Here is a 57,671-nt window from a genome sequence, read left to right as displayed (position 1 = left end):
TCGGAGGCCTTGTGGCTTTGTTGGCCGCCCAGAAGGGCCATCCGCTGATTGTGGTGGACCGCAACAGCGCCCGCACCGAAGGCGTGGCTGCCATGACAGGGGCTCGCATTCTGGCACTGGATGGCGACTGGGGCAGCGAGCCGCCGCGCTATGGTGTCGATGCCACCGGTGCTCCCCAGGTGATCGCCAGCCTCGTTGGCAAACTCGCCCCCGGCGGTGCGCTGGCGATGGTCGGCATCGGCCATGGCGATCTGTCGGTCAACCCGGTGACGCTGGTGGAAAAGGAAATCGCGCTGGTCGGCGTCCATTGCTTTGGCGACAGCGAGCTCAGTAGCATCGCCGCCATGCTGCCCGCCTTGATGCCGGTGCTCGATCAGGCCATCGCGGCCATCGTGTCGCTTGATGAGGTGCCTGCCGCCTATGAACGCAATCTGGCCGGTGAGGTCTCTGGCCTCAAGACCCTTATCCGCTGTCAGGAGCAATGACTTGACCATGACCGCCTCTTCTTCCGCTTCCCGCACAGCCATGATCCGTGCTCTGGCGCTTGATGACATCAAGGCGGCAGAGGGCCAGCTCACGACGCTGCTCAACGAGCTGTTCTCCCTGCCCATCGAGGCCCTCAGGATCAACCTCGACAAATATTCCCTCAATTCCCTCAACGGCTTCTTCTCCTCCGAGGGGAAGGACTATTTCTTCAAGTTCCATCAGGAAGAGGGAGAAGAGGCGATGCGCGGCGAATATTACCGCGCTGACATTCTGGCCCACGCCGGGCTGCCGGTGGATCAACCGGTGCATATGTCGACCCTGCCCGGTGAGCAGGTGCTGGTCTATGCCCGCCGCTCGGATCCGCGCTTCTCGGACCTGCTCTATGAGCTGGATTTTGCCGATGACCCGGTCGCAGTAGCGCGGGCGGTTGAAGCCGAAGCGGACCTCAACGACCATCTGCTCGCAGTGGCCATCAACAGCCTGCACCCGATCACGCCTGCCCAATCGCGGGCAGAGCCCATCCATCGTCTGTTTCATGAACGGCTGATTGATCCTGAAACTGGTGCCTTCCCCGGCGGGCGCTACAAGCGCTTCTATGTCGGCAAGCGCTTTCTGCTGCCCGGTGGGCTGACCCTGACGTGGGAAGAGATTGCCCATGCCCGACCGGTTATCAATGGGCTTGCCTATCAGCGCTCCCTTGAGGAGATTTTCGTGCTGGCCCATCAGCGCTATCAGCCCGAAGCGTTGGCCGATGCCGGTGGCGTGGTGGCCCATGGTGACGCGCACAATGCCAATGTCTGGTATGAAAGGGGCAGCGACAAGGACCGCCTCTGTTTCTTCGATCCGGCCTTTGCGGGCAGCGACGTGCCTTCGCTGCTGGCCGAAGTCAAGCCGACCTTTCACAATGTCTTTGCCCATCCGCTCTGGCTCTACAGTGCCTCCATCGTGTCGGAGCGCTATGCCGCCTCCGTCCGGTATGAAGATGGCAAGCTCATTATCGACACGGACTGGCAGCCCTCAAGCCTTAGAAAGGCACTGCTGAAGGCCAAGGCCGAGCATTTCTGGAAGCCATGGCTCCGGCATCTCAAGAGCAAGGGCATGTTGCCCGATGACTGGGAAGATGTGGTGCGCATCGGCCTGTTTCTGTCGCCAACGCTGGTGATGAATCTCAACGCCGGTGAGGGGGCCGATCTGCACAATCCGGTGTCGTCAGCCATCGGTCTGGCGGTCGCCCTCAGTGCAGCATCGCGACCACTTGAAGGATCTGATCTGATCTCGGACTTCTTTGACAGCATCCGGCCCGACGGCGAGCCCTCCTGGCAGAGGCGCTAGCGGGTTAGCGCAGCAAGGCCTCTTTGAGGGAAAGAGAGTCTGTGGACCGCAGATCAAGGTCGGCCTCGATGTGATCGATATGGTGCAGGGTGAGCTCGGTGGCGCGCAGGATGTCCCCGGCTTCCAACGCGTCCAGAATGTCGGAATGATCGTCATTGCCACAGCTGGAGGTGCCGCTGCGGCCATAGAGGGCGATCACCAGAGACGAACGGGCAATCAGTTCGTCCATGAATTTCCGCAGGATCAGGTTGCCAGCCACATCGGCCAGCATCAGGTGAAAATCGCCGGACGCCTTGATCTCCTCACGACGCGCCTGCGCACCGCGGTTCGCCTTCAGCAGGGTTTCCTTTTCGAGCTGCTGCCGGAACGCAGCGAAATCCTCTGATGTCATCCGCTCGGCTGCCGACTGAATGATGCCGGTTTCGATGAGGCGGCGGGAGGTGAAGATCTGGCGGGCTTCCTCCGGCGAGGGATTGGATACAAAAGCCCCCTTGTTGCGCTCGCTCGTCACCAGCCCTTCGAAAGTCAACATCTGCAAGGCAGAGCGCGCCACGGTGCGGCTGACATCATAAAGCGCACCGACTTCTGCCTCGGACAGTTTGGCGCCCGGGGACAGCCGACGATCAACGATCGCGTCGCGTAAGGAATCGCGAATGACCTTGGCCCGGTCCTCCTGATCCGCATGCAGGTTGGAAGTCTTGAGGTTTTTCATAGCCACATTCTGTTCTGCGTTTTCTCGTTTATGCCGCTAATCCGCGCTCCATGCAATAGAGTGCTCTATGGTTGTTATAGGGCGATTTAAGATGGAACGCAAATTGGTAATAATATTGTATACGATCTCAGTTTAAATAGAATTCAATCGCATTATTTTTGTGCATTCACTTGCGCGAAATTTAAGCATACGCAAAATTACGATTTTGGCCAAATTCCTCATCGGATCGAAAAATGGAATGATTTCATTCTGTTAACTTTTTTCCTGATTTTGGCACGGCAATTGCTACCTCTTATGGGAGTTCACAAAAGGGAGTGGCCATGAGCAACGCAGCTGAAATCGAACTTGCGTCTGTGACCAAACAGTACGGCTCCACCGTTGCGGTTGACCGGATCAGCCTCAAGATTGCCGCCGGAACCTATTCCTGCCTGCTCGGTCCTTCCGGCTGTGGCAAGTCGACCACCCTGCGCATGATTGCCGGGCACGAGGCCATCAGCGATGGCGACATCGTGTTTGCCAACAAGGTGGTCAATGATCTGCCTCCGGCCAAACGCGGAACGGCCATGATGTTTCAGTCCTATGCCCTGTTCCCTCATCTCGATCTGGTCGACAATGTTGCCTTCAGCCTCAAGATGAAGGGTGTGGACAAGGCCAAACGTCGCGCCGAGGCATTGGAAATGCTCTCGCGCATGCAGCTGGAAGCCTATGCGGATCGGCGGCCCGAGCAGCTTTCCGGTGGCCAGCAGCAACGAGTCGCCCTGGCACGCGCACTGATCACCAAGCCGCAGGCGCTGTTGCTGGACGAGCCGCTCTCGGCGCTCGATCCCTTCCTCAAGATCCAGATGCGTGCTGAGCTGAAAAGCCTGCAGGCATCCCTCGGCATGACCTTTGTCCATGTTACCCACTCTCAGGAAGAGGCCATGGCGCTGGCCGATCTGATCGTGGTGATGAATGATGGCCGGATCGAACAGGCCGCCTCCCCACGTCAGATTTTCGAGAAGCCGGCGACACCTTTCGTCGCCCGCTTCATGGGCAATCACAACGTGATCTCCGGTCGTATCTCCGCCCGCGAAGGCGAACGCATCACGCTGGAAACGGCGGGCGGCAGCCATTTCATAGGGATTGGAGATAAGGCGGCAGCGGTGGAAACCGCCTCCATCGCCATCCGTACCGATCATGTGCGGCTGGCTGACGAAGCAACCCCCGGCTTCGGTTTTTCCGGCTTTGTGACCAATGTCGAAGACCTTGGCGCAACGGTCAAGCTTTCGGTGCAGGGCGCCGGAATCGAGACCTTCACCATCGTCCTCAGGGACGCAGACTATTTCGCAAAGCCGGTCAGGACCGGTGATGCGGTTCATCTTTCGTGGGCGGAAACTGACACAGTCGTCCTCGGCGAAGTCAATGCATCATAAACAAGCACCTCACAGGGATCTAAACGGGAGTTACACCATGTCTGAGAAGACCACCAAACCATCCGGCATCAGCCGCCGCAGCCTTCTGAAAACCGGCGCAGCTGCCGCTGGTGCAGCCCTCGGTTCGGGCGCTATCACCGGCTTCCCGACCATCTGGGCGCAGAACCCGATCACGCTTCGCCAGATCGGCACCGGCGTTTCCAACATCAACGCCATCGCTCAGAAATGTAAGGAAGATCTCGGCATCACGCTGGAAATGACAGCACTGGATTCCGACTCAGCCGCCCAGCGCGCCGTGACCCAGCCCAATTCCTACGATATCGCCGATATCGAATACTGGATCCTGAAGAAGGTCTTCCCGGCGGGCGTCATCCAGCCGATGGATACCAAGAAGCTGACCTATTATGACAAGATCGTGCCGCTGTTCAAAAACGGCAAACTGACCCCGGACAGCGTCATCGCACAGGGCACCGCACCGCACACCGTTGGCTATGTTGAAAGCAAGGATGCCAAAACCTTTGCCAAGGGCGAGACCGAATGGTTCACCATGGTCCCGACCATCTACAACGCCGACACGCTGGGCATCCGCCCGGACCTCGTGGGCCGTGACATCACCACATGGGCCGACATTCTCGACCCCGCCTTCAAGGGCAAGACCTCCATCCTCAACATCCCGTCCATCGGCATCATGGATGCTGCGATGATAATGGAAGCCGCAGGCGAGATCAAATATGCCGACAAGGGCAACATGACCAAGGCAGAGATCGACAAGACCATCGACTTCATGATCAAGGTCAAGCAGGACGGTCAGTTCCGAGCCTTCTGGAAGAGCTTCGATGAATCGGTCAACCTGATGGCATCCGGCGAAGTGGTCATCCAGTCCATGTGGTCTCCGGCTGTGGCTGCCGTGCGCTCCAAGGGTATCGCCTGCAAATATCAGCCGCTGAAGGAAGGCTATCGTTCCTGGGGTGGCGGTCTCGGTCTTGCCGCTCACCTCAGCGGTGCGCAGCTTGATGCCGCCTACGAATATATCAACTGGTACACCTCCGGCTGGGTTGGTGGCTACCTCAACCGTCAGGGCTACTATTCCGCCTGCATGGACACCGCCAAGCAGTATATGTCCGAAGACGAATGGGGCTACTGGATCGAAGGCAAGGCCGCACAGGGCGACATTCTCTCGCCGGAAGGCAAAATCATGGAGAAGGCCGGAGCCATCCGTGATGGCGGTTCGTTCCTTGAGCGCATGGGCCATGTTGCCTGCTGGAACTCCGTGATGGACGAAGACCGCTACATGGTTCGCCGCTGGAACGAATTCATTGCGTCCTGATCGGCGGAATTGACGGCCGAAAATCCCTCAACGGCCCAATAGGCCTCTTCCCGGTCCTGCACCGGGGGGAGGTTGGTGACAGAACGAGACGCAGCAACAGGAAGTCGGCACAGATGAGTGACGCAGAAGCCAACGCACCCAAAGCCCTTTTCTCCGCCCGATCCTTTTCGATCGCCTCTGTGTCTGCCTATCTGCAGGCGCTGCCGCTGGCGATCATTCTGGGAGCCTTTCTGCTGCTGCCGATCATGATGATCGTGGTGGTCAGCTTCTGGGATTATGACTTCGCCAGCATGTATCCCGATTTTGTGACCTTCAACTATGGCGAAACGCTTGGTTCCTGGGTGACCTGGAAGACCTATCTCAACACCCTGAAATATGCCGTCATCGTCTGGGCCATCACGCTGGTCATCGGCTTCTGGGTGGCCTATTTTCTGGCGTTCCATATCAGAACGGCCACCATGCAGACCCTGATGTTCCTTGTTTGCACGGTGCCTTTCCTTACATCCAACATCATCCGGATGATTTCATGGATCCCGGTGCTCGGGCGCAATGGGCTGGTCAACACGGCGCTGGTCAACATGGGGATTGTGCCTGCGCCGGTCGAGTGGCTGCTCTATTCCGATTTTGCGGTGGTTCTGGCCATGGTCCACCTTTACAGCCTGTTCATGGTGACGCCGATCTTCAACACGCTGATGCGCATCGACCGCTCGCTGGTGGAAGCGGCGCGGGATGCTGGCGCTTCGGGCTGGCAGATCCTGACCAATGTCATCATTCCACTGGCCAAGCCCGGCATGGCCATCGGCACGATTTTTGTCGTGACCCTCGTCATGGCTGATTTCATCACCGTACAGGTGATGTCTGGCGGCCAGAGCGCCTCGGTGGCGCTGATGATGAAGAACGAAATGTCGCTGCTGCAATATCCCGCCGCTGCTGCCAATGCCGTCATTCTGCTGACGCTGGTCCTGATCATGGTCGCAGGTATCCTGCGCATCGTCGACATTCGCAAGGAGCTCTGAGATGATAAGCGAAAAACGCGGTCGCGAGTTCTACATTCTGGCAGCCTTCTTTGGCCTGTTCGTGCTGTTCCTTTACGGGCCCCTGTCGGCGGTCTTCATCCTGTCCTTTCAGGGGCCGAACGGTGGCCTGACCTTCCCGCTCAACGGGGTGTCGCTGCACTGGTTTGCCAACCTGTTCGAAACCCAGGCCGTGGGTGACTTCGGCGGATCTTTCTTCCGCTCCTTCACGCTGGGGCTGATGGTGATGGTGGTCACCGTTGTCGTCTCGCTTCTGGCCGGGCTTGCCTTCCGCCGCAAGTTCCGTGGCGCAACAGCGCTGTTCTACCTCGCCATTGCCAGCCTTGTGGTGCCCTCGATCATCATTTCCCTCGGCATCGGTGTGCTGTTCCAGCAGTTCGGCTTTCAGCCCGCCTGGTACAGCTCGGCCTTTGGCGCTCACCTGACCTGGACCCTGCCGTTCGGCGTGTTGATCATGTTCGCCGTCTTCAACCGCTTTTCTCCCTCCTATGAAGAGGCGGCACGGGATCTGGGCGCCAGTGCCTGGCAGAGCTTTGTCCACGTGCTGCTGCCGATGATCGCGCCAAGCCTGATCGGTGTCGGGCTGTTCGGCTTCACCCTGTCCTATGACGAGTTTGCCCGTACGCTGATGACTTCCGGCACCTACAACACCCTGCCGCTCGAAATTTTCGGCATGACCACCAACGTAACCACGCCCGTGCTCTATGCCCTTGGAACCGTGACGACCCTGTTCTCGCTGCTGATCATCGGCACGTCGATCGGCTTCATTCTCTCCATGAACCGCCGTCGCAGGCGCAAGTAGGAACCGGATCGATGAAGATTTGCGTGATCAACCCCAACACGACCAGTTCCATGACCGCGACCATTGCCGATGCTGCCAGAGGCGTCGCAGAACCGGCAACGGAGATCGTTGCCGCCACAGCCTCCACCGGGCCGGTCTCCATCGAGGGCTATTATGACGAGGCACTGGCGGTGCCCGGGCTGTTGATGGAGTTGGCAAGGGCTGAGAAACAGGGGGCCGAGGCCGCTATCATCGCCTGCTTTGACGACACGGGCCTCGATGCTGCGCGGGCGCTGGCGAACATCCCGGTGCTCGGCATCTGTCAGGCGGCCCTTGCTTCGGCTGCCTTCATCGCCCAACGCTACACGGTGATCACCACCATGGAGCGATCTCGCATTCCCATCACCGAGCTGGTGCGGCGCTATGGCCACGCCGAGCGTTGCAATGTGCGGGCGGCGGACATTTCCGTCCTGTCGCTGGAAGATCCGAACTCAAACGCACGGGACAGGCTGCGCAGCGAAATCGCCACCTCACTGCTTGAAGACCGCACGGAAGCCATCATCCTTGGCTGTGCGGGCATGGCTGAACTGGCGTCCAGCCTCAGAGCCGAATTCGGCTTGCCGGTCATCGATGGCGTGGCAGCCGCCGTTAAGCAGGCCGAAGGGCTCGTTGCGCTCGGGCTTTCCACCTCCAAGCAGGGGGCCTATGCTGCCCCCGTCACCAAACCCTTCACCGGCATGCTCTCAAGCTTTTCACCCGCAACCCTTGCCGGATCCTGAACCTCTGTATGCAAAGCCGCTTTCGCTCTATTGTTCGAGATGTTCGCTCAGAACCTCGACCACCAGCGCGTGGTCATCGAGCTGCGGCAGGCCTGAAACGGTTATGGTACCAATCACGACGCCGCTCTTGAGCCGGAGCGGAAAGGCGCCGCCATGCGCTGCATACTGATGCGGTGGCAGAATATACCGTTCCTCAAGACTGCGGCCCGACATCCTGCATGATACCCCCATGTAGAGGGAGCTGTGGTGGAAGCGGTTGACGACCCGGTTCTTGCGGGCAATCCATTCGGCGTTGTCGGGCGTTGCGCCCTCGGTTGCCATGTGGAACAGACAGTGCCCGGCGCAAGTGATGTCCACTGCAATGGGCAACGAGCGCTCTGCTGCCAGCTGCACCAGCCGGTTGCCAAGCTTGTGCGCGATGGCAATCGAAAATTCGTCAAATCGAAGACTGTCCTCATGCGCGGAAATGGCGGCCAGCAGTTCGGTGTCGTTCAGTTCAGTCAACTTGTTCAAGTGTTTGCCCCTCAAAAGAAAATGCGGCACAGCAAGCGAATTGCAGGCCAGCTTCTTGAACCTCATGATAGAAACGCAACCTGCCGGTTTCAAGCACATTCAACCCTATCGCGCTCATTTGGCGGGGAAAGAAAATGGCCGGAAGCAAGGCTTCCAGCCATCAAAATTGTACGTCGTCAGAGGCCTCTGGCCCTAGCCGGGCAGCATGGCCTTGAGAGACAGGCGCATCTGTTCGGCCATGTCCTCAGGCGTGCGATAGGCGCCGCCCTTGGCATACATCCACGAGCCGCCAACCGACAGCACAATGGGAATGGCCGCATAGCCGGGCAGGGTGTCAAAGGTGATGCCGCCGGACGGCATCAGCGTGATGTCCGGGAAGATGTGCCCGAAATCCTTGAGGGTCTTTGCTCCGCCAGCCGCTTCGGAAGGATAGAATTTCAAAAGCTTGAACCCGTCGAGACGGGCCTGGATGATCTCGGACGGGGTCACGATCCCCGGCACATGCACAAGCGATCGCCCCTTGGCCCGTTCCTCGACCTGCAGACACCGCCCCGGAGCGATGGTGAAATCGGCGCCCAGCGCTTCGGCCTGATCGTAGCGTTCCACGTCCATGACGCTGCCCGCGCCGATCACGATATCCGGATGGGCCTTGCGACAGGCTTCCAGCGCCTTGGGGGCGATGGCCGAGCGCAGGGTGATCTCGATGGCGATGGCGCCGCCCGCAACAAGCGCATCGGTGGCCGCAAGGCACGCCTCGACGGATGGCGGATTGATCACGGGAACGACGGGGCCGGTCTTCAGTTTGGCAATCAGGGTTTGCTCATCCATGATAGGTTTCCTTCATCAGCTTGATGGTTTCTTCGCGTCCGGGCGCGCCCAGGCGGCCACCGAACACGGTGCATTTGAGGGCTGCTGCGGCGCTGGCAAAGCGGATGGCGTCTTCCATCGGCTGCCCCTCGCACAGGGCTTGAGCAATGGTGCCGTGGAAGACATCGCCAGCGGCCAGCGTGTCGACCACCTTGACCTTGGGGCCGGGGACATGGCGCACCGCGCCCCCTTCTGCCGGGCACCAGTAGGTGCCATCGCCGCCTGCCGTGACGCAGACCACGACGCCATATTTGTCGTTGAGCGCGGTGACGGCTTCCTGCGGCGAGATTGGCCGGTCGCACAGGATCGAGGCGCCGGGCTCGGACGCGATAAGATGGGTGGCGCGTCCGGCCAGATCCAGCAGCACATCCCTTGGGGCTACGTCGGCATCAAGAATGGCCATGGCACCTGCCGCACGGGCGGCATCAAGCGCCAGTGCTGCCGCGCCGGGCCAGCGCACATCGCACATAACCGCTTGGAATTTGGAGAAATCGTCTGTGGGCAGACTTGAGGGCGGGGACTGGGTCACCGGGTCATAGTCGACCACGATCCAGCGCTCGCCGGTTTCATCAACGATGATGATCGCCCGCGCGCTCTTGCCTCCTTCAACGGTCCGGACAAAGCCGCAGTCGACCCTTTCCGCCTGAAGGTCCCGGATCAGCTCTTTGCCTGCAGCATCATCGCCAACGCTTGCCCAAAGGGCAGTCTTGCCGCCGACGCGGGCGGCTGCCGTTGCGGCACTGGAGGCCATGCCAGCCGCATTGCGTGTGGCAACCTCGGCCAGAAACTTGCCCGACCCGCGGGCAAAGCCGCTCACTCGGAAAATGCTGTCTTCGGTCAGGGCTCCGACGAAGAGAATGGGCTTTGGGGAATTGGGCGTCATGTGGGGGCTCCGGCAAATCAGAAAGGCTGCCGCGATCGGGTGGATGCGAAGAGAGGATGGACCCGATCGGGAGAAAAAACAATTGCCGGAACGCGAAATGAGGCGCTCCGGCAATCATCTTGCGGGGATTAGTGGCTGTGGCGTGGAACCTTGGTGTTGCCAATGTTCCGATAGCTGTCTGCACCTTCCATGATCATGCCCTCGGAGAAGGGACGAACATGTTGACGAAACAGCGCCTGCCACGGGGTCTGGCTCTCCGGCACGACCGGGCCGCCACTGGCGAGCAACGCTTCGCGCCGTTTGGCGATTTCCTCGTTGGAGACCTGAAGCATGACCGTTCGCTTGTTGAGATCAACGCGCAGGCGATCACCGTCCCTGATGATGGCGAGGTTGCCACCGGCTGCCGCTTCCGGCGAGACGTTAAGGATCGAGGCGGACCCGGAGGTGCCCGACTGTCTGCCGTCGCCGATGCACGGCATGGCGTGGACGTCCTGTTTGATCAGATAGGACGGTGGGCGCATGTTGACCACTTCGGCGCCACCGGGGTAGCCGATCGGGCCGGCGCCACGCATGACCAGAATGCTGTGAGCGGTAATGCCGAGTTCAGGGTCGTCGATCCGCTTGTGGAAGTCTTCCGGACCGTCAAACACGAAGGCCGGACCTTCAAAGGCGTTTGGATCCTCCGGGTTGGACAGATAGCGGTTGCGGAATTCGTCATCGATGACGGAGGTCTTCATGATGGCGGTGTCGAACAGGTTGCCGCTCAGATTGAGGAACCCGGCCTTGGCAGTGAGGGGGGCACTGACCGGACGGATGACTTCCTGTTCCTCGATCTGGCAATCCTGATAAAGTTCCCTGAAGGGCTTGCCCGTGACGGTGATAATGTCCGGATGCGGGATGAGACCTGCACGCAGCAGCTCGCCGATCACTGCTGGCAGGCCGCCTGCCCGGTAGAAGTCTTCGCCGAGATATTCCCCTGCAGGCTGCACATTGGACAGCAGCGGAATGTCATAGCCGATGCTGTCCCAGTCCTCGTTGGCCAGCTCGACGCCAAGGTGGCGGGCGATGGCGTTGAGGTGAATGGGCGCGTTGGTCGAGCCGCCAATCGCCGAGTTGATGACGATGGCGTTCTCGAAGGCCTCGCGCGTCATGATGTCAGCCGGTTTGAGATCCTCGAACACCATGTCAACAATGCGTTCGCCCACCTCATAGGAGATTTGCGAACGCTCCCGGTATGGCGCCGGAATGGAGGCCGAGCCGGGCAACTGCATGCCAAGGGCTTCGGCCAGGCTGTTCATGGTCGAGGCAGTGCCCATGGTGTTGCAATAGCCGACGGAGGGCGCCGAGGAGGCCGCCATCTGCAGGAACTGCTTGGCGTCGATGGCCCCCGCGGCGAACTGCTGGCGAGCTTCCCAGATGATCGAGCCGGAACCGGACCGTTGCCCCTTGTACCAGCCGTTCAGCATCGGGCCGACCGATAGGGCGATGGCGGGAATATTCACCGTTGCCGCTGCCATCAGCAGGGCAGGGGTGGTCTTGTCGCAGCCGATGTTCAGCACAACGGCGTCGATCGGATAGCCGTGCAGGGCCTCGACCAGCCCGAGATAGGCAAGGTTGCGGTCGAGCATGGCCGTGGGGCGCTTGCCGGTCTCCTGGATCGGATGCACCGGGATTTCCATCGGGATGCCGCCTGCAGTGCGGATGCCATCACGCACCCGCTTGGTCAGTTCCAGATGATGCCGGTTGCAGGGCGAAAGGTCCGAGCCGGTCTGGGCGATGCCGATGATTGGCTTGCCTGACTGCAGTTCCTCAAGGGTCATGCCATAGTTGAGGTAGCGTTCGATGTAGATCGCCGTCATCTCGGGGTTGGAGAGGTCGTTGAACCAGAGCTCCGAGCGGAGCGGGCGGCGTTTGTTGTTGCTGGACATAGCGATTTCCTTATTGGCTCTTCATCTGTCTAGCGGCCGGTGATGCCGGGGAAGATGAGCAAGGTGGCGACAGCCAGAATCTGGAGACAGATGAAGGGGAAGAGCGACTTGAAGATTTCACCCAAAGAGATATCCGGTGGGGTCACGGATTTCAAATAGAATGCGGCCGGACCGAATGGCGGAGACAGGAAGCTGACCTGCATGTTCATGGCAAAGACCACGCCGAACCAGACCGGATCATAGCCAAGGCTTTTTACGATCGGTACGAAAATCGGCATGCACAGAAGGGCAATGCCAACCCAGTCAAGGAACATGCCGAGCAGGAACAGGATGCCCATCATGAACAGGATGATCACCATCGGTTCGTCCGAAACGCCCTGAATCAGCTGAGACACAAAGCGTGTGCCGCCCATGAGGTTGAACACGCCGACCAGAGCCGAAGCACCGATGCCGATCCAGACGATCATGCCGACCGTTGACAGGGTCTGCCGGATGGCGCCAAGCAGCAGGGCCTTGTTGAACTCGCCGCGAATGACGGTGGATAGCAACACGCCGACCACGCCAACCGCCGAAGCTTCGGTCACCGAGGCAATGCCGCCATAGATCGAACCTAGCACGAAGATGACGACCATGACCGGAAGGAACAGGGCCTTCAGCAGGCGGACTTTCTCCTCGCGGGTCATGTCTTCCGGTTCGGCAATGGGGGCGAGCTTGGGGTTGGTATAGGCCCGGAACAGGATGTAGACCGCATAGAAGCTGGCCAGCATGAAGCCGGGAACAAAGGAGGCCGTGAACAGGTCGCCGATAGAGACGTTGGCCGTCAGACCATAGATGATCAACACGATGGATGGCGGCACCATGGTGCCCAGCGCTCCACCGGCACAGCAGACACCGATTGCCAGCTTGCGGTCATAGCCAAGGCGCAGCATCTGCGGCAGGGCCAGCATGCCAAGCAGGATGACCTCGCCGCCAACGATACCCGACATGGCGGCCAGAATGACGGCAACCAGCAGGGTCTGCAGGGCAACGCCACCACGGATGCGACCGGCCAGCAGCTTCATGGCGTCGAACAGGTCCCTCGCTATGCCCGATCGGTCCAGAATGGCGGCCATCAGCACGAACATCGGCACCGAGACAAAGACGAAGGAGTTGACGAAACTGAAAATGCGGCTCGAAATCAGCGGCAGGACCATCGGCCCCATCCAGCCGAGCGCGAAGATCAGCGCGACCAGCAGGGTGACGAAGGCCAGCGGCATGCCGGTCAACAACAGACCCACAAGCGTGACGAACATGGCGAATGTGGCACCCTCGATGCCCAACGCCTTCAAATTCATAAGGAAGTCCATCATTTAGCTCCCGCTTTCTGGGCAAACCTGATCGTGTAGATCAGAAACTGGATGGTCAGCGCAATCATGATGACAAAAAGGAAAACCTTGAGAGTGCCCGGGAAGGGCGGGTTCCAGGCAGAGCCGCTGGTTTCCAGATGGAATTTGCCCTGTGGGGTCCAGATGGCCCGCTGAATGCTTGACCATGACGCAAAGGCAAAGAAGCCGGTTGATACCATGCAGACAAAGGAGATGGCAGCGTCGAGATAGCGGCGTGGGCCTTCCGGGATCATGTTGTAAAGAAGCACAACGCGAATGTGCTTGTTGTGGGCGGCGACATAGAGGCCGCCGAAGATGAAGGCGCACGCGTTGAGAAACACCACGGTTTCATGGGCCCAGGTCGTCGGGCTGTTGAAGATGTAGCGCATGCAGACTTCGAGAAAGAGAATGCCCGCCGAGATCAGGATCGCAACAGAGAAGACAATGCCCATCCTGTTGATGATTCTGCCAAACAGTCCTGCTTCAGCGCAGGCCTGAGGCGGTTTCTTGTGCTCAGCAATGCTGGCTTGGTCGTTCGATTTTTCTGCTCCGGACATTTGACACCTGTGGGTTGCCAGTGGGGGAAGAGGTTCCGGCCAGCTTTGGCCGGAACCCGCCTCGTCAGACGAGACATAACGATCGGAGCGTCCTGTGCACCGGGGGTGGCGCACATCAAGATGACGTCAGGTCAACGCATCTCTCGGCAGGAAAGGATTTCCCGCCCGGCGCTTCTAGTCGGCTCCCATGAGGCCCTTGCTTTCCAGATAGGCAATCAGGGTGTCATAGACCTTCTGTGAGTATGGAGAGGCTTTGGCAGCCTCGGCCCACTGTTTCTTGGCGATGGAGCGGAACTTGGCGCGTTCTTCTGCAGACCAGTTATGGATGACCAGATCGGCAGGAGCATTGGCAACGGCTTCCTTGTCACGCTCATTCAGTTTGCCAATCTGATACTGGGCGAATTCCTTGGTTGCTTCGGTGACCTGTTCCTGCAGATCGGCTGGCATGGAATCCCATGTTGCCTTGTTGATGCTGACCTCGATCAGCGGCAGGGAGTGGAAGCCCGGATAGACCGGATGTTTGGCGATGTCATGCAGACCCTGCGACTGGTTGGTCGAGAAGGTGTTGTAGTCGGCAGCATCGATCACGCCCTTGTCGAGCGAGGTGAAGACTTCCGAGCCGGGCAGGTTCACCGGAGCGGCGCCTGCTGCGGCAAAGACCTTCTGCACCATGCCTTCCGGCGCGCGCAGTTTGAGGCCCTTGAGGTCGTCGACGCCATCCAGCGGCACCTTGGAAACGAAGGCTTCCAGACCCGGAGTGGTCGGCCCGATGAAGTGCAGGCCATATGGTTCTAGGATCTCGTTCATGAGTTCCTTGCCACCACCATTATAGACAAAATCGAGCATCTGCTGCGGGTCGGACCATGCCCCAACCGGGTTGGCGATCAGGCCAAGGGCAGGTTCCTTGCCAGCAAAGTAGGACGTGTCGGTGAAATGACCGTCGATGATGCCACCGGCAACGGCATCCTGGGTTTCACTGTGTGCAACGATGGTTTCAACCGGCATCATTTCGATGGTAACCCGACCACCGGTCTTTTCGGCGACCATTTTGGTCCAGTCCTGTTGCAGCCCGAAGTTGGGGTTGCCTGCCGGGTCTGACGACTGGAAGCGCAAGGCATAGTCCTGAGCGAATGCGCCCGAGGCCAATGCCATGATGGAGACGGCGCCGAGGGCCAGCGCGCGGATAGTGACAAGCTTCATAGTATGATTTCCTCCCGTGAATCCATAACTAGGCTTTCCCATCGATGATGGGCGGGCAGATCCTCCCCTTCCTCCAAAGGGAAGGATTGCTGCCGTGCTCATAGTGATAAATGATTGCGCAATCATTCGTCAATGAGCTAAATGGCTATAGACAGAGAAATTTTATAAGTTATTATACGGCATGGCAAAACGACGATCATCATCATCCAGGAAGCCAACGCTTGTTGATGTGGCAAAAGCGGCAAATGTTAGTGCAATCACGGTTTCGCGAACCATCCGTTCGCCGGAGCTTGTGTCGCCTCAGATGCGCATCAGGGTCGAGGAAGCAATCAGGAAGCTGGGCTATAGCCCGGACCCGGCGGCGTCTGCCCTTGCCTCCAAGGTGACCTACAACATTGGATTGTTGCTGCCTTCCCTCACCAACACCGTGTTCGAGGATGTTCTGGAAGGCATCTATCAAGGCAGCGAAGACACTCGCTTCTTCATCCAGATCGGTGATACCCGCTACAGCGCCCTCAAGGAGGAGGCCCTGATCGGCACTTTCCTCAGGCAGAAGCCCGCCGGTTTGATCGTGACGGGCTTTGAGCAGACGGAAAAGGCGCGTGGCATGTTGGCGGGCGCTCATTGCCCCGTTGTCCAGATCATGGATTTTGGCGAGCCTCCCATTGACATGTCTGTCGGGTTTGATCATGAAGCCGCTGGCTATGCAGCGGCGCGTCATCTGATCGAGTGCGGCTATCGCACGCCGGGCGCTGTCGGGGCGCGGCTTGATTCCCGATCCCGGCGACGTCTGGACGGTTTCCGCAAGGCCTGTCAGGAGGTTGGTCTGTGGGATGAGCACCGAATGGTGATAACGCCACAGTCCTCCTCGGTCGGTCTCGGGCGTCATCTGCTGGAAGAACTGCTGTCCCGTGATCAGAGTGTGGATGCCGTCTTCTGCAACAACGATGACCTCGGCATCGGGGCCTTGATGGAGGCCCGGCGCCGCCTCATTTCCGTACCCGAGCAGCTCGGAATCTGCAGTTTCCACGATATGGAAATGACACAGCACATGTATCCGGCCCTCACGGCGATCGCCACTCCGCGTTTTCAGATCGGCAAGATGGCGATTGACATGCTGCTGGCCGAAATCGAGGAACCCCATAGCGTCAAGCGCCGCAATATCGACACCGGCTTCAAACTCGTAGTGCGCGATTCGACCCGGCGAGCTGGCTGATTGAACGCCTGCGCTCAGAGGCATGCAGCACAATGGTACGATAGACAACATTTCAACCATGAATTGTTTGTGATAGCATGTTCCATGAATTGGTGTTGCGGTTTGCTCTATTGTACAGCCGCACAGGCTGGCTTCTGACGGGGGGAGGGAACCATGCGTCTGCTATTTTCAGCTGTTGTCTATCTGACTGGAGGGCTTGCTGTTGCCCAGGCGCAGCAAGCTGCAACCTACGTCAACAACACGATAAAATTCCCACTTGGGGCCTATTTCAAGTTCGACAAGACCTATTTCCGCATCCGTGGAGCCGAGGAGGTCAAGGGGCTTGGCAGCTATGGGCGTGTGACCGGAAAGGGGCCGTTGGGTGCGTTCGTCATCAATGGCTTCAAGACCAACGGTATGCTCGATGGCCTCTCCAGCCTTGAAACCAGAGCCGCCAAGTCAAAAGGCAAATTCATCCTGCAGGCCTCTGTCGATGCCAACGCATCCGGAGATATCTCCAATGTCGACTTTTCGGGCGGCGTCAAGGGCGATGCGAAAATCGACAAGGACGAGGACTATGCGGTCATCATCATTCGCCCCGGCGACTGGGAAGAGATGTACCGCAAGCTTTCCGATGAATATCAATCCGGAGACGCTGGCAAGAAGCACCGCTTTCAGGACCCCAAGTTCAGGATCGTGGATAGCGTCGTCTATGCAACGAGCCTGAAAATCAAAAGCATCACCAGTGTCAATGGGACCATCAATGCAGAGGCGACTGTGCCAAAGATCAATGTCAGTGGTCAGGTGGGGGGTAGCGGCTCCAGCTCCACCACATTCGAGCTGACCAAGGGACAGATCATTGCCTATTCCTTCCGCCGTCTTTGCTGGGACAATGGCGCAATTGTCGAGGCCAGGGAAGACAATCCGGGCAACAGCGACAATTCAAACTGCAACGACTACCAATAGATCTGCGACGAACCATCATCTCAGGGCGCAGGGGCTAACAGTGCATCGACAGCCCTCTTCAGGCTTTCCTCGAATAGCGCCAGTGGCCCCGATGTTTTCTCCTTCGCCAACCGCACCAGATGATAGGACACCTCGATTGCCGGTTCGAGGGTCAGAATTCTGGCCTGGACCGATGACGTTCGCGCGGCGAGCGGGTCGGTGATCGCAACGCCGAGGCCAGATGCTGCCAGCGTGCAGCCATTGGCCAGCGATGCTTCTATCGGGTTGTTGATGGCGAGATTGACTGCGGTGATCTCCTTGTCGAGAGACAGGCGCAGGGGAGAGGTTCTGCCCGGCAGGATGAGGCGCTGTCCGGCCAGTTGTTCCAGATTGACGCTTTGCAGGTCGGCCAGCGGGTGGTTGGTGGCAACCACCGCAACGGCATTGCCGCGCCCGAGCAGAACGCTGTCGAGGCTTGTGGGGTCATACTCGCTGCAGATCAGGCCGAAATCATAATGCCTGAGGCTGACCAGATCGAGCACGCGCTCGGTGCTTTCGGTATCGAATATGATGCTGAGTCGCGGATGGGCGGCCAGAACCTCGGGAACCACTGTTGCCGCGCAGACCTTGTTGAGCGAACTGACCGTGCCCAACCGGATGAACCCTTCCGTGGCGGCATTGATGTCCTGTGCAACACGGGAGATGTGATCAAGGCCGACGAAAACTCGCTCCACTTCGTGAAACAGCTGTGACGCCTGTGCCCGTGGCACGAGGCGACCCCTGACCCTGTCAAACAGCGCAAAGCCGATTTCCGTCTCCAGATCCCTGATCAGACGACTGACGGCGGGCTGGGTGATATTGAGGTTGGCGGCGGCAGCACTGATCGACCCGGCAATCATGACGGCCCGAAAGGCTTCGATCTGGCGTTGCTGAAGGTGATGCATAGAAAGTAGAATATAACATTTCGGCATAGGTCGGCAAGAAAATTTGAATTGTGTTCTGATCTTTCACGGCGCTAGGCTATTACAACCTGGAAGCTGAGACGCGCATTAATCAAGACCAGAACTGGGAGGAAATTCTATGATATCGAAATCATCCGTCGCGATGACGCTTGCCGCTGGCCTGCTGTCAACCTGTCTTGCCGCCCCCGCAGCCTTTGCAGCCGATCTGAAAATCGGTATTGCCGGCTCTCCGACGTCAATGGACCCGCAATTCTATGTGATCGGCACCAACAGTGCCATGGCCCGCAATATCTTTGATGGACTGGTCAATCAGGACGACCGCCAGCAGTTGCAGCCTGCGCTGGCAACCGAATGGAAAGCCGTCGACGACACTACCTGGCAGTTCAAACTGCGCGAGGGTGTTAAGTTCCACGATGGTTCTGATCTGGACTCGGCAGACGTCGTCGCCTCCATCGAACGCGTGAAGCTGGCGTCTGAAAACAGCCCCAGCTCCTTCATGCCTTATGTCAAGGGCATCAGCTCGGTTACGGCCATCGACCCGATGACGGTTGAGTTCAAGACCGAAACCGCCATGCCGTTGCTGCCCAACAACCTGTCCCGCATCGCCATCCTGCCATCGGAAGAGGGCACGACCCCGAGCTCCGAACTGAACGCTGGCAAGGGCGTCATTGGCACCGGGCCATATAAATTCGTCAGCTGGATTCCGGACAGCACCATTGAGTTGAGCCGCAATGACAACTACTGGGGCAAGGCTCCTGAGTGGGACAATGTCACCTTCAAGGTCTTTGCCGACAGCTCTGCCCGTGTTGCTTCCCTGCTTTCCGGCGATGTTGACATGATCGAGCAGGTTCCTCCGGCAAACATCGGTACGCTGGAAACCAACAAGGGCACAGCCATTGTCACCAACAGCTCGAACCGCGTCATGTATCTTCACATGGACCAGGATCGGGATGTGTCGCCATTTGCCAAGGGCCCCAATGGTGAAAACCCGCTTAAGGACGTGCGCGTCCGCCACGGTCTTTCCCTTGCCATCAACCGTCAGGCAATCATCGATCGCATCATGGACAAGCAGGGCGTTCCTGCCGGTCAGCTGGTGCCGGATGGCTATGCCGGTTATGTCGAAAGCCTGAAACCGGATCCGTATGATCCCAAGAAGGCCAAGGAACTGTTTGCCGAGGCTGGCTATCCGAACGGCTTCGACCTGACCTTCCACGCTTCCAACGACCGCTATCCGAACGACAGCCTTGTGGCTCAGGCCATCGGCCAGATGTTCACCCGCGCCGGTATCAACACCAAGATCGTCACCCTGCCAAAGAGTGTCTATTTCTCCCGCGCCTCCAAGCTGGAATTCAGCTTCATCATGGGTGGTGCAGCAGTTGAAACCGGGGAAGCCTCCGGTGTGCTTGGTCCGCTTCTGGAAACCTACAGCGCCAACTCCGGTGCCGGTAACCGTGGTCGTTACAGCTCTGCTGCCTTTGACGAAGCCCTCCAGCGCGGCCGTTCGCTTCTGGATGCCGATGCCCGTAACAAGGCTCTTCAGGAAGCCATGACCATCGCGATGAAGGATGAAGGTGTGATCCCGGTCTTTTTCCTGGCCCACACCTGGGGGCTGAAAGACAGCCTTAGCTATAACGGTCGGACCGACGGATACACGTTGGCCGAAAACGTTCACGCTGCAAACTAGCAGCGCACAAGCAAGACCCCGCAGACCACTACCAAGAGCCAAAGGGCGAAGCGATGACTCCCAGTCACCGCTTCGCCTTAACAGAAAGATTGTGCCATGACCGCAGCGGCATCTCCGACCAATCCCAAACCAGTTATCATCGATTGCGACCCCGGCGTGGACGACACACTGGCCATCCTCTTTGCGCTTGGTTCTCCTGAACTGGACGTCAAGGCGATCACCACCGTTTGTGGTAATGTGCCGCTTGAAGTCTGTACGAAGAATGCACTCAAGGTGTTGGAACTGGCTGGCCGCTCCGATATACCGGTCCATCCCGGCTGTGACCGTCCAATGATCGGCGAACCGATCTTTGGCAAGTTCCACGGTGCCGGAGGACTGGGCAAGCTCGTCCTGCCCGCCCCTGTTACCAAACCGCAGACACTGCATGCCGTCGAGAAAATGGCAGAGCTGCTCCGGGCGGCAAAAGCCGACCAGATGACACTGACCATCTGCACTCTTGGACCGATGACCAATCTGGCCGTGCTGATCAAGCTCTATCCGGATCTGTTGTCGGCCATTGACCGGGTCGTCTCTATGGGGGGCGCTTACCGGATTGCCGGTAATCGCACCCTGACATCCGAATTCAACATGCTGGCAGACCCGCACGCGGCCAGTATCGTCTATTCTGCCGGTCTCAACTATGTGGCCCTGCCACTGGATGCGACCCATCAGGCGATGACATCCCCTGAACGCATTGCGTGGTTCAGGGGGGGCGAACCCGGCTCTCCACTGGCCGCAACCCATGAACTGCTGAGCGGCTGGGCGCGCAATGATCCCAAGCGTTACGGCTCGGACGGAGGCCCCATGCACGACCCGCTGGTGACCGTCTATCTGGTCGCACCACAGCTGTTCCAGAGCGAGTTGGCCCACGTGTTTGTCGAATGCGACAGCAAACTGTGCTATGGCCAGACGGTAGCCGACTGGTACGAGCAGTCCGGTGAAGTGCCCAATGCACAGATCGTGCAGAAGGTTGACGCAGATGGCGTCTTTTCGATTTTGAGTGAGCGGATTCGCTCGCTGTCCCAATCAGGGTGACGTGATGAGCAAACGGATATTCCTCTCTTGCGACCCCGGCATTGATGACATGGCCGCCATTCTTTTTTCATTGGCTGACCGGGATATCGAATTGCTGGGTGTTGGTGCCGTTGCAGGCAACGTATCCGTCGAAACAGCTTGGGCAAATGCCCGCTTTACCTGCGATCTGGCAGGCGCTGCGGCAACGCCCTGTCATGCCGGTTCAAACTCGCCCTTGTTGCGCGACCAGATCTTTGGCGCACACAAGGCGCTGGGGACCTTCCGGGATCATCTGGCGGATCAGGAAGACAGCTTGCCTGCGGTCCGGTCCATCGCCGTTGCCCCGGCACAGCCAGCCGCAGTCGCCATGGCCCATGCCATCACCGACGCAGCGGTAACGAAGCGACCGCTGACCCTTGTCGCCACCGGCCCTATGACCGACGTGGCTCTGGCCATCCAGCTCGCCGGGGCAAAGGCCTCAGCGGACGGAATTGCCTCCATCGTTGCCATGGGGGGGGCCTTCAAGGCACTCGGTAATCGGGCTCCCTATGCTGAAATGAACATGTTGAGCGATCCGCACGCAGCCCGCATGGTGGCTGAAAGCGGCTTGCCGCTGGTGCTGTTTCCGCTTGATGTGACATGGCAATGCCGCCTCACTGAGCAGGATCTTGACCACATCGCGCGCGAAGCGGGCCTTATCGGTGAGATCTTTGCCCGACTGTTCCGTGCCAGTGACCGGGAAAATCCGGCGCTTTACGGCGGCCCCGGCGGTCCGGTGCATGACCTGTTGACCGTTATCTGGCTGGTTGCTCCGGAGCTGTTCATCCTGCGCCGGGCGCGGGTATCCGTCGCCACCGGTCATGAGCTTGCCGGTCACACCAGCCGCCAACTGCCCAAGGTGAAGGAAGGCGACAAGGCGGGGGGCAAACTGCCCCATTGCATCGCCGATGCCGTGGAAAGCGATGCTGTCCGTGCGCTATTCCTTGACCGTCTGAAAGCGCTCTCCCGAGCGGTCGACGGCAACAATTCCGGCCAAATTCAAACAACAACAAACAGGGAGGAAGACCTGCAATGACTGCCTATCTTCTTCGCCGTGGAGGACAGACCATCCTCACCTTGCTGGTGATGTCGATACTGGTCTTCGTTGGCGTCTATCTGGTTGGCAACCCGGTTGATGTCATGATCTCGGCCACCGCAACGCCTCAGGAGCGCGCCGATCTGATCATGCGCATGGGGCTGGATCAGCCGGTCTGGGTTCAATATTGGCATTTCCTCAAGGGTGCTTTGTCCGGCGATCTGGGGAACTCCTTTCTTTATAACCGTCCGGCGCTGGGGCTGATCTTCGAACGCATGCCCGCAACGCTGGAGCTGGCCTTCAGTGCCCTGTTCATGGGTTTGGTCGTCGGCATTCCCCTTGGGGTCGTTGCCGGTCTCAGACCATCCCGACCTGAATCACGCGGCATCATGGCCTTCTCGATCCTCGGCTTCTCGCTGCCCACCTTCTGGGTCGGCCTGATGATGATCCTGCTGTTCGCTGTCAAGCTCGACATCCTGCCTGCCTCGGGCAGGGGGGAAACCGTCGATGTGCTGGGCGTGCCGGTGAGCTTCCTCACCCTCGACGGCCTGTCCCACATCTTCCTGCCAGCGCTCAATCTGGCGCTGTTCAAGATTTCGCTGGTCATCCGCCTGACCCGCGCTGGCGTCTCCGAAGCGCTGCAGTCCGAATATGTGCGCTTTGCCCGCGCCAAGGGCATCAGTGAATGGCGCGTCGTCTTCCTGCATGTGCTGAAAAACACCCTGATCCCGCTGATCACCGTGGTCGGTCTGGAACTCGGGGCGCTCATCGCCTTTGCCGTGGTCACCGAAACCATCTTCTCCTGGCCGGGCATGGGCAAGCTGATCATCGATGCCATCACGACGCTCGACCGCCCTGTCATCCTCGCCTATCTGATGATCACGGTGCTGATGTTTACAGTGATCAACCTGATTGTGGATCTGGCTTACACGCTTGTTGACCCACGCGTCAAAATTGACGGGGGATCCGAATGACCGACCTGACCACCGAAATGAAACAAGGCACCATTCCGCCGGAACTCGCAGCCGAGATCGCGGCTGCCAACAGCTTCCCGCCCGAGCCGCCAGCACGTCCCGTCCGCCGCGCCATCAAGCGCGTGCTGACCGATCCGCTGGGTCTCGTCGGCACATTGATCGTCGTGCTGTTGCTGCTTGCGGCCCTGTTCGCCCACTGGATCGCACCGCAAAACCCCTATGATCTTGCCGTGCTCGACATCATGGACAACCGGTTGTCTCCGGGGTCGGAGAGCTTCTCCGGCATGACCTACTGGCTGGGCACCGACGATCAGGGGCGCGACCTTTTCAGCGCCATCCTCTATGGTCTCAGAACCAGTATCTTCGTCGGCATCGCCTCGGCGGGCATCGCACTGGTCATCGGCTCTGTCATGGGCCTTGTCAGCGCCTATTTCGGCGGTCGCATCGACACGCTGGTGATGCGTCTGGTTGATATCCAGCTGAGCTTCCCGCCCATTCTGGTTGCCCTCATTCTGCTGGCCATTCTGGGGCAGGGCGTTGACAAGATCATCGTTGCGCTGGTCGTCACCCAATGGGCCTATTACGCTCGAACCGTGCGTGGGGCCGCTCTGGTGGAACGCGGACGAACCTATGTGGATGCGGCCCGCTGTCTGGCGCTGCCCTCCCGCATGGTGACCCTCAACCACATCCTGCCCAACTGTCTGCCGCCGTTGATCGTTGTGGCCACCATGCGCGTCGCCTATGCCGTCAGTCTTGAAGCGACGCTGTCCTTCCTTGGCATCGGCCTGCCGGTGACCGAGCCGTCCCTTGGGCTGCTGATCTCGAATGGCAACAAATACATGCTGTCCGGTGACTGGTGGATCTCGGTATTCCCCGGCGTTGCCCTGCTCTTGCTGATCGTTGGCATCAATCTCGTCGGCGACCGTCTGCGCGATGTGCTCAATCCGAAGTTCAAGGACTAGACCCATGATGACAAGCATGACTGGCAGATCAGACTATACCCTTGAATTGCGCGGTCTGGAGACCGTGTTTGATGGCGACAAGGGCGCCATCGCGGCCGTCCGCAATGTCAATCTGGCGATCAAGCCGGGTGAAATCGTAGGTTTGGTGGGCGAATCCGGGTCCGGCAAGTCGGTGACAGGCCTGTCCATCATGGGCCTCATCGATCGGCCGGGCCGGGTCTCGAAAGGCGAGATTCTGCTCAATGGCGAGGATCTGCGCAAAGTGCCTGCCAAACGCCTCAGGGCGCTGCGCGGTGACCGCATGGCGATGATCTTTCAGGATCCGATGATGACGCTCAATCCGGTTCTGCGCATCGACACGCAGATGATGGAGGCCATCACCGCCCATGATCCCAAGATCGACAAGACCATTGCCCGCAACCGCTGCCGCGATGCCCTCGGCATGGTCGGTATTCCTGATCCGGAAGAACGGCTCTATGCCTATCCTCACCAGTTCTCCGGCGGTATGCGCCAGCGCGTGGCCATTGCCATTGCGATGCTCAATAACCCGGACCTGATCATCGCCGACGAGCCGACCACAGCGCTCGATGTGACCATTCAGGCTCAGATCATTGCCGAGATGCAGAAACTCTGCAAGGAACGCGACACGGCGCTCATCTGGATCACCCACGACCTCACCGTGGTCGCAGAACTGACCCAGCGCGTCTATGTGATGTATGCCGGCTCCGTCGTGGAAGAGGGGCCGCTGGACGACATTCTGGACCGGCCGCTGCATCCCTATACGCAGGGGCTCATCCGCTCCATTCCGTCGGACAACGAGCCCGGTGCCCGCCTGTTCCAGATTCCGGGTATGACGCCGCCCATCGACCGCATGCCGAAGGGGTGCCGGTTCCATCCTCGCTGCCCCTATGTCCAGCTCGACTGTCTCAATGACGTTGATCTGGTCGAACAGGGCGCCGGACGTCATGTCCGTTGTGTGCACCCGATCAGTCAGGGAGAACAAATCTCATGATCTCCAATTCCCAGACCCAACTGGCAACCGCAGACGACCAACAGGCGCCTTTGCTGGAAATCGACCATGTCACCCGGCGCTTCGAGCGCAAGCCCGACTTTGCCGCCAAACTGGCCGCCCGCCTTGGTGCACCCATCAACCGCCGCACCGTGCATGCGGTGGATGACGCATCCTTCGCCATCCATCGCCGTGAAGTGGTGGGGCTCGTGGGGGAATCCGGCTGTGGCAAGTCCACTCTTGGCCGGATCGTTGCCGGTATCGACAACCCGACCGAAGGCCGCATTCTCTATAACGGTGACGATGTTGCCCATGTCTCGTCGGAAGAGGCAAGACGGTTTCAGCTCAAGATCCAGATGATCTTTCAGGATCCGCTGGATTCTCTCAACCCGCGCTATCGTATCGGCAAGGCCGTTTCGGAAGCGGCCCGCTATCACAAGGTCGTTCCGGAAGCGGAGATGACAGCCCACATCGAGAAGGTGCTGCTTCAGTGCGGCGTCGACCCGACCACCCAGAACCGCTTCCCGCACCAGTTCTCCGGTGGTCAGCGCCAGCGGATCGGCATCGCCCGCGCCCTTGCCGTGCGGCCCGAGCTGGTTGTCTGCGATGAGGCAGTGGCCTCGCTCGACGTCTCCATTCAGGCGCAGATCATCAACCTGTTCATGGACTTGCGCGATGAATATGATCTGGCCTACCTGTTTGTCAGCCATGACATCGGCGTGGTCCGCCACATCTCTGACCGGGTCGTGGTGATGTATCTGGGCCGGATTGTCGAGCAGGGCACGACAGCAGACCTGTTTGCCAAGCCCAACCATCCCTACACCCAGGCGCTGCTGGGGCAGGTGCCGAGCCTCAAGCGGCGGCACTCGTCGTTCCACACCATCAAGGGTGAAATTCCCTCACCACTGAAGCCGCCGTCCGGGTGTCATTTCCATCCCCGCTGCCCGCATGCTATGGACATATGCAAGCAGGCAAGGCCACCGCTCAAGGAGGTCGCGTCCGGGCACATGTCCGCCTGCCATCTCAATGACAAGGGCTGAGGCGGAAGAAAGGGAGCATCTCAGATGATTACGGTTTTCGGATCCATAAATCTCGACATGGTGATCCGGGTTGCGGACTTCCCGCGCCCCGGCGAGACCATTCCCACCAGGGGCTTTGCCATGTCTGCCGGTGGCAAGGGAGCCAATCAGGCCCTTGCCGTGCGGCGCGCCGGAGGGAATGTGCGCATGGTTGGCCTCACTGGGGCCGACAGCCACGCCGATCTGGCGCTGGCGCTTCTGAAGGACGCCGGGGTGGATCTCTCCCGCACCGGGGTTTGCAACGACAGCACCGGCCTTGCCTTCATTCAGGTTGAGGACAGTGGCGAGAACACCATCGCCATCGTCAAGGGAGCCAATGGTGAGGTTTCCGTTGCAACCGCCGAGGCCACACTGGCCGACCTGTCCAAAGGCGACATCCTGCTGCTGCAGCAGGAAATTCCCCTTGCGGCCATCGACAAGGCCATTGATCTGGCTAAAAGCGCCGGGGCAAAAAGCGTGCTCAATACCGCGCCGTTCCAGACCGACTATATCGCCCTCGCCAACAAGGTGGATGTGGTCATCTCGAACGAAACCGAGTTTGACGCCCTGATGCCGGGTACAGGCCCCAGGGTGGAGAGAGCCAGAGCCTTTGCCGATGAGAACAACCGCCTGCTGATCGTCACCCTTGGAGCCGACGGGGCCATGGTGGTCGAGCCGGGCAGGGAGCCTGTGGTCGTGCCGTCGCCGAAGCTGGAAACCGTCGTCGACACCACTGGTGCAGGCGACACCTTCTGCGGCTATTTCTGCAAGATGCTGGCCGATGGCGCCGATCCTGTCGCGGCGACGCGCATGGCTGTCAAGGCCGCCAGTCTGGCCTGCTGCAAGAATGGCGCTCAACCGTCCATCCCTCTTGCATCCGAAATTGAATAGCAGAGGATGCGGACCCGATCTGTGCATCGGGTCCGGTCATGCCTTTTGAGAGGAATTCGATCATGTCTTTTCGCGGTGTCTTTCCCTATCTCGTCTCGCCGGTCACCCCTGACGGCGTGGTGATGAAGGGAGTTCTGACCGATCTGGTGGATCATCTCATTGATGCCGGGGTGCACGGGCTGACCCCGCTCGGCAGCACAGGAGAGTTCGCCTATCTCTCGCAGGACCAGCGCAACGAAGTGGTTGATACCGTCATCAAGGCGGCAAGGGGCAGGGTGCCCGTTGTCGCCGGGGTCGCCTCGACCTCGACGGCAGACGCCGTTGCCCAGACCCGCCACATGATCAATGCCGGAGCGGATGGCATTCTCGCCATTCTGGAAGCCTATTTCCCGGTGAATGAAGCGGGTGTCGAGAGCTATTTCACCGAAATCGCCAAGGCCGCCGACGGCAAGCCGGTGGTGCTCTACACCAACCCGCAGTTCCAACGCTCCGATCTGACGCTGCCGGTCATCGAACGACTGAGCCATATCGAGAATATCCGCTACATCAAGGATGCCTCCACCAACACTGGTCGGCTGCTCTCCATCATCGAGCGCACCCGTGGCCGCATGGAGGTCTTTTCCGCCTCGGCCCATATTCCTGCCTGCGTCATGATGATTGGCGGTGTCGGCTGGATGGCTGGCCCGGCCTGTATCGTGCCAAAGCAGAGCATCGCCCTTTATGAGGCCGCCCAGAGGGGCGACTGGGAAAAGGCCATGGATCTGCAGCGACCACTCTGGAGGATCAACGAGATCTTCGCCAAATATTCCATTGCCGGCTGCATCAAGGCCGCGCTCGATCTGCAGGGCTTCAAGGTGGGCAACCCGGTTGCCCCGCAGGCGCCTCTGGGCGAAAGTGCTCGTGCGGAAATTGCCGCCGTGTTGCGCGAGGTTGGGGCGCTCTGAACGGATCGCTTCTCGCCGCTTTGCTACGTCTGGCAACGCCTGCAACCGGTGAGCAAACTGGTCTTCCGCTGGCCGCTCCCTGCAATCCGGCCATGCGGCATATCCCGTGATCGAAAGGCTGGAGCCCGGCGGCAGAATGGTCTATGCTCCCACCTGATCAAATTGACTTGAATGCCTCCCTCGCTGGCGTGTCTTACTGCCTCTGCGGGCCTATCGTCCGGATCACTTCCCCTTCTGGAGCGTGCCGGCGCTCAGGCCCGGATCACCGGATGTTCAATCATTGTCGTGAAGCCAGTCCACGGATCGGCCACAAGGCCACGCTCATGGGAGATGTTCATTTGCCCTTGCCCGCCCCTTTGGGCGAGTGGATCAGAGTGAAGAGAAAGACATGAACAAGAATAAACTGGTTGTTGTTGGCGTCGGTCACGTAGGGTCCTACGTGCTGGCAGATGCCATGAAGACGGGATTGTTTGCAGAAATCGGCGTCATTGATATTTTGCAGAACGTCGCCTACGGCGAGGCGCTGGATCAGGCTCAGGCGACGGCCCTGACCTACATGAACAATGTCGACGTCAAGGCTGGCGGCTATGAACAGTGCGCTGATGCAGACGTGATTGTCGTCGCTGCTGGCGGCAGCGTTCTGCCCGACCCGGACAACCCCAAGGCCGAACCAGACCGTACCCTGCTGACAAAGTCCAACTGCGAGGTCATCCGGCAGGTGATGGCGGGGATCACCGAATACACCAAAGAGGCCATCGTCATCCTCATCACCAACCCGCTCGACACCATGGTCTATATCGCGGAAAACGAGTTCGGCTACCCCAAGGGCCGGGTGTTTGGCACGGGCACCATGCTGGACTCTGCACGGCTGCGCAAGCTGATCGCGGATACCTACGCAATCGACCCCAAATCGGTCTCTGGTTACATGATGGGCGAGCATGGCAGCACGGCCTTCCCGGTGCTCAGCCATGTCAGCGTTGGTGGCATTCCGTTTGCTGAAGTGGATGACTATCTTTCCGCCAGCAAGGACATCTCCAGCCCGGAACTGGTCAAGACAAGCATTGTCTCTGCCGCCTACGAGGTTCTGAACGGCAAGGGTTGGACCAACGCCGGTGTCGCTCAGGCCGCCATCACCATGGCCAAGGCGGTTTTGCTTGACGAGCGCAGCATCTATCCGGCCTGCACCACCCTGCGCGGCCAATATGGCCACGATGGTGACGTTGCGCTGAGCATGCCGTGCATCATCGGTCGGGAAGGCATCATCATGCAGGTGCCGGTTGCGCTCAATGAATGGGAAAGCAGGAAGCTTGATGAGTCGATTGCCTTCATCAAGGCAACCATGGTCGACGCTGGGACTGGCCCGCACAAGGCAAAGTGAGCCTTCGCGCTTTTGACCCTTTCAAGAAACGCAATGCGGGCTGACTGTTATCGGCCCGCATTGTTTTTGCCAAAAAACCGAACGACCGTGCCAAAGCAACGCGCCGTCGTGCCGGATGCATTTTGCCAACCGGATAAATCGGAAGAATCTAGTTGCTGGTGGCCTTGGAGGTCATGTCCGAATGCTCTGCCAGTTCCTGACGCCAGCGCCCGGCCTCGAAGGCCTTCTCGGCCAAGTGTGCCTTGCGCCGATGCTGATAGGAACGGGCGGCCTGACGGGTCAGGTAATAGAACAGCAGGGAAACGGCGATGCCCACAGGAATCGCGCCGACCGCCATGATCTTGATGGTCGGCAGAATCGCCGAAAGCGACTGCGACAGCAACCCGTGCTTCAGGGCATGGATCTGGTGATGCAGGATCGGTTGGCCGAGGATCAGGCAGCCTGTGGAGTAGGTGGCACTCCAGATGAAGGGGAATGAAAGCGGATTGCCCACAGCTGTTCCAACCGCAGCGGCCAGTAGATTGCCGCCAATGGCGAAGGCAACGGCCCAGGCTATGATGAAATGAAATCCGAGGAATGGCGTGAAGGAGGCAAACACCCCCGAGGCAACCCCGGCCGCGATGGCATAGGGAGAGCCGGTCAGGCGCAGAACGCGCTTGATATAATAGACACCCGAGCGCTTCCAACTTCGGCGTGGCCATAGGAAAATACGGACACGCTCAGCAAGTTTGGGTTTGTTCTTCCGACCAAAAATCACGGTTTCTCGTCTCTTTCTTCTTGTTTACAAAACCGAAGTGCCACTGGCGATGGAGCTGTTCCTCACGATCCGCAAGGCCCGTCTCTGCATAGCACAGAAAGTCACTATTTTCTTTTAAAAGACAAAAAATAATTTTGCTTTTTATGTCTCGGTTCCAAGAAGGGACACACTATATCAAACGATATAGAACCAATTGTCTCTCCGGAAAAGGGCCTTTTCAAGGCCATCACCTTGGAAGTCCTCCGACTTAGGGTTTAAGCCCCAATTGGAATGCTTGCAATCTCTTTTCCGGGAGACTGCGTCAAATGGTGAATATTTCTGCATTGTTTCTGATATCACTGGCCAGAAAGGCGGAAAAGCAGGTAATCGAAGCATGAGATTTCAGTTTCTGTTATAAGTGACCACACACAAGATCAGGTGAAAACAGTTTGGATTATTTCAATAAAGGAGAGGGCGAGAAGCAGGCCGCTTTTGCGGCGAAAAGAGATCTGCTCTTCCGTCCGCTCGTGCGCTTTCTTGCCGCCAAAGGTGTGACCCCGACGATGCTCAGTTTCGTTGGCGGCCTGTTCGCGACCTTCGCGGTCGCCATGCCCGCCAACTATTGGAATCTGGCTGCGGCAGGATTTGTGCTCTACGTTCTCATGGATGGGCTGGATGGGCCTCTGGCCCGGCTGAACCGGGAAGACAGCGCGGGTGGATCGCTGGTTGACATCTTTACCGATCAGTTTGGCGTGGTGCTTGTCGCCCTCGGGGCCATCTTCTGGCTCGATGCAGACATCTTGGCCAACATTCTGTTTGCCTTCTTCTATGGCCACACCGTCTATCTGATGGTGATCTGCAACCTCATCAGTGTGCGGATGCCCTTCATCCTGCGGGTCAAATATCTCTATTTCATCATCTATATCGTGGCGCTCTATGTTCAGAGCAGCCTGCTAATCAACGTCTTTGCCCTGCTGTTTCTGGCCTATTATCTGGTCTATTTCTTTGCCCTTTTCCGGTTGGTCTTCAAAGGCATGCGATGATGAAGGCACAGGGCTCGGCTGCTTGCCATGCGAAAAGTCTGGTGTCCGGTGAGCGCTGTTGCTAGAATTACCCAACGAAGCAGTCCGGCGGTGAGGTCGCAGCTGTGTGTCCGGGCATCCGCATGGCCCATGCTGGCCAGACCGGGGCCTCCCGCGAGACTGCGATAACATGACATGTCATGTTATGGAGAAGGCAGCGATATGGCATCAAGGGCACGCCATGAGGAGAGGAGCCGCCTTGAATGGGCGTTTATGAGCCAGACAGCTCTGTCGTGATCGATACGCATTTTCATGCCAATGTCTTTCGGCGCAATCATTCAAGGCGCAGGCGGATCGCAACCCATCTTGCCTCGCGTGTGAGGCATCTTCACGGCCTGTGCTCAACCGAACATGCCTACAAGAGGCCGCTGGAGGCCTATGACTTCCTGTGCGATATGGTTCGCCATCATGGCCTGTCGCTGCATGTCGTGCCGGGTGTCGAAAATATCTCGCGGGAAGGGGTTGAGGTGATCCAGTTGTGTCCGAGCCGTCAGGCGTTGGCATATGCTCTGGAAGAATTTCCTGCTTTCTCATGGTCTATCCATGACGCGATCACCATGCAGTCCGACGAATGCATCACCATCCTGCCGCATCCCTTCTCACCAAGTACCACCGGCATTGTCACCGGTCTGGGGTTGGAGACAACCTGCGCGCTGTTGCCCCATTTCGACTATATCGAAATGTCGAACGGTTCGTTTCTTGAAGTCCCGCTCGACGCGCTGCCCAGAACGAAATTCAAGGATCAGTTGGAAAAGACGGCCCACTTCCCCGAAGCACTGGTACCAGCCGGGGTAGGGCGCAGCTTCGGCTCCGATGCCCACCGGCCACGCGACATCAACCTCTTCAGCGCCATGCAGAAGAGCGAGGACGAGAGCTTCTTTGAAGCGCTGGCAACCCGCCAGACCCTGAAACCGATCATGCGGACCATCGCTGACTTCCGCGCGGTGGGGAAAATTTCCCGCGGCCTACTGACCTCAAGCATCGAATATATGCAGAAGCAGGACTACAAGCTGCTCTATCCGCAGAGCCAGTCTCCTGACAGGCTGAAGTCGCTTACCCGCAGCGCCAGAAAGCTGTTTATCGATTGAGCCGGTCGGTGAGCTGGCCGGTCATTGAAATGGAACAAGGCCCGGCAGGATGAATGCCGGGCCTTGTCTGTTTCTGTGTCGCGTTCAGGGGGGGGGGCTCCCCGTCTGCGCATTATTTCTTCAGGTCTTCCAGAATTTCAGCCATGCCGTCATGGATTTCAACGGCGGCCTCTTCAGCACTCATTTCGCCATAAGCGAACATTTCGAGCGCATCGCCATAGACTTCAATGATCTTCGGATGATCAAAGAAAGGCGAAATCGCCGGGCCGGTAGAGTCCAGAACAAGTTTGTGGGCTTTCAGCAGAACCGGTTCGATGGCACCCTTTTCCATCAGATAGTTGAGCGCAGCCTTGGAAGCGGGAATGCCGCGGGTCGTGCCAAGGATCTCGGCTGCACCGGTATCGTTGAGCAGGCAGTTCATGACTTCAGCAGCAGCCTTCGGGTTCTTCGAATTCTTGGAGATCGAGAACAGCATGGAAGGTTTGCGGAATACACCATCATTGGTCGCATCGGCATTCTTCAGGATCGGGGTTGGAACCAGTTCCTGACCTTCCTTCAGAGGATCTGCGATCTTGTGATAGGTGGTATCCCACTGATAGGTGCCAGCGATATGGCCGTCAGCCCAGTTCGGGTTTTCGTGCAGAGGCATATTGGCACCGGCAGCGGCAACGGTCTTCCATGGCACGATAACGCCACTGTCTGCAAAGCGGCCATACATTTCAAGACCAGCCTTGAAATCCTCGACGGAATAGTTGAGGGCGAGAGTTTCCGGGTCGATCATGGTCTTGCCGGTCTTCTGCGTCAGATAGACCATGATCAGGCCGCGCGCATCCAGACCCTTGGACTCAAGCCCTGTGGCTTCATACGGATAGTAGTTGTCGCCGAGTTTTTCCTTGAAGACCTTTGCAGCAGCTTCCAGTTCATCCCAGCTTGTTGGCAAGGCAACCCCAGCCTTCTCGTAGGTGGTCGTGTTGAACCATGGCACGCGACCGGTGATGGAAAGCGGCAGGCCCTGAAGCTTTCCGGCAACGCTGGTAGAGGCCAGCTCGCTGTCGGACCACTGGGTGAGGTCGATGATGTCCTTGAAATTGTTGATATCGGCAAAGCCGTTGCCATCCTTGGAGAACAACGGCAACCATGGCCAGTTGATCTGCATGATGTCAGCTTCTGTGCCACCAGCCAACTGGGTGGTAACCTTGGTCAGATGGCCGGTCCAGGACGTGAATTCCGGCGCGATGGTGTGGCCAAGCTTGTCACCGCAGTAGGTCAGAGCCTTCTGGGTTGCTTCGTGGCGGCTGTTGCCGCCCCACCAGGACATGCGCAGATCTGCGGCATTGGCGACCGAAAGACTGGTGGCGGCCATCAGCGCGGCCAAAATCGTCATCTTGAATTTCACAGGACCCTCCCTTGGGTAAACAGTCAGATGTTTTTGGTGCACAGGCAAACTGTACAAACAGACAGGTGTTGCCAGCGCGAACGAATTGGAATGCTTTGTCTTTTGGATGGCGCGAAACCACCAGTCATGCCCTATCCTCCTGATGGGCAACCAGACTGTTCTCTCCCTGGGTGCAAGTCCACATGCGATTTGAATTCAACCACAGGGGATGAAAATCCCGCCATACACTTCCTTGGACCGGGCTGTGAGACCATGCTCCAACCCTTATTCAAATTCTTGATAAGATTATACAAAGGATACGGCCGATGAACATGGATGAACCTGTAATTTCGAAGCCGTGAAAATCTACGATTCTGTCCATGACTGGCGAGGCGTTTTGGTCAAAAACACGCCCCATGAGGCAAAGTGGCCCGAAGGGAAGCCTTCACCTTCGATTTTCTGCAATCGCCATGTTGGTGCATATTGGACCAGATCCAAAGGGCTCTGCTGGCATACATCAACAGCGATGCCTGAATGGGGTCTGGGGCGTCATGAGAGAAAATATAAAAAAAAGCGTCACTGTGAACAGCGACGCTTCAAGTTGTCAGTAGCACCGAGCTACATGAAAATTGTGAAAGCCTGGGGACGTTGGCATTCAGTTTTATTTATTTCAAAAACCTATGCTTTTGTTGTTGAAGCCATTATGGAAAAGGTGACGGCCTCTTCACATCGTTGCTGGCTCTTTTGTTGCTTTTACTGAGCTGTCCTCAGGTTATTGTCTGTCTGTTCAGGGTTGAAAGCAGGACTTGCATGATTGGAATGACCCAAAATGGCCTTCTGCAATTGTCTCAGTCTCATGCCCTTTCGTCGTGTTTCTTTTGGCGACCGGGTTTCAAGCGGTCATTCGGATCCTAAAATCTGTGATTAAACAGAGTTCCGGGTATCAAGCTGCAAGTTCAATCGGGTCCGGGTGGCGCCCGTTTTTGTGATAAAGCGTAGATGAGATGCCAAGCTTGGATTGCATCCGGCTCAGAACCGCGTCAGAGACCTCGAACATGCCGCAGCAGACCGGGCGTTTGCCATAGCCATCAGCACGGCCCAGTTCATGGACATCAACGCCAGCACGGCGATAGATCAGCTTCATCTGCGGCTCATAGTTGGAGATCATGGTATGAATGCCATGATCGAGCGCGCATTCGCACAGCGCCAGGAACATCAGGCTGAAGGCCCGACCCGGGTCGATGTTCGGATAGTCGCGAGCAAGGGCGTCCTGATCAATGCACATCCGGGTGCCTTCCCAGATACCGGGGGCTGACAGTGAAAGCTCGACCGGGAAAGTCCGGCGGAAGACGTCATAAAGCAAGGTCGGGCCGGTCGTCGGCATCAGCCGCATCGAGCCATAAAGCACCGTCCTCTCTTCGTTGCACCACACCAGATAGACGGGCATCTTCTCGTCATAGAAATCGCGTTCACGGCCATTTTCAACGGACACATCCCACTCGAGCTGGTCGGCGAAAACCTCCTTGCGGAGCCTGAACATGCGATCCATCAAAACTGGATATTTGTGATATTCATGGGCTTGCAGTGTCACAAACATCTTTTTGCTCCATCGGTAAAACTGATAGAGCCACAATGTTTCAAAAAGTCCGGCTTGAAAATTCGCATAAATGGGTTCGCACAAATGTAGTATTGCGCGACGCGAAGTGAGGGCGAGCCAAGGGTGTATAAGGGGGCTAGAGATCGATAAGATTGAGCTTCAGGGCCTTGGCAACGGCCTGGGACATGTTTGCGCAATTCAGCTTGTAGCGGGCTGATCGCATGTAGGTGCGAACCGTGTGTTCGGAAATACCGATGATGGCGCTGATTTCCTTGTAGTCCTTGCCCTGTGCAGACCAGTGTAGCGTTTCAAGTTCACGTGGACTGAGGATCGGCACGGGATCCTCGTCACCGAACAGTTCGATGATTGCCTTCTTGTGCAGCACATGTGCCAGATCCATCCAGTCCGGACGGAAGGATTGAACCACCTTGGACCAGTTCCGCTCTCCCGGTTTGGAGTTGACCGACAGCAGTGCGCGACGTCCCACCTTGTCCGTGATCGGGATGGAATAGCCGAATTCGCCCATTCCTTGAGCGTGGAACTCAACCATCATCTTCATGGCTTCTTCGGTGGGTTCCAGCTCGGACCAGTCAAACGGCAGACTGCGGCGCATGCCTTCCTTGATCACCGGATCGACGGTAACATAGCTACGCGTCAGATAGATGGCGATCCATTCCGGCGGGTAGGTTGTTCTCACAAATGGCGAGTCAATATGCAAATCGCCCTTGATCGTCTGGGCCAGATGATAGGTGACATGTCCGAGGCTGTAGCCATCCCGCAATGTGAAAACTGCCTTCTCGACATTTTCAGCATTCTGGATTTCCCGGAAAATAGTTTCTTGCAGCAGACTGAATCGGTCTGTCATGTCGCCCATGTAATACTCGCCATCGCCAGCCTAACTAATCGCAAAATGAACGACATTGTGCAAGTCTTCTCGTACATATGTGCGAGGGAGGGGTGTCGATGAGAGAAATGTCAGGTGTTTTGAACACCTTTAGTATAGGGGATTAGAGTGTTTTGTTAACAATTGACTAAAACTGGAAGTTTTATCTCTAATATAAATGCACTTATAGGTGAAAAATGGCGCGGGATTTTACCGAAATGGCGGTTCTGCAAACCAATGGACGTCAATGATGGCGATTCCCGCTAACTGAAACGCAGGGATCCAACGACGGCTGATGCCACGCCTTTCAAACATGCCATGTAATAGGGGCCTGATTTGGGTTCAAGAATGCAACCAAATGATGCGAGGTCATGTTTTGCAGGCGGAAGGCGGCGTGAGGCCAACTGATAAATCCCTGTGCAAAAGCCTTCCTGCGCGAGCCTGACCGACCATGTCACCCCGATGATCTGATGCAAAGAGGCGGGAAGAGCGGCGAAATCATCGCCGCTCAGAAGCAGGACAGGCTTTGAGGAGAGCCCTTACGCCCAGATGACTTCCGCATCGAGCGTGGCGGGCAAGCGCGACTTCATCATGTGCTGATGGCTTGATGTCATCATTCCCAGCAGCTTCTCAAGAGGAACCGGACGCGAATAGAGGAAGCCCTGATACTGATCGCAATGGTTCATCCGCAACCAGGCCAGTTGGTCGATTGTTTCCACACCCTCGGCGACTGCCGAAATCCCGATCAGTCGGCATAGCGACAGGATGAGATTGATGACGGAGCTTTGTTCCTCGATCATGTTGACGAAGGAGCGGTCCACCTTGAGGCTGGTGATCGGGTATTCCTGAATATAGGCAAGGTTCGAATAGCCGGTGCCGAAGTCATCGACGGCAATCGAGAAACCTGCGCGGCACAGATCCATCAACACGGACTTGGCGTCAAAGGTCTCGCCCATCAACATGCTTTCCGTGATTTCGATCTCGATGCAATCGGCTGGGCACTGGGTTTTTGCCAGGCCAGCCTTCAGCCGGTTGACAAAATCGCTGCGCTCGAACTGTCTGGGCGAAATATTGATGGAAATCGGAATGTTGTAACCATTGCGGGACAAGGTCCGCTGGTCGCGCCCAGCTCGATCGACGATCCAGTCGCCAACCTTGTGAATGAGGCCGGTGTCTTCCAGAACTCCGATGAACTCGCCCGGAAAGACCAGCCCGCGTTCCGGATGCTGCCAGCGCATCAGCGCTTCGGCACTTACCACCTTCTGGCTCTGGCAATCGACCCTTGGCTGATAGTAGAGCACAAACTCGCCATTTTCGACGGCCCGCGCCAGATCCTTCTCCAGCGAACGCTTGGCCAGTGCTGCCTGCTGCAATGCTGGCCGGTAGAAGCGGTAGGTATTGCGGCCGCTGTCCTTGGCATCATGCAAGGCCAGATCACAATGGCGCAACAGGGTCGGCAGGTCGCTACCGTGTTCCGGGAACAGAACCAGTCCGATGCTGGCATTGGCGCTCAGAATATGGTCTCCAACGCAACATTCCGAATTGATCGCTGCGAGCAGGGACTGGCAGCAGACATCCAACTCGGCAGTAGACCGGAAGGAGCGAACGATCACGAACTCGTCCCCGCCCAGACGTGCAATATGCTCGTCTTCTTCAAGGCTGAGCTGTAACAGGGAGGCCACATGCTTGAGCAGGGCGTCTCCGGTTGGGTGCCCGAGAGTCTCGTTGATCGACTTGAAGTGGTCAAGGCCGACCACCATGAACACCAGACGCTCATTGCCGCGGAAAGCCAGTTCGATCATTTCGGGATAATGAGAGTTGACATAGTTGCGGTTATGCAGCCCGGTCAACATGTCATAGTGAGCAAGGTAGCGGACGCGATTTTCCTTTTCCTTCAGCTCCGTAACGTCGGATTCTGTTAGGATGCAGGCTGCCTGACCGGTCGGGCCGTCAAAACAGCGGCGCCCCGTGATCTCATGCCAGCGCTTTCCCTTGCTGGTCTGCACTTCGCAGATCTTGGTGACCGAGCGGCCCTTCCGTATGCCCCGGACGAATTTGTCATAGTCTGACCGTTTGATGAACCGGCCACGCAGAGCGAGCATGGCGTCACCATAGGTTTCCAGTGCAGCCGGGTTCTTGTAGAGCGGCTCGCCGTCCATGTCATAAAGGGAGATGCAAATCGGAATATGGTTGAGCGCCTCGGCGCTTCTGATCTGCTCGGGCAAACGATTACTATCCGGATTGGCCTCAAACCGCAGACCGGTCCGTCCGTCTGGCAAGGTATGACCGGAAATCTGAACCTGATAGGCGCAGGGTTTGCCATCTGGATAGAGGGTCCACAGTTCCTTGAAGCACTGGCCGGTATCATGGGAAGCCGCACGATAATGCTCCAGGCGGGAGGCTACCGTGTTACTGATCTCGGCTTCAAAATTCCGGGAATAGAGTTCTTCAAGCGTTTCTGCCTGCCACAATTTCCTTGCGGAATCATTCGCCCATACAAGGCGCGAATGATCCAGATCCATAACCCACAGAGGAATGGATAGAGTCATCAGGTCCGATTCACTAAAAAATTTCTTGTCGCTTCTTTCCGGGGGGACTCGCGTCATGAGTTATTTCCCAACGATTTCTTGCTTTTGGTCTGGATCTTTAGGAGTTCGGTGCCTGATTTGTGACTGCGTTCCAAGTTTATAGCGGCTTGTTTGGCTCAATCTTTGTTTTGCTAATTGCAGTCCTGTGTTTGCCTTGGTTTAGACAATTAAACAATATCACAAGTAAATAATAATTTAAGTTGCAATTGACAAATAACATACATCGACAAGCCAATGAGATGTTTCTAATTTTTTGTTCCTTAGAAATTGTCAGAAATAACGATATTTGGAGATGGTGACTAAAATATTCATGGTTAGAATATTGGAGATATTGCCATGATTTGGCTATCTATTGGCTGGAAAATCAATTTTCTTTAATGGATTGTTAGGGATGAGGGCGCAAATGGTCTGCCATTTTGAAAAATTTTAGAATTTGCTAATATGAGACCAATGCATGATATCCACGTCCACAGAATAACCACTCAAAGATGCTTTTTGTCGGTTATTCACAACTGCTCCGTGCTTTTGGTAGAAGCGCCGAGCACCCTCATTGATTGCAAGAACTGTCAAAGAAGCTGTGGTATCTCCTTGCGCAAGCAATGTGCTGAAAGCTTCCTGAAGCAGGCGGGCGCCGATTCCATGCCCTGTGAAGGCTGGAGCACAGTGCAGATTGTCGATAAAGGGCAGGGGGGGGCACCAGACGGATATGAAACCCAGGAGCTGCTTGTTTTGTTCAGCCTCGGCGACGAGGACAACATCTCGCTTGCCGATCTTGCGGTGCTCCCACTCATCCCGGATATCGTCATGCAGCCGCTCCCGCACATAGTGGGGAGGCAGAACGGTGCGGTAGCTCGCGGCCCAGCTGTCTGCCTGTAAACGGGCAATGGCCGTGAAGTCTGAGCGAAATGCCGAGCGGATCAGATAGGGTGGGAGCATCGGTTGAACCTGATGTCGGATCGGGATGCAGGCTTTGAGCCTCGCGCCCCGATCCGTTCATGCATGGGTATCGGGGTGCTCATGGCGCTCTTGGTGATCAGGCAAGGGCATTGGCGGCCTCTGCATTTGCCGCTCCATGGCTGCCTGAATGGGCGATGGCTGCATCATCCGCGACAGGCTTTTTTTTCAAGGCCTTGGCCTGCCGTTCCTGAACCTTCTTGCAGACATCGCTCGTTACCGGCAGATCCCGTGCAACCGATTTGATCAGCTCACGAAACCACTTGTGTCGTGGCGAATGGCGGTTGCGAATGTGCCAGACCATGAAAAACTCGCTGGCTTCCAGTTCGAGCGGTGGCTCGATCCAGGCCAGTTCACGGAAGATGGAATCCGCCAAGCGGGACGGCGCTGTGGCCAGCATATTGGTGCCGCGCACGACCATGGCGACCGACGAGAAGGTGGGCCCGAGATAGGAGACGTTGCGCGTACGCCCCAGTTCGGCAAGCGCCTTGTCAACCGAGGTGCTTTCGCTGGTATCCCACGACAGAATGGCATGATCGGCGTTTGTGTAGTCGTCCAGACTGACCGGAGCCTCGCGCACTGTCGGATCATAATAGGTGATCATGCGGTCACCGCCGATCCTGCTGACGACAAGGTCCGTCGAATCCTGCGGAGCATAGGGGCAGAGTTCAAGATCGGTGAAGCCGCGCTCAAGCGGATTCGGAGCGGCCAGATTGAGCTGATAGGTCTTTAGCGAACAATGCGGGGCTTCCTGTTTCAGTCGTTCGAAAATGGCAGGGACCAGCAGATCGTGTTCATAATCGTTGCAGACGATGGAGAAACGATCCCGCGAGTTGAGCGGGTCGAAAACGGCCTGGCTGTAGAGGCCTTCGATTCCCTTGAGGACCACATCGATGTCGCCCATCATGGTCTCAACCCGCTCAGTGGGCACCATGGCACGACCGACCTTGAGAAACAGCGGGTCACCCAGCATACCGCGCAGTCTGTCCAGCGAATGGCTGACAGAGGACTGTGTGACACCCAACAATCTTGCGGCTTCTGTGACAGAACGGTGCTCGTGGATCAACTTGATCATGTAGAGCGAACGGCCGTCCAGAGAAAGGTAATCGATATTTTTCATCATAGTTATCAATATAATGCATTCGAATTCATTTTATCAATTCCTATTTTCATGCGAGCCCTAACAAGACCCAAGCAAAAAAGCCTGCTGTCTCTGGCAAAGAGTTCGAAGCAATTCCGAAAATCTGGTTGGTGGCCGTTTGGTCTCTGCTTTTTTGTGAGCATGGTAACCGGAGCAATTGAGATTGCACGCGATCGGCTCTAAGCTGCGGTACCAGAGTTGGACTCGGCACAAATACTGATGGGGACGGGCTGATGGATCTTCAGCCTCGGGAATGGTTCGATCGGACCTTCTTGCACCCCGCTCTGACGGCCCGGTCTCGAATGCAGTGAGCGAAAGTGGGCGATGTCAGGAATTTATAAATTCAAAACTTCCCGTCTGGCTCCATGGGCGCTCTGGTTCGCCCGGCTTTGCATTCCGGTTGCCATCCTGTCCTTCCTGCTGATGCGCTTTGGTGGATTGCACCCGTCCATTGCGATTTATTGCTTTGCGGTGTCGGTTCTGCTCGCTGCGCTGTCCATTCTGACGAGCTGGGCGGCCTTTCATGCCATCTGGTTTGAAGGCTATCGGGGTGGGAAATGGCTGTGGGGGGCCTTTGTGCGCTCCATGGTGGTGCTGCTGCCTGCTGCAGTGGCGGCTTTCTTTTATTTCACCTTGCCGCCCTTTTCCGACCTGTCCACCAATCCGATCGATCCGCCGGAATTCGTCGCGGCCTGGCAGATGCGGACCGATGCAGACAACAGTCTTGCGATCGCGTCGCTCGAGGCGCGGGAAGCCCAGACGCTGGCCTACCCAACGCTCAAGAGTCAGGTCTATGATCAGCCGATTGCTCTCATGCAACTGGCTCTGGCTGATGAATTGCAGAAAAGCAAATGGCAGATCCTGAGAAGCGAGGAACAGAAGGCGGATGGGGACAACGCCTATTATGAGGCGTACACCCGCTCATTCATCACCGGCTTGCGCTATGTTGTCGTCATTCGGCTGAGCCCGACCGGTGAAGAGGAAACAACGCTCGACATGCGGTCCGCCTCGCTTTGGGGGGGGCATGATTTCGGGATGAATGCCCGCCGGATCGAAGGGTTTGTCGAGGGGATCAACGAGCGCATGAGTTCCAACGTCCAGCGCTACGAATTGCAGCTGGAAGAAATCGAGCGCTTGCGTCGTCTTCAGATGGGGCCATTGCCTAAACCCAAACCAAAGAATCTGGGCGGTCCGGCCGTGGGGTAATGTGTCCCTGCTGCAAGCCTGATCAGCGCTGTCCGGTGAGGTGATAGCGAGCGTTGAGCGTCGGTTCTACGTCAAGACAGCGGACAACACCCCGCGCCACCAGATATTCCATTTGCGCAAACATCGACAGGGCTGCCGCACCATGCAGGGATGGATCGACGTCCCGATAGATCGATGCGACCATGTCTGCAATTGTTTGGTGTCCGGCTTCAAGGTGGGCAACAAGCGCCTGCTCGCGGCGCTCCCTGTGAGCCTTCAGGCCGGCAAGAAACGGCTGCGGGTTGCTGATAACGCCGCCGTGTCCCGGCCAATAGACGCGATCGTTGCGCTGCATGAGCCGGTCTAGACTGGTCATATAGGCGGCCATAGAGCCGTCCGGTGGTGCCACGATGCTGGTTGACCACGCCATGACGTGATCACCGCAAAACAGGCCGCAGCCATCGGTGAAGGCAAAGGCCAGATGATTGACTGTGTGCCCCGGCGTATGCACCACCTCCAGAGCCCAGCTATCTCCCTCGATGAGCTCACCATCCCTGAGGACGTGATCTATATCCAGCTCGACATCGCCTTCCGCATCGAGAGCATTGATCTCCTGCGCATGCAGGGCACGGGTCGGGCGATGTGGCCCTTCTGCAAAGATCGGTGCGCCGCATCGTGCCTTGAGCAGGCGGGCGCCCGGAGAGTGATCCGCATGGGTGTGGGTGATCAGGATATGGCTGATGGTCTCCCCTGACGTGGCTCGGAGCAGGGCATCGATATGGTCCGGGTTGGCTGGGCCGGGATCGATGATCACCACAGTCCCCTGGCCGACAATATAACTGTTGGTGCCGTGAAAGGTGAAGGGGCTGGGGTTGTTGCAGGTCACACGCCTGACATTGTCCGCCAGCGTGATGGCCTCGCCATAATGGGGGGTGAAATTCCGGTCAAATTGTAGCTCGGCCATGGCTGAAATCCCGATGCATGGAAAGGCGCTTCAGGGCAAACCTGACAGGGCCGGAGGGGGGAAGTGTAGACGAAAACTTCGCCAGTTCAAAGGTGATTGGCCTCAACGGGGATAGTCGATCGGGTTTGCGGCTGTCCGGATTTTTTCGCGCAGCTATGAAATGTTTGTTTTGAGTATAATTGTGTAAAATGTTCATAAATACTATATTACCAAGTAAAAATCATAACGAGTCATTAATTTGGTGGAAATGTCAAATATAATTAGAATTTATTAGTTGGAATGCGGGCGCTGGTCGCCCGAGAAACGGCCAATCGGCAGAGGACTGAATTCGGGAGGGAGCATCCTATAAAAATGTATAATTTCCGTTGTTTATCATATGTTAACTGGAAACAATAGAAACTGGTGATTGCCAATGTTGCCAACCGTTGGATGGTATATATTGTCTGTAATGTACAGTATTCCTTAGTATAAAGGTTTCCGCTCAGATGTCCGTTGAACAGTCTGTAACAGGTGTAGAAAGATTCTTTGGTGAAGATGATATCATCGTCAGCAAAACCGATCTGTCGGGTCGCCTGACCTATGCAAACAAGATCTTCCTCGACATCTCGGGTTATACCGAAAAGGAAGTCTTGGGCCAGCAACACAGTCTCATTCGCCATCCCTACATGCCTCGCACGATTTTCAAGCTTTTGTGGGAGACGATCGAGAGCGGCAACGAGATCTTCGCCTATGTGAACAACCGCTGCAAGAATGGCGATCACTACTGGGTCTATGCCCATGTGACACCCAGCTGGGGGCGTGATGGCAAGGTGAACGGCTATCATTCCAACCGTCGTGTGCCGGATCATGAAATCCTCAAGCAATACGTCATTCCTCTTTATGACAAGATCCGGGCGGCGGAGAAATCTGTTGCCAACCGCAAGGATGGCCTCAAGGCCGGCGTGGAAGTGGTCGAATCTCTGCTCGCTGAGAGAGGCAAGAAATATGACGAGTTCATCGCCACGCTTGGGCAGAAGCAGCGTCGCGGTTTCCGCTGATTGATCCGCTGGGGCAAGTCATCAAGATAGAGTGTTTCGGGGAGATACCTGATGGTTTTCAGAAAGAAATCAGCATCCATTCGCAAGGCGATGGAAGTCTGCAAGGCGGTCGCAAATGGTGATTTCTCCGTGCGCATCACCAATATTCACGACAAGGGCGAGTTGGGTCAGTTGATGCATTCCATCAATGACATGATCGACCGCTCTGACGCCTATATTCGCGAGTCCAAAGCCTGTCTGGATTATGTCGCCCGCAACCAGCATTTTCGCCTGATTGCGGAAAAGGGCATGGTTGGCGACTTCAAACAGGCGGCCGAGAGCATCAACCGTGCCACATGGAAGATCAAGCAGCGCCATGATCGCTTTGACGAGATGGGCACGAAATTCGAGAATCAGCTTGAGGATATCGTGTCCAACATGACGGACATGATCGCCAATTTGCGGAATGCCTCGCAGAAAGTGTCCACTGCCTCGCACGGAGCGCAAGAACAGTCCCTGCTGGTTGCTGCCGGAGCAGAACAGGCCTCAGCCAACATGCAGTCCGTTTCCGAAGCGGTAGAGCAGCTGACCGAGTCCATCGCGGAAATCAATACTCAGGTGGTCAACAGCAGCAGCATCGCCCGTATGTCGGTTGAAAAATCCCACGACATGAGTGGTGAAATCTCCAGTCTGGCGACGGCATCCCAGCAGATCAGCGAAGTGGTTTCGCTCATTTCCGATATTGCTGCCCAAACGAACCTGCTGGCTCTTAACGCCACCATCGAGGCTGCGCGTGCCGGAGAGGCGGGCAAGGGCTTTGCCATCGTAGCGCAGGAAGTCAAGAACCTGTCGGCCCAAACCGCAGAGGCAACCGAACAGATCAGCGGTCAGATCAACGGTTTGCAGCAGGCAACCAATCGGGCCGTGAAGGCCAATGACGAAATATCGAACACAATCGAAAAGGTCAGTGAGATCTCGGCAGCCATTGCCGCCGCAGTGGAAGAGCAGAGTGCAGCCACCCAGGAGATCTCCTCCAATATCGAGGAAGCTGCCGTCGGCACCAAGGATGTGAGTCAGGGTGTTGCCGAAGTGAATGAAGCAACTTCCGTGACCGAGAGCACCGCCAAGGAAGTGATGCAGGTGTCCGAGAAGCTCGGCCATCAGGAAGGAAGCCTGGTCGATCTGCGTCAGGAACTGGTCAAGTTCCTTCTTGAAGTGCGCAAGGTGGGCTGAGGCCCATTGGCCAATGTCCGGACCTTCGGATCAAATTCAATGACTGTCTCTCCCAAGACTGTCGCGATGAAGAAAAGGCGGCTCTGTTCGAGAGCCGCCTTCCGTATGTCTGGGGTATTTTCCAACTCCTGATGCGTTGATCAGGTGATGACGTCCGGTTCGGTACGGCCTATGCGACCCTTGAGATCTGTCATTGCCAGCATTGCATTGACCAGTGGATCAAGCACCTGCTTGGTTGGCAGATTGTGCTTGCCGTGGGTGTCTACATATTGTTCGAGATAGACGCGCAGGGTTGCGCCGTCGGTGCCGGTGCCGGAAAGGCGGAAGACAACCCGTGCCTTGCCCTCGAACCAGACGCGGAGGCCCTGGCCGCTGCTAACCGACCCGTCGACCGGATCGTTGTAGGAGAACTCGTCGGCATTCTTGACCGTCAGGCTGCCGAAGGTCTGGCCCGGCAATTCGGCGAGCTTGCCGCGCAAATCGTCAATCAGCTGATTGGCTGCATCCATCGGGATGGCTTCATAGTCATAGCGGCTGTAATAGTCGCGGCCATATTTGGCCCAGTGCCCTTCAAGGATGGCTTTGACCGGCTGGCCACGCTCGGCGATGATGTTGAGCCACAGGAGAACTGCCCAGAGACCGTCCTTCTCGCGAACATGGTTGGAGCCGGTACCGGCGCTTTCCTCGCCACAGATGGTGGCCTTGTTGGCATCAAGTAGATTGCCGAAGAATTTCCAGCCCGTCGGCGTCTCGTAACAGGCAATGCCCTGCTTGGCGGCAACGCGGTCGCAGGCGGCGCTGGTTGGCATGGAACGGGCAACTCCGGCCAGTCCGTTGCGATAGGCCGGCGCCATGTGGGCGTTGGCGGCCAGAACGGCAAGGCTGTCGGACGGGGTGACATAGATACCGCGCCCGACGATCATGTTGCGGTCGCCGTCGCCATCGGAGGCCGCGCCGAGGCAGGGTGCCTTTTCCGACATCATCAGATCCATCAGGCTCTTGGCCCAAACCGGGTTCGGGTCAGGGTGACCGCCGCCGAAATCCTCACTCGGTTCGGCATTGAGCACGGTGCCCTCCGGTGCGCCCAGAGATCCCTCGAAAATGGCTTTTGCATAGGGTCCGGTGACCGCATGCATGGCGTCGAACACAAGGGTGAAGCCACCGGCAATCAGGTTGCGGATGGCCACGAAGTCGAACAGCGACGCCATCAGGTCCTTGTAGTCCTTGACCGGATCGATCACGTTGACGTCCATCTCGCCGAGCTTCTTGTTGCCGATAGAGCCCAGATCGATCATCTCGCCCTGCAGGATCTTGTAGGAGCTGATCGAGCAGGTTTCCTTGTAGATCGCCTCGGTGACGCTTTCAGGAGCCGGGCCACCGTTGGATACGTTGTATTTGACGCCGAAGTCCGCGTCGATGCCGCCGGGGTTGTGGCTGGCTGAAAGAATGAGGCCGCCTTCGGTCTTGTATTTGCGAATAAGGTTGGAGGCTGCAGGTGTGGAAAGCAAACCGTGCTGACCGACGATGACCTTGGCTGCGCCGTTGGCGGCGGCCATGGCAAGAATGATCTGAATTGCCTTGCGGTTGAAGTAACGGCCATCGCCTCCTACCACAAACGTCTTGCCTTCAGCTCCACCGATAGCATTGAAAACGGATTGAATGAAATTTTCCAGATAACCGGGCTCCATGAAGACCCGGGTTTTCTTTCGTAGTCCAGATGTCCCGGGTTTCTGGCCTGAAATCGGTTCGCAGGAAATAGTCGAAATTTTCATATTGAAGCCTCCAGGTCAAAGTTACCAGAACATTACTGGGGTATCTGACCACTAAACATAGACATGGATCAAATGCGGATCGCGAATCTGCACCTGAAATTTCGTTCTGTAAAAATGAGCTTGGTTAAACCACTTAACTGTCTAATATAATGTCATTTTTACAAAGCCCGTAAAATGGGCTGATCTCAAAAGAATGAACACTTCTTTAGTCGAGCGTCCGGGGTGGCCTTTCATACAGCGGCACTACGGGCACGGTAGCACACCCGGTTGCCGATGACAAAGACCGCTCGATCTGGCGCTTTCATTTGATGAGGCACGAAGGCTATGCTGTCTGGAAACGGCGCGGCTGGTCAGGTCGCGCTTTTCAGGCCGTACGCTTCATGTCGCCAGTAATAAGCCGGGACCCCGATCAAGGATCGTGGCCGGTCCAAACTGGCATAAAACAAAAAGAAATGTCGTTTTGGTCGCTTGATAATATATATTATGCGGTTATGGGATGTCTATCTGGATAATGATGCTTATTCACACGCGCGCACGGCGGCTGTTGAGCAGAATGCCCAGCGCAATGAAGGCGATGCCCATCAGGTGGTAGCCTTCCAGTCTCTCGCCCAGAAAGAAGAACGCAAGAAATGCCACCCAGACCGGCATCAGGTGAATCGTCACGCCCGCCTTGGACGGTCCGATGAGGCCAACCCCCTTGTTCCAGCTGAAATAGGCCAGCAGCGAGGCAATGAACGTCACATAGACGATGGCGGCCAGATTCGTCGGTGTCAGGGTCACTGCCTGATAGGTGAGGGTTTCCCAGATATAGAGCGGCAACAGCATCAGCGCCCCGAGGCCGGTGATGACCATCAGCATGACCAGCGGGTCAAGCGTCACCGGGCGCATTTTCACCGTGATGGAGTAGAGTGCCCAGACAATGGCTGCCCCGACCATCCAGATGTCGCCGCCCGTAAACTTGAGATGGAACAGGGTTCTGAAATCGCCTGCCGTGATCACCACTACCACGCCAAAGAAGGAGACCAGGATGCCCGCAATCTGGGCAAGGCCAAGCTTTTCCTTGAGAATGAACAGCGACAACAGCGCCATGAAGGCCGGACAGGTGGCCAGAATGAGGGTGGAGTTGATGGCCGTGGTGCTGTGCAGGGCCTGATATTGCAAGGGGTTGAAGGCGGCGATTCCCGTAGCTGACATGGCCAGCAGCAGCTTCCAGTGCTTGCGGATCACCGGCCAACTGGCTTTGAGTCGCGGGGCGGTGATGACCAGCAGGATGAGACAGCAGAAAAACCAGCGCCAGAAGGAGAGACCGAGCGGCGGCAAATCGCCGCGAACGGCCCGACCGATCACCACATTGCCACCCCAGCAAAGCGTGGCCAGAGCAAGCAGAACATAGGCGACAGCAGTATTGTTTTTCATAATATCGGCTTTACGGGAAGGAGATTGGTAAGGAATGCCAGTTCATGGCATAATTTTCTGTCTCTTGAAAGAAGGAATCTCTCTATACTGGTTGGCAAAAGTCAAAAACAACAACAAGTCGTGGAGCCGAGCCAATGAGCAAGTCTGTTGGGATCCTGATATTCGACGATGTCGAGGAACTGGATTTCGTTGGGCCATGGGAAGTTTTTACCATGGCCAACGTGGTCGCCGAGAGAATGCATTTGTCCGTCGCTTTCGAGATGTCCCTGATTGCCCCGAGCATGGAGCCGGTGCGGTGCGCCAAGGGAATGCGCGTGCTGCCGGACAAGGCGATGGCCGAAGTGGCGCGTCAGGACGTGATACTCGTTCCCGGTGGAATGGGGACCCGCCGCGAGGTGAACAATCCCGAAATTCTCGAATGGATATCGATTGTGGGTGGCCGGGCCGACTGGATCACCAGCGTCTGTACAGGATCGCTGCTGCTGACGGCGGCCGGATTGACGCGCGGCAGAAAGATCTCCACCCATCATGGCGCCGTCGATCTGTTGCGCAATCGTCCCGAGGCGCCTGATGTCCGGCCCGAATATCGCTATATCCGCGACGGCAATCTGGTGACCAGCGCCGGCGTTTCTGCTGGTATCGACATGAGCTTGTGGCTGGTTGGCGAATGGCATGGTGCCGATTTTGCCCGTGCCGTGCAGAAGGCCATGCAATATGACCCGATGCCGCCTTATGGCGCGCTGACCTGAGGGCGCATCAGCCTTCTCAGGCGCAGCCACATGATGGCGAGCCGCAGCAATTCCTCCAGAATGAGGATGCCATAGGCAATATAGAGCGATAGCTCGAAGACATGGGTGACAATCATCAGAAGCGGGACACCAAAGCCCCATTGCAGCCCCACCTGCACCCAGAACACCCATTTGGGCCGGTCGGTCGCCCTTAGAATGGCACCGATGGTGACCGACACCGTGCGGACCAGCACCAGCACCCCGCCGTAGGGAATAAGCAGCAGAAAGTTGATCCGCACCCAATCCGATATGTGCCAGGAGAGCGCGTCGGCAACGAGCGTCACCCCGACAAACAGCAACGCAAGACGTGGTGCCAGATAGCGCAGTGCCTTGAGGACGGACCCGATGGCCTGCCGCAAGGTCTCGCTGCCCGGTTTCAGATCGGCGCAGGTGAGGGTGGCCGACATGGCAACCGAACGGCCCAACACGTTGGCAACCGACAGCCACGGCGTCATCAGGGCCAGCGCCGCAAAGGTCAGATAGGGCTGCTGGGCAAACAGCAGCTGGTAGGCTTGCGCACCGACAATCAGCGCCGCCACATTGAGGGTAACCGGCACCAACACATGTCGCGGCAGAAGCGGCTCCTCGGCCTGCCCTTGATGGTCCGGGTTAGTCCTTGCGGAAGGGGCAAGCCCGGAAGACTTTGGCACGGGCAGGGCATAAGCCGCCCGCATGTCGCCAGCCAGCAACCCAACCAGATAGACGAGTCGGGCGCTCTGACTGATGAGCGTTGCGATGGCCGCGCCCTTGATGCCCAGTTCCGGCGCACCGAACCAGCCATAGATCAGCAATGCGTTGAGAATGATGTTGAGCGGCAGCTCGATGGCAAAGCCCTTCAGCTCGCGCGGTGCCTGTCGCTTGACGTCAAAACTGATGGTCAGCAGGTAGGCAGCAAAGCTGAGTGGCGGCGCATAGACCATCAGCTCCAGATAGCGCTTGGCGGCAAAGCCGATGCCCGAGGTCGTGGCCAGCCGATCAACGAGGAAATTGATGTTGAAGCGGAACAGCAGGACGAGGATGAAGCTCATCCCGAGGCCCAGAGCCAGCATGCGCAGCAGTCGGCGATAGAACAGGCGCATGTCGCCCACACCAAAGGCACGAGTCAGAAGAATCTGCGCGCCAGAGCCCAGCCCGAACAGCAGCGCCATGAAGACCCCGTAAAGCCCGGCGCAAAGCCCCAGCCCGGCCAGTGTTTCATCTCCGATCGGCCCCACCATGTTGGCATCGATCAGGATGGCCGAGGTGGAAAACAGTCCGGACAGGGATAGAAATCCCGCCAGTTTCAGGATGGATGGCGTCTCTCTGTCGAGCAGAACCGGCTTTGGCAATGGGCTGACTGGCACGGGGATAATGGGATCTTCTATTTGCGAATGGTTTGCGTTGCCCGGACATTAGGATAAATTGGCGACAATGCCAATCCGGAACCTTGTAGCCCGAAAGTTCGTTATCCCGTGTCCAGTCTCGTTATTTCCAACCCCTATGTGGGGATCGCCATTCTTGTTGTCTTTGTTCTGTCCGGAAAAGTGTTTCGTGATAACTGGAAGCAGAAGGGCGAGACATGGAAGCGCAATTGCTGGCTTGCCGGGATTGTGGCCATCCTCTGCTTTCTGGCCATGGCTTTCATCCCCTTCATCCCGCACTGAACAGCCTGTCGCCGGTTCGTTGCATTGAGCTGAAATCTTCTGACGGGGCTAACGGCCAGATTGTTCCTGTGAACGGCCTGTGTCCGCTGTGGTCAGCAGGGGGGGGGCGTTGGGGGATATAGTCTTGAGGTGAGAGACGGAAAAGAGCAGAACGGCACGGGGCCGCTCTGCTTGCAGGTAGGTTATGTCAAACGAACCTGGCTTGCTTTTCAAAGCAAGATCTTTCCCGAAGGTGCCATGGCCATAAGATGGGCTTCCCGGCACCCGGTATTCTGTTCCTGTCAAATCCGCAGGTTGCACGAGGGCGGCGCCTGAGGCAAAGGGCAGGGAGGAGACTGCCTATTCGGCGGCGTTCATCGCGGCTTCCCGTTCCGCTTTCTCACGCGCAGCCTTCTTGCGAGGGCATTCCCCGTTGAGGCGCTCTTTGAGCGGGCTGTTTTTGTCAACCGGCGAGCCACAGATCAGGCAATGGTCGGCGTCGGAAATGGCATTGAGCCCGCCACAAGACCCGGCGATCGGTTTGCGCTTGAACATCACGCCGATGGACATACCAACAACGACGATCAGAAAAGCTGCGAATACAATAACATAGGTTGCCATCTTTAAAACCTCCATGCTGACTTGGGCACCGTCTGTGCCTGACAGCCATTGATCATTTTTCAGCCGCCATCAGAGCATCAAAGGCTTTGCTGCTAGATGTGACAAATCCGCTTTCCTCGCGGCGAATGAAATAGGCCGGAATGTCCAGCTTGTCAGCCAGAGCCCGTCCCTCTTTTTCGCCCAGCACGAGAAGTGCGGTTGCCCAGCCATCGGCGCGCATGCCATTTGGCGCCAGCACCGTGACCGAAGCGAGATTGTGCGTGACCGGTTTGCCGGTCGTCGGGTCGATGATGTGAGACATGCGCTGTCCCTCATCAGTGAAGTAGAAGTTGCGGTAATCTCCAGATGTTGCAATACCCATATCGCGTACCGGGAGGACCAGCTGAACCGAGCGTCCGGCCTCGTCGGGTTTTTCAACGCCGATCTGCCAGGGTTCACCCAATTCGTTCAGGCCATGCACCATCAGGTCGCCGCCTATCTCTACGAGATAATTCGTAATGTCGTGCTTCGCAAGGGTACGGCTGATCAAATCTGCACTATATCCCTTTGCAATGGCGCCCAGAGTGATGGTGACGCCCGGTTTGTTCTTGCGGACCATCGGTGGATTGTCCTTGACCTCAAGCAATTCGGTCTGGCCCACATTGGCCATCGCCTCGGCGATCTGCTCTTTGGTCGGCGGGTTCTTGTTGTCGGCCGGGCCAAATCCCCACAGGTCGACAAGCGGTGAAACGGTGATATCGAATCGGCCGCCACTCAGCTTGTGGATGATCTGGGCTTCGGCCAGAACTTCGTGAAACCTGTCAGAAGTACTTAACCAACTGGTTGAGGAGCTGTTGTTAAAGATGGAGATTTCCGACTCTTTTTTCCAGTTCGACAGCGCTTCATTGGCTTCATCGAGCGTCTTCTTGATGTCATTATAGAGAGTCTCGTCATCCACCTTGCCGCGCACATTGAGCGCCTTGATGGTGTAACTGGTGCCCATGGTGTTGCCACGGAGCTGATATTCGTCACTTTTCTTCGAAGGGAGAAGGTCACATCCGGCAAGAGCCAACAGACCGATAGCAAGCAGGGCGAGCCTGAAGAGCGAACGCAATGGAAAACCTCAATGCTGTTTCGACCGAGTGCAGCCTGAGAGGGGCTGAGCATAAATTTACCGCCCAAAAAGAAGGCATGTTGCGTTAGTTGGTCTCTTCTTTGACCGAAGTCAAGGTCTTTTTGATCAGTTTGAAGGAAGAGAGGGTGGGCTAACGGGGGAAATTTATTTCATTTTATCCATTCAAATTGCTACCAATGGCAAAAGCCATCCATCTGGGTGCAAATTGACTTGAATTGTTTGATTTCCATCGTTAGCAAGAGGGGGGTTGTTAGGACAACACCGTACATTGGCGCGAGGGGCGCCGTAAAACTCATTCAGTCAAGGTATGCTATGAAGCTAAAAAAAGGATTGGATCTGCCGATAACAGGCGCTCCTGTCCAGACCATTCATGAGGGGCCAAAGATAACCAAGGTGGCTGTGAATGGTCGGGACTTCATCGGCCTGAAGCCCAAGATGCTGGTTGCGGAAGGGGACAAGGTCAAGAAGGGTCAGCCTCTCTTCTTGCACAAAGCTTCCGAAGAAGTGCTCTATGTGGCTCCAGGTGGCGGGACCGTTTCGGCGATCAATCGCGGGGCACGTCGTGTGCTCGAGACCATCGTGATCGCACTGGATGAGGTGGAAGAAGAAATCACCTTTGAGTCGACGCCTGCAGAACAGCTCAGCGCCCTCCCGCGCGAGAATGTCCAGAAGCGGCTCTATGAAAGTGGTCAGTGGACCTATCTCAAGACAAGGCCTTATTCTTATGTGCCTTTGCAGGGTACCGTCCCTCATTCCATCTTTGTCACCGCGATGGACACCAACCCGCTCGCTGCCGACCCCGCCGTCATCATCGGCGAGAACGCTGCAGCCTTCAGCGCCGGTGTCGATGTGCTTTCGACCCTGACAGACGGCCACGTATTCGTCTGCCATTCGCCGGATGCAAAGATGCCCGGTGTCACGACCGAGAAGGCGGTTTTCGAAACCTTCTCCGGTCCGCATCCTGCCGGTCTGGCAGGGACACACATCCATTTTCTCGATCCCGTGACCACAGGAAAGACCGTCTGGTCCATCAACTATGCGGATGTGATTGCCATTGGCAACCTCTTCCTGACGGGCAAGATCGATACGGACCGCACGATTGCCATCTGCGGCCCGCTGGCAACCAAGCCGCGTCTGGTCAAGACCCGCGTCGGGGCCTCCACGGATGAACTGACCGCCGGTGAAATCGAAATCGGCATCAACTGCCGTGTCGTTTCCGGGTCTGTTCTTTCCGGCAAGACGGCTGAAGGCACATTCGCCTATCTGACCCGTTCTGCCACGCAGCTGACCCTGATGGAAGAAGACACCAAACAGCGCGTTCTTGGTTGGGGCTATCCTTCCATGAACTACTGGTCCTTCACCAATGTTCATCTGTCTGCCCTGTTTGGCGCCGGCAAGAAATTTGCTTTCGGCACCAACCTGCGCGGTGGCCGTCGTGCCATGGTGCCGTTCGGCAGCTATGAAGGCGTGGTTCCTCTGGATGTGTTGCCGACCCAGTTGCTCAAGGCATTGCTGACGCTGGACACCGATCTGGCACAGAAACTGGGCGCTCTGGAACTGGATGAAGAAGATCTGGCACTCTGCACCTTCATCTGTCACTCGAAATATGAGTATGGCGAAGCGCTGCGAGCCAATCTCGCCAAAATCGAAAAAGAGGGCTAAGCCTTGGGTCTGCGCAATTTCTTCGACAGCATTGAGCCGCATTTCCATAAAGGCGGTAAGCTGCATCGGTATTTCGCCCTTTACGAAATGGTGGAATCCTTCATCTACACGCCAAAGATGGTGACCCGTGCCGCGCCTCACGCGCGTGACGACATCGATCTGAAGCGTGTCATGTCCTATGTGGTGATCGCCACATTCCCCTGTGTTCTGATGGCTCTTTACAATACCGGCTATCAGACCAACTCAGCCATTGCCAGCATGGGCTTGTCCGAGGTCGCCGGATGGCGCGCCTGGGTGATCAACCTGCTCGGCATCGGCTTTGATCCGAACAGCATCTTCGCCAATCTGGTGCATGGTCTGCTCTACTTCCTGCCGATCTACATCTTCACGCTGGCCGCAGGCGGCATCGTGGAAGTGATCTTCGCCATCGTGCGCGGGCATGAGATCAACGAAGGCTTCTTCGTGACCTCCATGCTCTATGCCCTGATCGTTCCTGCCTCCACCCCGCTCTGGATGGTGTCTATCGGCATCATCTTCGGCGTGCTGATGGGCAAGGAAGTGTTCGGCGGCACCGGCAAGAACTTCCTCAACCCCGCTCTGGTCGGTCGTGCCTTCCTCTATTTCGCCTATCCGGCAGCCATGTCCGGTGATGCGATCTGGACCCCGGTTGACGGCTTCACAGGCGCTACCGCGCTGGGTGCTGCTGCCCTGCACGGGACACAGGCACTGAACGACATGGGCCTGACCTGGTGGGATGCCTTCTTTGGCATCATGCAGGGTTCCATGGGTGAAACATCCGCTCTGGCGGCTCTCATCGGCGGCGTCGTTCTGGTCTATACCCGCATCGCCAACTGGCGTCTGATCGCTGGCTGTGTTGCTGGTACTGTCGTATTCTCGGCAATGTTCAACCTGATCGGCTCTGACACCAACCCGATGTTTGCCATGCCTTTCTGGTGGCACATGGTGCTCGGTGGCTGGGCATTCGGTCTGGTCTTCATGGTCACGGAACCAGTTTCCGCTGCCCAGACCAACCCGGGTCGCTTCTGGTACGGTTTCCTGATCGGTTTCATGGTCATCATGATCCGCGTCGTCAACCCGGCTTTCCCGGAAGGCATGATGCTCGCGATCCTGTTCGGCAACATCTTTGCGCCGCTCATCGACTACTTCGTGGTGCGCGCCAACATCAAGCGGAGGGCTGCTCGCAATGCCTGAGGCAACAGATAAGAAACTTGGTCCATGGGGACGTTTTCTGGCGACGCCAGCAGACAATCCTGTGAAGACGGTTATCGTCGCTGTCGCTCTTTGTCTGTTCTGTTCCATGATCGTGTCGGCCGCAGCCGTGGCCCTGAGACCCGTTCAGGCAGAAAACAAGGTGCTCGACAAGCGTCGTAACATTCTCGAGGTCGCCGGCCTTTATCAGCCGGGTGTCAACATCAACAAGACCTTCAACGAGAAGATCGAGGCTCGCCTCGTGGACATCGAGACCGGCAAATTCTCTGATGCTGCCGATCCCGCAACCTACGACCAGCGCAGCGCCGCCAAGGATCCTGCCCAGTCGATCAAACCGGCAGAAGATATCGCTGGTATTGGCCGTCAGGCCAAACTGGCATCGGTCTATCTGATCCGTGATGACGCTGGTGCAATCGACAAGATCATCCTGCCGGTTCATGGCTATGGTCTGTGGTCCACGATGTACGGCTTTGTGGCCCTCAAGGCTGACGGTAACGAAGTTGCCGGCTTCCAGTTCTACGAACAGGGCGAAACCCCGGGTCTCGGTGCCGAGGTTGACAACCCCCGCTGGAAGGCTCTCTGGCCGGGCAAGAAGATCTATGGCGATGATGGCAGCGTGAAAATCTCTGTTGCCAAAGGAGCTCCGACAGCAGCCACCGCCGACTATCATATCGACAGTCTGGCCGGTGCGACGCTGACCAGCCGTGGTGTCGACAACCTGATCCATTTCTGGATGGGTGACCAGGGCTTCAAGCGCTTCCTTGATAATCTCAAAGAAGGGACGGTCTAATGGCTGAGCACAAGAATAGTATGTTGATCGACCCGTTGGTCGATAATAACCCGATCACACTGCAGGTTCTGGGCATCTGTTCCGCTCTTGCCGTGACCTCGTCCCTGAAAGTGGCATTCGTGATGGCCTTGTCGGTTACGCTGGTGACGGCGTTTTCCAACCTGTTCATCTCGATGATCCGCAATCATATTCCGAACAACATCCGCATCATTGCGCAGATGGTCATCATCGCGTCACTGGTGATCCTGGTTGACCAGATCCTCAAGGCCTATGCCTTCGAGATTTCAAAGACTTTGTCGGTTTTCGTCGGTCTGATTATCACCAACTGCATCGTGATGGGCCGCGCAGAAGCCTACGCCATGAAGAACCCGCCGGTGGCGAGTTTCCTGGACGGTATCGGGAACGGTCTCGGCTATTCCTTCATTCTGCTGCTCGTTGGTATCGTGCGCGAACTGTTCGGTTCGGGCTCGCTGTTCGGCATCACCATCCTGAAAACCGTGAACAACGGTGGCTGGTATGTGCCAAATGGTCTGTTGCTGCTGCCGCCGAGCGCCTTCTTCATCATCGGCATGATCATCTGGATCTTCCGTACCTGGAAGCCGGAGCAGGTGGAAGCACGTGACTTCTCCATCATTAAACAAGAGGGAGGCCACTAAGAATGGAAGGTCTCATTTCACTCGCAGTCAAGGCGATCTTTCTTGAGAACCTTGCCCTGTCCTTCTTCCTTGGCATGTGTACCTTCCTTGCCGTTTCCAAGAAGGTTGAAACTGCAATCGGTCTGGGTATCTCCGTTACGGTCGTTCAGGCCATCACGGTCCCTGCCAACAATCTGATCCTGCATTTCCTGCTGGCCGAGGGCGCCTTGTCCTGGCTTGGCATCGAAAATGTGGATCTGACCTTCATCGGTCTGATCTCCTACATCGGCGTCATCGCCGCTATGGTGCAGATCCTTGAAATGATCCTCGACCGCTTCTTCCCAGCGCTCTACAACGCTCTGGGTATCTTCCTGCCGCTGATCACGGTGAACTGCGCCATTATGGGTGGCTCGTTGTTCATGGTGGAACGAGATTATACCTTCACGGAAAGTTCCGTCTACGGCGTGGCTTCCGGTCTTGGCTGGGCGCTGGCAATCACTGCCATGGCAGGTGTTCGCGAGAAGCTTAAATATTCTGATGTGCCGGCTGGCCTGCAAGGGCTTGGCGTCACGTTCATCACCGCAGGGTTGATGGCCATGGGCTTCATGGCTTTCTCCGGCGTGAAGCTGTAAGGGAGACTATAAGATGGAAGAGTTTGCCCTTGGCATCACGTTCTTTATCCTGATCGTTCTGGCTCTGGTGGCGATCATTCTGTTCGCCCGCAGTCGTCTGGTCTCAACGGGTAATGTGAACATCACCATCAACGGTGAAAAGACCATTTCCGTTCCCGCCGGTGGCAAGTTGCTGGGCGCACTGGCGAGCCAGAAGATTTTCGTGGCGTCTGCCTGTGGCGGTGGTGGCACCTGTGCTCAGT

Annotated in this window: 55 protein-coding genes (2 of these 55 running past the window's edge); 33 read left to right on the top strand and 22 right to left on the bottom strand. The window is 57.2% G+C overall.

Annotated features, from left to right (window positions below):
- On the top strand, positions 1-485 hold the 3' end of the coding sequence (locus DSL70_RS18075) for a zinc-dependent alcohol dehydrogenase (RefSeq protein ID WP_119309363.1). It extends 517 nt beyond the left edge of the window; 485 of the gene's 1,002 nt are visible here — the last part of the coding sequence; its start codon lies beyond the left edge, outside the window; the stop codon is at positions 483-485.
- A gap of 40 nt (positions 486-525) precedes the next feature.
- Positions 526-1,818, top strand: coding sequence for a hypothetical protein (locus tag DSL70_RS18070; RefSeq protein ID WP_162916891.1), 1,293 nt, complete (start codon positions 526-528; stop codon positions 1,816-1,818).
- A 4-nt stretch (positions 1,819-1,822) separates the two neighbouring features.
- On the opposite strand, the gene DSL70_RS18065 is transcribed toward DSL70_RS18070, so the two are convergent.
- A complete protein-coding gene (locus tag DSL70_RS18065) occupies positions 1,823-2,530 on the bottom strand; it encodes a GntR family transcriptional regulator (protein ID WP_119309362.1) in 708 nt (235 codons plus the stop codon).
- A gap of 320 nt (positions 2,531-2,850) precedes the next feature.
- On the opposite strand from DSL70_RS18065, the gene DSL70_RS18060 reads away from it, so the two are divergent.
- From DSL70_RS18060 to DSL70_RS18040, 5 genes are all read left to right on the top strand, one after another.
- Positions 2,851-3,942, top strand: a complete 1,092-nt coding sequence (locus DSL70_RS18060) for an ABC transporter ATP-binding protein (RefSeq protein ID WP_119309361.1) — start codon at positions 2,851-2,853, stop codon at positions 3,940-3,942.
- A 37-nt stretch (positions 3,943-3,979) separates the two neighbouring features.
- A complete protein-coding gene (locus DSL70_RS18055; protein WP_119309360.1) occupies positions 3,980-5,269 on the top strand; it encodes an ABC transporter substrate-binding protein in 1,290 nt (429 codons plus the stop codon).
- Positions 5,270-5,382: 113 nt separating this feature from the next.
- Positions 5,383-6,285, top strand: coding sequence for an ABC transporter permease (locus DSL70_RS18050; protein WP_119309359.1), 903 nt, complete (start codon positions 5,383-5,385; stop codon positions 6,283-6,285).
- Position 6,286: 1 nt separating this feature from the next.
- Positions 6,287-7,105 (top strand): ABC transporter permease, encoded by an 819-nt coding sequence (locus DSL70_RS18045; protein ID WP_119309358.1) that lies wholly within the window; start codon positions 6,287-6,289, stop codon positions 7,103-7,105.
- Positions 7,106-7,116: 11 nt separating this feature from the next.
- Positions 7,117-7,863, top strand: a complete 747-nt coding sequence (locus DSL70_RS18040; RefSeq protein WP_119309357.1) for an aspartate/glutamate racemase family protein — start codon at positions 7,117-7,119, stop codon at positions 7,861-7,863.
- Positions 7,864-7,890: 27 nt separating this feature from the next.
- Here DSL70_RS18040 and DSL70_RS18035 read toward each other — a convergent pair whose 3' ends face one another.
- The 7 genes from DSL70_RS18035 to DSL70_RS18005 all read right to left on the bottom strand — a co-directional run bounded on the left by DSL70_RS18035 (position 7,891) and on the right by DSL70_RS18005 (position 15,175).
- Positions 7,891-8,376, bottom strand: coding sequence for a heme-degrading domain-containing protein (locus DSL70_RS18035; protein WP_205563327.1), 486 nt, complete (start codon positions 8,374-8,376; stop codon positions 7,891-7,893).
- A 192-nt stretch (positions 8,377-8,568) separates the two neighbouring features.
- Entirely contained in the window at positions 8,569-9,204 is a 636-nt protein-coding gene (eda, locus tag DSL70_RS18030) for a bifunctional 4-hydroxy-2-oxoglutarate aldolase/2-dehydro-3-deoxy-phosphogluconate aldolase (protein ID WP_119309355.1), read from the bottom strand.
- Complete coding sequence (locus DSL70_RS18025) at positions 9,197-10,126, bottom strand: PfkB family carbohydrate kinase (RefSeq protein WP_119309354.1); 930 nt, start codon at positions 10,124-10,126, stop codon at positions 9,197-9,199. The genes eda and DSL70_RS18025 overlap by 8 nt, the downstream gene beginning before the upstream one ends.
- Positions 10,127-10,254: 128 nt before the next feature.
- Positions 10,255-12,054 carry an IlvD/Edd family dehydratase gene (locus DSL70_RS18020; RefSeq protein WP_119309353.1) on the bottom strand — a complete coding sequence of 600 codons (1,800 nt, stop codon included), beginning with the start codon at positions 12,052-12,054 and terminating at the stop codon, positions 10,255-10,257.
- Between the two features lie 29 nt (positions 12,055-12,083).
- The gene (locus DSL70_RS18015) at positions 12,084-13,403 is read right to left on the bottom strand and encodes a TRAP transporter large permease (RefSeq protein WP_245418267.1); all 1,320 of its coding nucleotides are present in this window, start codon (positions 13,401-13,403) and stop codon (positions 12,084-12,086) included.
- Positions 13,400-13,975, bottom strand: coding sequence for a TRAP transporter small permease subunit (locus tag DSL70_RS18010; protein ID WP_119309352.1), 576 nt, complete (start codon positions 13,973-13,975; stop codon positions 13,400-13,402). Before DSL70_RS18010 ends, DSL70_RS18015 begins: the two co-directional genes overlap by 4 nt.
- 174 nt (positions 13,976-14,149) lie before the next feature.
- On the bottom strand, positions 14,150-15,175 hold the full coding sequence (locus DSL70_RS18005; protein WP_119309351.1) for a TRAP transporter substrate-binding protein: 1,026 nt from the start codon (positions 15,173-15,175) through the stop codon (positions 14,150-14,152).
- A 229-nt stretch (positions 15,176-15,404) separates the two neighbouring features.
- On the opposite strand from DSL70_RS18005, the gene DSL70_RS18000 reads away from it, so the two are divergent.
- On the top strand, positions 15,405-16,391 hold the full coding sequence (locus tag DSL70_RS18000; protein WP_205563325.1) for a LacI family DNA-binding transcriptional regulator: 987 nt from the start codon (positions 15,405-15,407) through the stop codon (positions 16,389-16,391).
- 153 nt (positions 16,392-16,544) lie between these two features.
- Positions 16,545-17,336, top strand: a complete 792-nt coding sequence (locus DSL70_RS17995) for a hypothetical protein (protein WP_119309349.1) — start codon at positions 16,545-16,547, stop codon at positions 17,334-17,336.
- Between the two features lie 20 nt (positions 17,337-17,356).
- Here the strand turns inward: DSL70_RS17995 and DSL70_RS17990 are convergent, their stop codons facing one another.
- On the bottom strand, positions 17,357-18,259 hold the full coding sequence (locus DSL70_RS17990; protein ID WP_162916886.1) for a LysR substrate-binding domain-containing protein: 903 nt from the start codon (positions 18,257-18,259) through the stop codon (positions 17,357-17,359).
- 136 nt (positions 18,260-18,395) lie between these two features.
- Here DSL70_RS17990 and DSL70_RS17985 point away from each other — a divergent pair, with 136 nt between their 5' ends.
- From DSL70_RS17985 to DSL70_RS17940, 10 genes are all read left to right on the top strand, one after another.
- Positions 18,396-19,961 (top strand): ABC transporter substrate-binding protein, encoded by a 1,566-nt coding sequence (locus DSL70_RS17985; RefSeq protein ID WP_245418266.1) that lies wholly within the window; start codon positions 18,396-18,398, stop codon positions 19,959-19,961.
- 96 nt (positions 19,962-20,057) lie between these two features.
- Positions 20,058-21,035, top strand: a complete 978-nt coding sequence (locus DSL70_RS17980; RefSeq protein WP_119309346.1) for a nucleoside hydrolase — start codon at positions 20,058-20,060, stop codon at positions 21,033-21,035.
- A 4-nt stretch (positions 21,036-21,039) separates the two neighbouring features.
- Positions 21,040-22,089, top strand: coding sequence for a nucleoside hydrolase (locus DSL70_RS17975; protein ID WP_119309345.1), 1,050 nt, complete (start codon positions 21,040-21,042; stop codon positions 22,087-22,089).
- Positions 22,086-23,063: an ABC transporter permease gene (locus tag DSL70_RS17970; protein WP_119309344.1), complete on the top strand. Its 978-nt coding sequence runs from the start codon at positions 22,086-22,088 to the stop codon at positions 23,061-23,063. The genes DSL70_RS17975 and DSL70_RS17970 overlap by 4 nt, the downstream gene beginning before the upstream one ends.
- 17 nt (positions 23,064-23,080) lie before the next feature.
- A complete protein-coding gene (locus tag DSL70_RS17965) occupies positions 23,081-24,025 on the top strand; it encodes an ABC transporter permease (protein WP_119309403.1) in 945 nt (314 codons plus the stop codon).
- 16 nt (positions 24,026-24,041) lie between these two features.
- A complete protein-coding gene (locus DSL70_RS17960) occupies positions 24,042-25,037 on the top strand; it encodes an ABC transporter ATP-binding protein (RefSeq protein WP_119309402.1) in 996 nt (331 codons plus the stop codon).
- Positions 25,034-26,074, top strand: a complete 1,041-nt coding sequence (locus tag DSL70_RS17955) for an ABC transporter ATP-binding protein (protein WP_119309343.1) — start codon at positions 25,034-25,036, stop codon at positions 26,072-26,074. Before DSL70_RS17960 ends, DSL70_RS17955 begins: the two co-directional genes overlap by 4 nt.
- A 24-nt stretch (positions 26,075-26,098) precedes the next feature.
- Positions 26,099-26,983 (top strand): ribokinase, encoded by an 885-nt coding sequence (locus DSL70_RS17950; RefSeq protein ID WP_119309342.1) that lies wholly within the window; start codon positions 26,099-26,101, stop codon positions 26,981-26,983.
- 62 nt (positions 26,984-27,045) lie between these two features.
- A complete protein-coding gene (locus DSL70_RS17945) occupies positions 27,046-27,927 on the top strand; it encodes a dihydrodipicolinate synthase family protein (RefSeq protein WP_119309341.1) in 882 nt (293 codons plus the stop codon).
- Between the two features lie 388 nt (positions 27,928-28,315).
- On the top strand, positions 28,316-29,305 hold the full coding sequence (locus DSL70_RS17940) for a lactate/malate family dehydrogenase (RefSeq protein WP_119309340.1): 990 nt from the start codon (positions 28,316-28,318) through the stop codon (positions 29,303-29,305).
- 148 nt (positions 29,306-29,453) lie between these two features.
- Here the strand turns inward: DSL70_RS17940 and DSL70_RS17935 are convergent, their stop codons facing one another.
- Positions 29,454-30,062: a DUF2062 domain-containing protein gene (locus tag DSL70_RS17935; protein WP_119309339.1), complete on the bottom strand. Its 609-nt coding sequence runs from the start codon at positions 30,060-30,062 to the stop codon at positions 29,454-29,456.
- Positions 30,063-30,490: 428 nt separating this feature from the next.
- Here DSL70_RS17935 and DSL70_RS17930 point away from each other — a divergent pair, with 428 nt between their 5' ends.
- Both DSL70_RS17930 and DSL70_RS17925 read left to right on the top strand, forming a co-directional pair.
- Positions 30,491-31,084 (top strand): CDP-alcohol phosphatidyltransferase family protein, encoded by a 594-nt coding sequence (locus tag DSL70_RS17930; RefSeq protein WP_119309338.1) that lies wholly within the window; start codon positions 30,491-30,493, stop codon positions 31,082-31,084.
- A 242-nt stretch (positions 31,085-31,326) separates the two neighbouring features.
- Complete coding sequence (locus DSL70_RS17925; RefSeq protein WP_119309337.1) at positions 31,327-32,211, top strand: hypothetical protein; 885 nt, start codon at positions 31,327-31,329, stop codon at positions 32,209-32,211.
- Positions 32,212-32,323: 112 nt separating this feature from the next.
- Here the strand turns inward: DSL70_RS17925 and DSL70_RS17920 are convergent, their stop codons facing one another.
- Positions 32,324-33,595 carry an ABC transporter substrate-binding protein gene (locus DSL70_RS17920; RefSeq protein WP_119309336.1) on the bottom strand — a complete coding sequence of 424 codons (1,272 nt, stop codon included), beginning with the start codon at positions 33,593-33,595 and terminating at the stop codon, positions 32,324-32,326.
- Between the two features lie 349 nt (positions 33,596-33,944).
- On the opposite strand from DSL70_RS17920, the gene DSL70_RS22325 reads away from it, so the two are divergent.
- Entirely contained in the window at positions 33,945-34,346 is a 402-nt protein-coding gene (locus DSL70_RS22325; RefSeq protein WP_162916884.1) for a hypothetical protein, read from the top strand.
- A gap of 183 nt (positions 34,347-34,529) precedes the next feature.
- Here the strand turns inward: DSL70_RS22325 and DSL70_RS17915 are convergent, their stop codons facing one another.
- The 5 genes from DSL70_RS17915 to DSL70_RS17895 form a co-directional block, all read right to left on the bottom strand.
- Positions 34,530-35,183 carry an acyl-homoserine-lactone synthase gene (locus DSL70_RS17915; RefSeq protein WP_119309335.1) on the bottom strand — a complete coding sequence of 218 codons (654 nt, stop codon included), beginning with the start codon at positions 35,181-35,183 and terminating at the stop codon, positions 34,530-34,532.
- A 136-nt stretch (positions 35,184-35,319) separates the two neighbouring features.
- Positions 35,320-36,057 (bottom strand): helix-turn-helix transcriptional regulator, encoded by a 738-nt coding sequence (locus tag DSL70_RS17910; protein ID WP_245418263.1) that lies wholly within the window; start codon positions 36,055-36,057, stop codon positions 35,320-35,322.
- Positions 36,058-36,605: 548 nt separating this feature from the next.
- Positions 36,606-38,615, bottom strand: coding sequence for a putative bifunctional diguanylate cyclase/phosphodiesterase (locus tag DSL70_RS17905; RefSeq protein WP_162916882.1), 2,010 nt, complete (start codon positions 38,613-38,615; stop codon positions 36,606-36,608).
- A 465-nt stretch (positions 38,616-39,080) separates the two neighbouring features.
- Entirely contained in the window at positions 39,081-39,590 is a 510-nt protein-coding gene (locus tag DSL70_RS17900) for a GNAT family N-acetyltransferase (protein ID WP_119309333.1), read from the bottom strand.
- 97 nt (positions 39,591-39,687) lie between these two features.
- The gene (locus DSL70_RS17895) at positions 39,688-40,728 is read right to left on the bottom strand and encodes a LysR family transcriptional regulator (protein ID WP_162916880.1); all 1,041 of its coding nucleotides are present in this window, start codon (positions 40,726-40,728) and stop codon (positions 39,688-39,690) included.
- A gap of 345 nt (positions 40,729-41,073) precedes the next feature.
- On the opposite strand from DSL70_RS17895, the gene DSL70_RS17890 reads away from it, so the two are divergent.
- The gene (locus DSL70_RS17890; protein ID WP_119309331.1) at positions 41,074-41,955 is read left to right on the top strand and encodes a DUF1499 domain-containing protein; all 882 of its coding nucleotides are present in this window, start codon (positions 41,074-41,076) and stop codon (positions 41,953-41,955) included.
- 22 nt (positions 41,956-41,977) lie between these two features.
- On the opposite strand, the gene DSL70_RS17885 is transcribed toward DSL70_RS17890, so the two are convergent.
- Positions 41,978-42,898, bottom strand: coding sequence for an MBL fold metallo-hydrolase (locus tag DSL70_RS17885; protein WP_119309330.1), 921 nt, complete (start codon positions 42,896-42,898; stop codon positions 41,978-41,980).
- Positions 42,899-43,383: 485 nt separating this feature from the next.
- Here DSL70_RS17885 and DSL70_RS17880 point away from each other — a divergent pair, with 485 nt between their 5' ends.
- Positions 43,384-43,935, top strand: coding sequence for a PAS domain-containing protein (locus tag DSL70_RS17880; protein ID WP_119309329.1), 552 nt, complete (start codon positions 43,384-43,386; stop codon positions 43,933-43,935).
- Between the two features lie 51 nt (positions 43,936-43,986).
- Positions 43,987-45,147 (top strand): methyl-accepting chemotaxis protein, encoded by a 1,161-nt coding sequence (locus DSL70_RS22765; RefSeq protein ID WP_119309328.1) that lies wholly within the window; start codon positions 43,987-43,989, stop codon positions 45,145-45,147.
- A 140-nt stretch (positions 45,148-45,287) separates the two neighbouring features.
- On the opposite strand, the gene DSL70_RS17870 is transcribed toward DSL70_RS22765, so the two are convergent.
- Both DSL70_RS17870 and DSL70_RS17865 read right to left on the bottom strand, forming a co-directional pair.
- Complete coding sequence (locus tag DSL70_RS17870; protein WP_119309327.1) at positions 45,288-46,919, bottom strand: alpha-D-glucose phosphate-specific phosphoglucomutase; 1,632 nt, start codon at positions 46,917-46,919, stop codon at positions 45,288-45,290.
- A gap of 522 nt (positions 46,920-47,441) precedes the next feature.
- Complete coding sequence (locus DSL70_RS17865; RefSeq protein ID WP_119309326.1) at positions 47,442-48,335, bottom strand: DMT family transporter; 894 nt, start codon at positions 48,333-48,335, stop codon at positions 47,442-47,444.
- Between the two features lie 134 nt (positions 48,336-48,469).
- Here DSL70_RS17865 and DSL70_RS17860 point away from each other — a divergent pair, with 134 nt between their 5' ends.
- Positions 48,470-49,084 (top strand): DJ-1/PfpI family protein, encoded by a 615-nt coding sequence (locus DSL70_RS17860; protein WP_119309325.1) that lies wholly within the window; start codon positions 48,470-48,472, stop codon positions 49,082-49,084.
- On the opposite strand, the gene DSL70_RS17855 is transcribed toward DSL70_RS17860, so the two are convergent.
- Complete coding sequence (locus DSL70_RS17855; RefSeq protein ID WP_162916878.1) at positions 49,066-50,466, bottom strand: MATE family efflux transporter; 1,401 nt, start codon at positions 50,464-50,466, stop codon at positions 49,066-49,068. The genes DSL70_RS17860 and DSL70_RS17855 overlap by 19 nt on opposite strands.
- 108 nt (positions 50,467-50,574) lie before the next feature.
- Here DSL70_RS17855 and DSL70_RS17850 point away from each other — a divergent pair, with 108 nt between their 5' ends.
- On the top strand, positions 50,575-50,766 hold the full coding sequence (locus tag DSL70_RS17850) for a hypothetical protein (RefSeq protein ID WP_119309323.1): 192 nt from the start codon (positions 50,575-50,577) through the stop codon (positions 50,764-50,766).
- A gap of 339 nt (positions 50,767-51,105) precedes the next feature.
- On the opposite strand, the gene nqrM is transcribed toward DSL70_RS17850, so the two are convergent.
- A complete protein-coding gene (gene nqrM, locus DSL70_RS17845; RefSeq protein WP_119309322.1) occupies positions 51,106-51,366 on the bottom strand; it encodes a (Na+)-NQR maturation NqrM in 261 nt (86 codons plus the stop codon).
- A gap of 52 nt (positions 51,367-51,418) precedes the next feature.
- Entirely contained in the window at positions 51,419-52,459 is a 1,041-nt protein-coding gene (locus DSL70_RS17840) for an FAD:protein FMN transferase (RefSeq protein WP_119309321.1), read from the bottom strand.
- Positions 52,460-52,792: 333 nt separating this feature from the next.
- Between DSL70_RS17840 and DSL70_RS17835 the strand changes: the two genes are divergently transcribed.
- The 6 genes in view from DSL70_RS17835 to nqrF are tightly spaced (at most 13 nt apart) and all read left to right on the top strand, a layout consistent with a single transcriptional unit that may run on beyond the window.
- Entirely contained in the window at positions 52,793-54,142 is a 1,350-nt protein-coding gene (locus DSL70_RS17835) for a Na(+)-translocating NADH-quinone reductase subunit A (protein WP_119309320.1), read from the top strand.
- 3 nt (positions 54,143-54,145) lie between these two features.
- On the top strand, positions 54,146-55,354 hold the full coding sequence (locus DSL70_RS17830) for an NADH:ubiquinone reductase (Na(+)-transporting) subunit B (protein ID WP_119309319.1): 1,209 nt from the start codon (positions 54,146-54,148) through the stop codon (positions 55,352-55,354).
- Positions 55,347-56,162, top strand: coding sequence for a Na(+)-translocating NADH-quinone reductase subunit C (locus DSL70_RS17825; protein ID WP_119309318.1), 816 nt, complete (start codon positions 55,347-55,349; stop codon positions 56,160-56,162). The genes DSL70_RS17830 and DSL70_RS17825 overlap by 8 nt, the downstream gene beginning before the upstream one ends.
- Complete coding sequence (locus DSL70_RS17820) at positions 56,162-56,818, top strand: NADH:ubiquinone reductase (Na(+)-transporting) subunit D (RefSeq protein ID WP_119309317.1); 657 nt, start codon at positions 56,162-56,164, stop codon at positions 56,816-56,818. The genes DSL70_RS17825 and DSL70_RS17820 overlap by 1 nt, the downstream gene beginning before the upstream one ends.
- Before the next feature lie 2 nt (positions 56,819-56,820).
- A complete protein-coding gene (gene nqrE / locus DSL70_RS17815) occupies positions 56,821-57,429 on the top strand; it encodes an NADH:ubiquinone reductase (Na(+)-transporting) subunit E (protein ID WP_119309316.1) in 609 nt (202 codons plus the stop codon).
- A gap of 13 nt (positions 57,430-57,442) precedes the next feature.
- Positions 57,443-57,671, top strand: partial view of an NADH:ubiquinone reductase (Na(+)-transporting) subunit F gene (gene nqrF / locus DSL70_RS17810; protein ID WP_119309315.1) — the start only. It continues 992 nt past the right edge of the window; the window shows 229 of its 1,221 coding nt (coding positions 1-229); its start codon is at positions 57,443-57,445; the stop codon falls past the right edge of the window.

It is taken from the genome of Cohaesibacter haloalkalitolerans, from assembly GCF_003574655.1.
In the GTDB taxonomy this organism is placed as follows: domain Bacteria; phylum Pseudomonadota; class Alphaproteobacteria; order Rhizobiales; family Cohaesibacteraceae; genus Cohaesibacter; species Cohaesibacter haloalkalitolerans.
This window is presented reverse-complemented; position numbering and strand designations above follow the sequence as displayed.

Bases quoted from the DNA above. Each gene is read 5' to 3' on its own strand.
- DSL70_RS17835 (WP_119309320.1), top strand. From the start codon at position 52,793: ATGAAGCTAAAAAAAGGATTGGATCTGCCGATAACAGGCGCTCCTGTC.
- DSL70_RS22765 (WP_119309328.1), top strand. From the start codon at position 43,987: ATGGTTTTCAGAAAGAAATCAGCATCCATTCGCAAGGCGATGGAAGTC.
- DSL70_RS18060 (WP_119309361.1), top strand. From the start codon at position 2,851: ATGAGCAACGCAGCTGAAATCGAACTTGCGTCTGTGACCAAACAGTAC.
- DSL70_RS18050 (WP_119309359.1), top strand. From the start codon at position 5,383: ATGAGTGACGCAGAAGCCAACGCACCCAAAGCCCTTTTCTCCGCCCGA.
- DSL70_RS17990 (WP_162916886.1), bottom strand. From the start codon at position 18,259: ATGCATCACCTTCAGCAACGCCAGATCGAAGCCTTTCGGGCCGTCATG.
- DSL70_RS18005 (WP_119309351.1), bottom strand. From the start codon at position 15,175: ATGAAGCTTGTCACTATCCGCGCGCTGGCCCTCGGCGCCGTCTCCATC.
- DSL70_RS17900 (WP_119309333.1), bottom strand. From the start codon at position 39,590: ATGCTCCCACCCTATCTGATCCGCTCGGCATTTCGCTCAGACTTCACG.
- DSL70_RS17960 (WP_119309402.1), top strand. From the start codon at position 24,042: ATGACTGGCAGATCAGACTATACCCTTGAATTGCGCGGTCTGGAGACC.
- DSL70_RS17870 (WP_119309327.1), bottom strand. From the start codon at position 46,919: ATGAAAATTTCGACTATTTCCTGCGAACCGATTTCAGGCCAGAAACCC.
- DSL70_RS17925 (WP_119309337.1), top strand. From the start codon at position 31,327: ATGGGCGTTTATGAGCCAGACAGCTCTGTCGTGATCGATACGCATTTT.
- DSL70_RS17895 (WP_162916880.1), bottom strand. From the start codon at position 40,728: ATGAAAAATATCGATTACCTTTCTCTGGACGGCCGTTCGCTCTACATG.
- DSL70_RS17920 (WP_119309336.1), bottom strand. From the start codon at position 33,595: ATGACGATTTTGGCCGCGCTGATGGCCGCCACCAGTCTTTCGGTCGCC.
- nqrM (WP_119309322.1), bottom strand. From the start codon at position 51,366: ATGGCAACCTATGTTATTGTATTCGCAGCTTTTCTGATCGTCGTTGTT.
- DSL70_RS17880 (WP_119309329.1), top strand. From the start codon at position 43,384: ATGTCCGTTGAACAGTCTGTAACAGGTGTAGAAAGATTCTTTGGTGAA.
- DSL70_RS18015 (WP_245418267.1), bottom strand. From the start codon at position 13,403: ATGATGGACTTCCTTATGAATTTGAAGGCGTTGGGCATCGAGGGTGCC.
- DSL70_RS17860 (WP_119309325.1), top strand. From the start codon at position 48,470: ATGAGCAAGTCTGTTGGGATCCTGATATTCGACGATGTCGAGGAACTG.
- DSL70_RS17975 (WP_119309345.1), top strand. From the start codon at position 21,040: ATGAGCAAACGGATATTCCTCTCTTGCGACCCCGGCATTGATGACATG.
- DSL70_RS17890 (WP_119309331.1), top strand. From the start codon at position 41,074: ATGTCAGGAATTTATAAATTCAAAACTTCCCGTCTGGCTCCATGGGCG.
- DSL70_RS18010 (WP_119309352.1), bottom strand. From the start codon at position 13,975: ATGTCCGGAGCAGAAAAATCGAACGACCAAGCCAGCATTGCTGAGCAC.
- DSL70_RS17955 (WP_119309343.1), top strand. From the start codon at position 25,034: ATGATCTCCAATTCCCAGACCCAACTGGCAACCGCAGACGACCAACAG.
- DSL70_RS18040 (WP_119309357.1), top strand. From the start codon at position 7,117: ATGAAGATTTGCGTGATCAACCCCAACACGACCAGTTCCATGACCGCG.
- DSL70_RS17820 (WP_119309317.1), top strand. From the start codon at position 56,162: ATGGCTGAGCACAAGAATAGTATGTTGATCGACCCGTTGGTCGATAAT.
- DSL70_RS17940 (WP_119309340.1), top strand. From the start codon at position 28,316: ATGAACAAGAATAAACTGGTTGTTGTTGGCGTCGGTCACGTAGGGTCC.
- DSL70_RS17910 (WP_245418263.1), bottom strand. From the start codon at position 36,057: ATGGGCGACATGACAGACCGATTCAGTCTGCTGCAAGAAACTATTTTC.
- eda (WP_119309355.1), bottom strand. From the start codon at position 9,204: ATGGATGAGCAAACCCTGATTGCCAAACTGAAGACCGGCCCCGTCGTT.
- DSL70_RS17965 (WP_119309403.1), top strand. From the start codon at position 23,081: ATGAAACAAGGCACCATTCCGCCGGAACTCGCAGCCGAGATCGCGGCT.
- DSL70_RS17885 (WP_119309330.1), bottom strand. From the start codon at position 42,898: ATGGCCGAGCTACAATTTGACCGGAATTTCACCCCCCATTATGGCGAG.
- DSL70_RS17905 (WP_162916882.1), bottom strand. From the start codon at position 38,615: ATGACTCTATCCATTCCTCTGTGGGTTATGGATCTGGATCATTCGCGC.
- DSL70_RS18025 (WP_119309354.1), bottom strand. From the start codon at position 10,126: ATGACGCCCAATTCCCCAAAGCCCATTCTCTTCGTCGGAGCCCTGACC.
- DSL70_RS17970 (WP_119309344.1), top strand. From the start codon at position 22,086: ATGACTGCCTATCTTCTTCGCCGTGGAGGACAGACCATCCTCACCTTG.
- DSL70_RS17995 (WP_119309349.1), top strand. From the start codon at position 16,545: ATGCGTCTGCTATTTTCAGCTGTTGTCTATCTGACTGGAGGGCTTGCT.
- DSL70_RS18045 (WP_119309358.1), top strand. From the start codon at position 6,287: ATGATAAGCGAAAAACGCGGTCGCGAGTTCTACATTCTGGCAGCCTTC.
- DSL70_RS17980 (WP_119309346.1), top strand. From the start codon at position 20,058: ATGACCGCAGCGGCATCTCCGACCAATCCCAAACCAGTTATCATCGAT.
- DSL70_RS18070 (WP_162916891.1), top strand. From the start codon at position 526: ATGATCCGTGCTCTGGCGCTTGATGACATCAAGGCGGCAGAGGGCCAG.
- DSL70_RS17945 (WP_119309341.1), top strand. From the start codon at position 27,046: ATGTCTTTTCGCGGTGTCTTTCCCTATCTCGTCTCGCCGGTCACCCCT.
- DSL70_RS17985 (WP_245418266.1), top strand. From the start codon at position 18,396: ATGATATCGAAATCATCCGTCGCGATGACGCTTGCCGCTGGCCTGCTG.
- DSL70_RS18065 (WP_119309362.1), bottom strand. From the start codon at position 2,530: ATGAAAAACCTCAAGACTTCCAACCTGCATGCGGATCAGGAGGACCGG.
- DSL70_RS17865 (WP_119309326.1), bottom strand. From the start codon at position 48,335: ATGAAAAACAATACTGCTGTCGCCTATGTTCTGCTTGCTCTGGCCACG.
- DSL70_RS17825 (WP_119309318.1), top strand. From the start codon at position 55,347: ATGCCTGAGGCAACAGATAAGAAACTTGGTCCATGGGGACGTTTTCTG.
- DSL70_RS17915 (WP_119309335.1), bottom strand. From the start codon at position 35,183: ATGTTTGTGACACTGCAAGCCCATGAATATCACAAATATCCAGTTTTG.
- DSL70_RS17950 (WP_119309342.1), top strand. From the start codon at position 26,099: ATGATTACGGTTTTCGGATCCATAAATCTCGACATGGTGATCCGGGTT.
- nqrE (WP_119309316.1), top strand. From the start codon at position 56,821: ATGGAAGGTCTCATTTCACTCGCAGTCAAGGCGATCTTTCTTGAGAAC.
- DSL70_RS18020 (WP_119309353.1), bottom strand. From the start codon at position 12,054: ATGTCCAGCAACAACAAACGCCGCCCGCTCCGCTCGGAGCTCTGGTTC.
- DSL70_RS18055 (WP_119309360.1), top strand. From the start codon at position 3,980: ATGTCTGAGAAGACCACCAAACCATCCGGCATCAGCCGCCGCAGCCTT.